51 protein-coding genes (2 of these 51 only partly in view) are annotated in these 54914 nt (G+C 68.4%); 21 read left to right on the forward strand and 30 right to left on the reverse strand.

Annotated features, from left to right (window positions below):
* Positions 1–317, forward strand: the final stretch of a protein-coding gene (locus tag ACSQ9I_RS10210) for an aminotransferase class IV (RefSeq protein ID WP_436313096.1). 592 nt of this gene lie to the left of the window's left edge; the window shows 317 of its 909 coding nt (coding positions 593–909); the start codon falls outside the window, past its left edge; it ends in the stop codon at positions 315–317.
* A 1-nt stretch (position 318) separates the two neighbouring features.
* Here the strand turns inward: ACSQ9I_RS10210 and ACSQ9I_RS10215 are convergent, their stop codons facing one another.
* Both ACSQ9I_RS10215 and ACSQ9I_RS10220 read right to left on the reverse strand, forming a co-directional pair.
* Positions 319–909 carry a cell envelope protein SmpA gene (locus tag ACSQ9I_RS10215; RefSeq protein WP_436313097.1) on the reverse strand — a complete coding sequence of 197 codons (591 nt, stop codon included), beginning with the start codon at positions 907–909 and terminating at the stop codon, positions 319–321.
* A gap of 83 nt (positions 910–992) precedes the next feature.
* On the reverse strand, positions 993–2168 hold the full coding sequence (locus ACSQ9I_RS10220; RefSeq protein ID WP_436313098.1) for an acyltransferase family protein: 1176 nt from the start codon (positions 2166–2168) through the stop codon (positions 993–995).
* Positions 2169–2321: 153 nt separating this feature from the next.
* Between ACSQ9I_RS10220 and ACSQ9I_RS10225 the strand changes: the two genes are divergently transcribed.
* Together ACSQ9I_RS10225 and ylqF are read left to right on the forward strand one after the other, a co-directional pair.
* Positions 2322–3191, forward strand: coding sequence for a LytTR family DNA-binding domain-containing protein (locus ACSQ9I_RS10225; RefSeq protein WP_436313099.1), 870 nt, complete (start codon positions 2322–2324; stop codon positions 3189–3191).
* Positions 3192–3250: 59 nt separating this feature from the next.
* Positions 3251–4201, forward strand: a complete 951-nt coding sequence (gene ylqF / locus ACSQ9I_RS10230; RefSeq protein ID WP_436290666.1) for a ribosome biogenesis GTPase YlqF — start codon at positions 3251–3253, stop codon at positions 4199–4201.
* Here ylqF and ACSQ9I_RS10235 read toward each other — a convergent pair.
* The 3 genes from ACSQ9I_RS10235 to ACSQ9I_RS10245 are packed head-to-tail and all read right to left on the reverse strand — an operon-like array spanning position 4198 to position 6795.
* Entirely contained in the window at positions 4198–5118 is a 921-nt protein-coding gene (locus ACSQ9I_RS10235; protein ID WP_436313100.1) for a sigma-70 family RNA polymerase sigma factor, read from the reverse strand. The two genes, ylqF and ACSQ9I_RS10235, sit on opposite strands and share 4 nt — an antisense overlap.
* Positions 5099–5404, reverse strand: coding sequence for a hypothetical protein (locus ACSQ9I_RS10240; protein ID WP_139191611.1), 306 nt, complete (start codon positions 5402–5404; stop codon positions 5099–5101). Before ACSQ9I_RS10240 ends, ACSQ9I_RS10235 begins: the two co-directional genes overlap by 20 nt.
* Positions 5401–6795: an MFS transporter gene (locus ACSQ9I_RS10245; RefSeq protein ID WP_436313101.1), complete on the reverse strand. Its 1395-nt coding sequence runs from the start codon at positions 6793–6795 to the stop codon at positions 5401–5403. Before ACSQ9I_RS10245 ends, ACSQ9I_RS10240 begins: the two co-directional genes overlap by 4 nt.
* Positions 6796–6912: 117 nt before the next feature.
* Between ACSQ9I_RS10245 and ACSQ9I_RS10250 the strand changes: the two genes are divergently transcribed.
* Both ACSQ9I_RS10250 and ACSQ9I_RS10255 read left to right on the forward strand, forming a co-directional pair.
* Positions 6913–8073 carry a DUF4172 domain-containing protein gene (locus ACSQ9I_RS10250; RefSeq protein WP_436313102.1) on the forward strand — a complete coding sequence of 387 codons (1161 nt, stop codon included), beginning with the start codon at positions 6913–6915 and terminating at the stop codon, positions 8071–8073.
* 123 nt (positions 8074–8196) lie between these two features.
* Positions 8197–8484 (forward strand): putative quinol monooxygenase, encoded by a 288-nt coding sequence (locus ACSQ9I_RS10255; protein WP_436313103.1) that lies wholly within the window; start codon positions 8197–8199, stop codon positions 8482–8484.
* Here ACSQ9I_RS10255 and ACSQ9I_RS10260 read toward each other — a convergent pair.
* Complete coding sequence (locus ACSQ9I_RS10260; protein WP_436313104.1) at positions 8481–9689, reverse strand: restriction endonuclease subunit S; 1209 nt, start codon at positions 9687–9689, stop codon at positions 8481–8483. The two genes, ACSQ9I_RS10255 and ACSQ9I_RS10260, sit on opposite strands and share 4 nt — an antisense overlap.
* Positions 9686–11353, reverse strand: coding sequence for an HsdM family class I SAM-dependent methyltransferase (locus ACSQ9I_RS10265; RefSeq protein WP_436313105.1), 1668 nt, complete (start codon positions 11351–11353; stop codon positions 9686–9688). Before ACSQ9I_RS10265 ends, ACSQ9I_RS10260 begins: the two co-directional genes overlap by 4 nt.
* 130 nt (positions 11354–11483) lie before the next feature.
* Here ACSQ9I_RS10265 and ACSQ9I_RS10270 point away from each other — a divergent pair, with 130 nt between their 5' ends.
* On the forward strand, positions 11484–12422 hold the full coding sequence (locus tag ACSQ9I_RS10270) for a succinylglutamate desuccinylase/aspartoacylase domain-containing protein (RefSeq protein WP_093102329.1): 939 nt from the start codon (positions 11484–11486) through the stop codon (positions 12420–12422).
* A gap of 14 nt (positions 12423–12436) precedes the next feature.
* Here ACSQ9I_RS10270 and ACSQ9I_RS10275 read toward each other — a convergent pair whose 3' ends face one another.
* The gene (locus ACSQ9I_RS10275; RefSeq protein WP_436313106.1) at positions 12437–14230 is read right to left on the reverse strand and encodes a glutamine--tRNA ligase/YqeY domain fusion protein; all 1794 of its coding nucleotides are present in this window, start codon (positions 14228–14230) and stop codon (positions 12437–12439) included.
* A 137-nt stretch (positions 14231–14367) separates the two neighbouring features.
* Between ACSQ9I_RS10275 and ACSQ9I_RS10280 the strand changes: the two genes are divergently transcribed.
* Positions 14368–14742 (forward strand): hypothetical protein, encoded by a 375-nt coding sequence (locus ACSQ9I_RS10280; RefSeq protein ID WP_436313107.1) that lies wholly within the window; start codon positions 14368–14370, stop codon positions 14740–14742.
* Between the two features lie 77 nt (positions 14743–14819).
* Here the strand turns inward: ACSQ9I_RS10280 and ACSQ9I_RS10285 are convergent, their stop codons facing one another.
* The 4 genes from ACSQ9I_RS10285 to ACSQ9I_RS10300 are packed head-to-tail and all read right to left on the reverse strand — an operon-like array spanning position 14820 to position 17569.
* The gene (locus ACSQ9I_RS10285) at positions 14820–15653 is read right to left on the reverse strand and encodes a LytR/AlgR family response regulator transcription factor (protein WP_093102334.1); all 834 of its coding nucleotides are present in this window, start codon (positions 15651–15653) and stop codon (positions 14820–14822) included.
* On the reverse strand, positions 15650–16711 hold the full coding sequence (locus ACSQ9I_RS10290; protein WP_436315733.1) for a sensor histidine kinase: 1062 nt from the start codon (positions 16709–16711) through the stop codon (positions 15650–15652). Before ACSQ9I_RS10290 ends, ACSQ9I_RS10285 begins: the two co-directional genes overlap by 4 nt.
* A complete protein-coding gene (locus tag ACSQ9I_RS10295) occupies positions 16711–17001 on the reverse strand; it encodes a 2TM domain-containing protein (protein ID WP_093102335.1) in 291 nt (96 codons plus the stop codon). The genes ACSQ9I_RS10290 and ACSQ9I_RS10295 overlap by 1 nt, the downstream gene beginning before the upstream one ends.
* Before the next feature lie 40 nt (positions 17002–17041).
* Positions 17042–17569 carry a DUF6622 family protein gene (locus ACSQ9I_RS10300; RefSeq protein ID WP_436315734.1) on the reverse strand — a complete coding sequence of 176 codons (528 nt, stop codon included), beginning with the start codon at positions 17567–17569 and terminating at the stop codon, positions 17042–17044.
* A 243-nt stretch (positions 17570–17812) separates the two neighbouring features.
* On the opposite strand from ACSQ9I_RS10300, the gene ACSQ9I_RS10305 reads away from it, so the two are divergent.
* From ACSQ9I_RS10305 to ACSQ9I_RS10325, 5 genes are all read left to right on the forward strand, one after another.
* Positions 17813–19096 (forward strand): efflux RND transporter periplasmic adaptor subunit, encoded by a 1284-nt coding sequence (locus ACSQ9I_RS10305; RefSeq protein WP_436313108.1) that lies wholly within the window; start codon positions 17813–17815, stop codon positions 19094–19096.
* 14 nt (positions 19097–19110) lie between these two features.
* Positions 19111–22236, forward strand: coding sequence for an efflux RND transporter permease subunit (locus ACSQ9I_RS10310; protein ID WP_436313109.1), 3126 nt, complete (start codon positions 19111–19113; stop codon positions 22234–22236).
* A 49-nt stretch (positions 22237–22285) separates the two neighbouring features.
* A complete protein-coding gene (locus ACSQ9I_RS10315) occupies positions 22286–25543 on the forward strand; it encodes an efflux RND transporter permease subunit (protein WP_436313110.1) in 3258 nt (1085 codons plus the stop codon).
* Between the two features lie 7 nt (positions 25544–25550).
* Positions 25551–26981 (forward strand): efflux transporter outer membrane subunit, encoded by a 1431-nt coding sequence (locus ACSQ9I_RS10320; RefSeq protein WP_436313111.1) that lies wholly within the window; start codon positions 25551–25553, stop codon positions 26979–26981.
* Between the two features lie 228 nt (positions 26982–27209).
* Positions 27210–28889, forward strand: coding sequence for a hypothetical protein (locus ACSQ9I_RS10325; protein WP_436313112.1), 1680 nt, complete (start codon positions 27210–27212; stop codon positions 28887–28889).
* A 24-nt stretch (positions 28890–28913) separates the two neighbouring features.
* Here ACSQ9I_RS10325 and ACSQ9I_RS10330 read toward each other — a convergent pair whose 3' ends face one another.
* The gene (locus ACSQ9I_RS10330) at positions 28914–29783 is read right to left on the reverse strand and encodes a MurR/RpiR family transcriptional regulator (protein ID WP_436303489.1); all 870 of its coding nucleotides are present in this window, start codon (positions 29781–29783) and stop codon (positions 28914–28916) included.
* 124 nt (positions 29784–29907) lie between these two features.
* On the opposite strand from ACSQ9I_RS10330, the gene ACSQ9I_RS10335 reads away from it, so the two are divergent.
* Genes ACSQ9I_RS10335 through ACSQ9I_RS10350 form a run of 4 tightly spaced genes read left to right on the forward strand, consistent with a single transcriptional unit; the run spans position 29908 to position 33709 of the window.
* Positions 29908–31236, forward strand: a complete 1329-nt coding sequence (locus ACSQ9I_RS10335) for an aspartate aminotransferase family protein (protein WP_436313113.1) — start codon at positions 29908–29910, stop codon at positions 31234–31236.
* Positions 31237–31265: 29 nt separating this feature from the next.
* The gene (locus ACSQ9I_RS10340) at positions 31266–32171 is read left to right on the forward strand and encodes a transporter substrate-binding domain-containing protein (protein WP_436313114.1); all 906 of its coding nucleotides are present in this window, start codon (positions 31266–31268) and stop codon (positions 32169–32171) included.
* A 9-nt stretch (positions 32172–32180) separates the two neighbouring features.
* Positions 32181–32831 carry an aspartate/glutamate racemase family protein gene (locus ACSQ9I_RS10345; RefSeq protein WP_436313115.1) on the forward strand — a complete coding sequence of 217 codons (651 nt, stop codon included), beginning with the start codon at positions 32181–32183 and terminating at the stop codon, positions 32829–32831.
* A 53-nt stretch (positions 32832–32884) separates the two neighbouring features.
* The gene (locus tag ACSQ9I_RS10350; protein ID WP_093102353.1) at positions 32885–33709 is read left to right on the forward strand and encodes an undecaprenyl-diphosphate phosphatase; all 825 of its coding nucleotides are present in this window, start codon (positions 32885–32887) and stop codon (positions 33707–33709) included.
* Positions 33710–33805: 96 nt separating this feature from the next.
* Here the strand turns inward: ACSQ9I_RS10350 and ACSQ9I_RS10355 are convergent, their stop codons facing one another.
* The 9 genes from ACSQ9I_RS10355 to ACSQ9I_RS10395 all read right to left on the reverse strand — a co-directional run bounded on the left by ACSQ9I_RS10355 (position 33806) and on the right by ACSQ9I_RS10395 (position 41586).
* Complete coding sequence (locus tag ACSQ9I_RS10355) at positions 33806–34267, reverse strand: hypothetical protein (protein ID WP_436313116.1); 462 nt, start codon at positions 34265–34267, stop codon at positions 33806–33808.
* A 126-nt stretch (positions 34268–34393) separates the two neighbouring features.
* On the reverse strand, positions 34394–35197 hold the full coding sequence (locus tag ACSQ9I_RS10360; protein WP_093102356.1) for an alpha/beta fold hydrolase: 804 nt from the start codon (positions 35195–35197) through the stop codon (positions 34394–34396).
* A 5-nt stretch (positions 35198–35202) separates the two neighbouring features.
* Positions 35203–36030: a proteasome-type protease gene (locus ACSQ9I_RS10365; protein WP_093102358.1), complete on the reverse strand. Its 828-nt coding sequence runs from the start codon at positions 36028–36030 to the stop codon at positions 35203–35205.
* Positions 36031–36054: 24 nt separating this feature from the next.
* Positions 36055–38688 carry a DNA mismatch repair protein MutS gene (gene mutS / locus ACSQ9I_RS10370; RefSeq protein ID WP_436313117.1) on the reverse strand — a complete coding sequence of 878 codons (2634 nt, stop codon included), beginning with the start codon at positions 38686–38688 and terminating at the stop codon, positions 36055–36057.
* Positions 38685–39062 carry a type II toxin-antitoxin system VapC family toxin gene (locus ACSQ9I_RS10375; protein ID WP_436313118.1) on the reverse strand — a complete coding sequence of 126 codons (378 nt, stop codon included), beginning with the start codon at positions 39060–39062 and terminating at the stop codon, positions 38685–38687. The genes mutS and ACSQ9I_RS10375 overlap by 4 nt, the downstream gene beginning before the upstream one ends.
* A 17-nt stretch (positions 39063–39079) precedes the next feature.
* Complete coding sequence (locus ACSQ9I_RS10380; RefSeq protein WP_093102362.1) at positions 39080–39292, reverse strand: AbrB/MazE/SpoVT family DNA-binding domain-containing protein; 213 nt, start codon at positions 39290–39292, stop codon at positions 39080–39082.
* A gap of 118 nt (positions 39293–39410) precedes the next feature.
* On the reverse strand, positions 39411–39926 hold the full coding sequence (locus ACSQ9I_RS10385; RefSeq protein ID WP_436313119.1) for a hypothetical protein: 516 nt from the start codon (positions 39924–39926) through the stop codon (positions 39411–39413).
* Positions 39927–40045: 119 nt separating this feature from the next.
* On the reverse strand, positions 40046–40885 hold the full coding sequence (locus ACSQ9I_RS10390) for a siderophore-interacting protein (RefSeq protein ID WP_436313120.1): 840 nt from the start codon (positions 40883–40885) through the stop codon (positions 40046–40048).
* A gap of 140 nt (positions 40886–41025) precedes the next feature.
* Positions 41026–41586, reverse strand: coding sequence for a PadR family transcriptional regulator (locus ACSQ9I_RS10395; protein ID WP_436313121.1), 561 nt, complete (start codon positions 41584–41586; stop codon positions 41026–41028).
* 75 nt (positions 41587–41661) lie between these two features.
* On the opposite strand from ACSQ9I_RS10395, the gene ACSQ9I_RS10400 reads away from it, so the two are divergent.
* Positions 41662–42621 carry an AraC family transcriptional regulator gene (locus tag ACSQ9I_RS10400; RefSeq protein WP_436313122.1) on the forward strand — a complete coding sequence of 320 codons (960 nt, stop codon included), beginning with the start codon at positions 41662–41664 and terminating at the stop codon, positions 42619–42621.
* Here the strand turns inward: ACSQ9I_RS10400 and ACSQ9I_RS10405 are convergent, their stop codons facing one another.
* From ACSQ9I_RS10405 to ACSQ9I_RS10415, 3 genes are read right to left on the reverse strand one after another with little or no spacing between them, the layout of a single operon-like run.
* A complete protein-coding gene (locus ACSQ9I_RS10405; protein ID WP_436313123.1) occupies positions 42622–43938 on the reverse strand; it encodes a sulfatase family protein in 1317 nt (438 codons plus the stop codon). It abuts the gene before it with no gap.
* Positions 43939–43946: 8 nt separating this feature from the next.
* Positions 43947–44912: a Bug family tripartite tricarboxylate transporter substrate binding protein gene (locus ACSQ9I_RS10410; RefSeq protein WP_436313124.1), complete on the reverse strand. Its 966-nt coding sequence runs from the start codon at positions 44910–44912 to the stop codon at positions 43947–43949.
* A gap of 15 nt (positions 44913–44927) precedes the next feature.
* On the reverse strand, positions 44928–45914 hold the full coding sequence (locus ACSQ9I_RS10415) for a Bug family tripartite tricarboxylate transporter substrate binding protein (RefSeq protein WP_436303502.1): 987 nt from the start codon (positions 45912–45914) through the stop codon (positions 44928–44930).
* A 91-nt stretch (positions 45915–46005) separates the two neighbouring features.
* Here ACSQ9I_RS10415 and ACSQ9I_RS10420 point away from each other — a divergent pair, with 91 nt between their 5' ends.
* Positions 46006–46497 (forward strand): MarR family winged helix-turn-helix transcriptional regulator, encoded by a 492-nt coding sequence (locus ACSQ9I_RS10420; RefSeq protein WP_436313125.1) that lies wholly within the window; start codon positions 46006–46008, stop codon positions 46495–46497.
* Here the strand turns inward: ACSQ9I_RS10420 and ACSQ9I_RS10425 are convergent.
* The 3 genes from ACSQ9I_RS10425 to ACSQ9I_RS10435 are packed head-to-tail and all read right to left on the reverse strand — an operon-like array spanning position 46494 to position 50817.
* A complete protein-coding gene (locus ACSQ9I_RS10425) occupies positions 46494–47558 on the reverse strand; it encodes a mechanosensitive ion channel family protein (protein WP_093102376.1) in 1065 nt (354 codons plus the stop codon). The two genes, ACSQ9I_RS10420 and ACSQ9I_RS10425, sit on opposite strands and share 4 nt — an antisense overlap.
* Positions 47558–49792 carry an FUSC family membrane protein gene (locus ACSQ9I_RS10430; RefSeq protein ID WP_436313126.1) on the reverse strand — a complete coding sequence of 745 codons (2235 nt, stop codon included), beginning with the start codon at positions 49790–49792 and terminating at the stop codon, positions 47558–47560. Before ACSQ9I_RS10430 ends, ACSQ9I_RS10425 begins: the two co-directional genes overlap by 1 nt.
* Complete coding sequence (locus ACSQ9I_RS10435) at positions 49792–50817, reverse strand: inositol monophosphatase family protein (protein WP_093102379.1); 1026 nt, start codon at positions 50815–50817, stop codon at positions 49792–49794. The genes ACSQ9I_RS10430 and ACSQ9I_RS10435 overlap by 1 nt, the downstream gene beginning before the upstream one ends.
* An 88-nt stretch (positions 50818–50905) precedes the next feature.
* On the opposite strand from ACSQ9I_RS10435, the gene ACSQ9I_RS10440 reads away from it, so the two are divergent.
* Together ACSQ9I_RS10440 and cysE are read left to right on the forward strand one after the other, a co-directional pair.
* Entirely contained in the window at positions 50906–51658 is a 753-nt protein-coding gene (locus tag ACSQ9I_RS10440) for an RNA methyltransferase (protein WP_093102380.1), read from the forward strand.
* Between the two features lie 35 nt (positions 51659–51693).
* A complete protein-coding gene (gene cysE / locus ACSQ9I_RS10445; RefSeq protein ID WP_093102382.1) occupies positions 51694–52467 on the forward strand; it encodes a serine O-acetyltransferase in 774 nt (257 codons plus the stop codon).
* 43 nt (positions 52468–52510) lie between these two features.
* Here the strand turns inward: cysE and mog are convergent, their stop codons facing one another.
* On the reverse strand, positions 52511–53107 hold the full coding sequence (gene mog, locus ACSQ9I_RS10450) for a molybdopterin adenylyltransferase (RefSeq protein WP_436313127.1): 597 nt from the start codon (positions 53105–53107) through the stop codon (positions 52511–52513).
* Entirely contained in the window at positions 53104–53760 is a 657-nt protein-coding gene (gene yjgA / locus ACSQ9I_RS10455; RefSeq protein WP_436303504.1) for a ribosome biogenesis factor YjgA, read from the reverse strand. The genes mog and yjgA overlap by 4 nt, the downstream gene beginning before the upstream one ends.
* A gap of 58 nt (positions 53761–53818) precedes the next feature.
* Between yjgA and pmbA the strand changes: the two genes are divergently transcribed.
* Positions 53819–54914, forward strand: partial view of a metalloprotease PmbA gene (pmbA, locus tag ACSQ9I_RS10460; RefSeq protein ID WP_093102386.1) — the 5' portion only. The gene runs 275 nt beyond the window's last position; only the first 1096 of its 1371 coding nucleotides appear in the window; the start codon lies at positions 53819–53821; the stop codon falls past the right edge of the window.

Below are 54914 nucleotides of genomic sequence, written 5' to 3' on the forward strand. Positions count from 1 at the left end.
TCTTCGGCGTGCGCGGCGGTACCGTCGTCACGCCGAAGGACGGCGTGCTCGAAGGCATCTCGCGGCGCACCGTGATCGAGATCGCAGAGACGCTCGGCATGCGGGTCGAGCTGCGTGACCTGCCGGCCGAGGAGTTGCGCAGCGCCGACGAAGCTTTTCTGAGCACCTCCGGTGGTGGCGTGCTGCCGGTGACGCGGGTGGACGACCAGGTGCTGGGCGACGGCGTGCCTGGCCCGGTGACGCAGCGCCTGCTCCAGACCTACTGGGACTGGCACCGCGACCCGGCCTACAGCCGGCCCATCGATTACGGCCGGTGAATCAGGGCAGCGAGACCCGGTTCAGCGTCGCCGGATCGCCCACGATGGTCTTCACCGTGCCGCCCGGCTCGAACATCACCTGGTATTCGGCCCAGGTATCGAGCCAGTAGCGCCACACGGGGGCGTCCAGCTTCGGGTTCTCGCTGCTGACGGGGTAGCCCAGCGCCATCAGCACCTGCTCGCGCGTCATGCCGGGCGTCACCTTCATCGCCGCGATGGCTGCGCGCGTCTTCTCCGGGTAGCCGACCAGCTTGATCTTCGGGTCCTCGGTCACGACGTAGCGCTGCCCGAACGCGGTGGTCGGGATGTCGCGGCTGTAGTCGTTCTTGAGCCGTTGCGGACGGCCGCCGATGTCCAGGTCGACCCAGCGGAAGTCGTAGCCGGTGATGCGCGCGGGCGTGCCCGCGGCCACGATGCTCATGCCCTGCTCGTCGTAGTTGATGTCGCTGATCTGCTTGCCGTAGCTGCGCATGTTGCAGCACAGGTAGCCCTGGATCATCGGACCCTGCGGCGGCGCAGGACGCTGGGCGTGAGCGGCGGACAGGGGAACGGTGGCCGCCAGGACGGCGGCCAGGGCGAAGCGCTGGAACATCGGAACTCCCTCGTTGGATGTTATTGGGCGCTGCGAGCCGGGGTGGCGCGCAGCGCGAGGGATTCTAGAGGCGTTGTTACAACTCAGCGTGCTACAAAGTCTCGAAATCGCGGCCGATCGCCGGCCGCAGGGGCGCGCTGCTTGAGCCCGAACAGCGGCCGCAGCCAGCCGATGCGGCGGATCAGCCCGTCGCTCAGCGCCCAGCAGCCGAGCACCGTCAGTGCCACCAGCAAGACCGGCTCCAGCACCGGGCCGAGCCGCCATGACGCGAGCGCGACGGCGCCGGCAACGATCAGCGTCTGGTGCAGCATGTACCAGGGGTAGACCGACTCGTTGGCCCAGCCCAGCCAGGGCCAGGGGCGGTCGAGGTAACGATGGGCGAAGCCCAGGATGGCCGCGAGCGCGCTCCACAGGTAGAGCGCGCGCAGCACGCGCAACAGCCGAATATCGGCGCCGGCCAGCTTCAGCGCGAAGTAGGCGACGAGGAGGGCCGCCGCCAGCGCCAGCGCCCAGCCGCGCACCCGCGCCAGCTCGCGCCAGAGGCCGGCATCGATGCCCATCCAGTAGCCGTAGAGAAAGACCGTGAAGTAGAGGGCATGCAGGTACCAGTCGTGGATCAGGTCGTGGGTGGCCGGGAAGCGCGGCCCGAGCACCAGCGTGAAGAGCACGAGCGGCAGGGCCGGCAGCACCAGCAGCCGCCAGCGCCGCAGACCGGTGAAGGCGGCGCGCAGCCGCTGTCCGGCGGCCGATCGCAGCACCGGCAGCAGCAGCGCCACCAGCGCCGTGTAGGCGAAGAGGTAGGGCAGGTACCACAGGTGGTTCCAGGTCATGCCGAAATCGGAGCCGGCGAAGGCGCCCTTGGGCCAGGGCCCCATCGCGAGGTAGCGTGCCATGAAGGCGCCGAATCCCGGCGCCACCAGCCCCCTGGCCACGGCTTCGGCGTAGGCCTGGTAGGGCACCACCACCGTCATGCCGATCGCCAGCGGCAGCAGCAGCCGCAGCGCACGCTGTCCAACCAGGCGCAGCGGCTCCTGGCCGCGCAACAGAAAACCCAGCGCCACGCCCGACACCAGGAACACCAGGTCCATGCGCCAGATGTTGACGGCCTGCATCGGCCATTGCAGCCAGTGGGCGGCATGCGGGCTCTTGAGGTGCCACGGCCAGTCGGCCACGTAGTACATCGCCACGTGGTAGAGGATCAGCAGCAGGAAGGCCAGCGCGCGCAGCGCATCGATGTCGTGTCGTCGGTCGGTGCTCATGGTCCGGCTCCTTGGATGGCAAGGCGGCCATGGTGGCGTGCGGTTCGGTGCGCAGGGGCGGCCAGGGGACGATCCGCCGGCGCTTTGTGACGAGCGGCGGCTCCGGAGGGACGAAATTCGGCCGTCCCGATCCGGATTCACGAGAATCCCGCCATGCCGAAGAACCTGTTCGAACGCTACCAGCCCTATCGGCGGCGGGCTGAGATCGCCTTCTGGGTGATCGTGATGGTGCTGCAGGCGGTCTTCAACACCGCCGTCGCCGTGGTCGACGCGGGCAAGTTGGGACGCGAGGTGCCCCTGTGGCAGCCGGTGGCCTGGGAGCTTTCCAGTCATCTTGTGCTGCTCGCGCTGGTGCCGGCGGTGTTCGCCTTCGAGCGCCGCTTCCCGCTCAACCTGGCCACGCTCGGCCGCAACTGGGCCTGGCACTTGGCCGGCAGCGTGGTCTTCAGCCTGGTGCATGTGGCCGGCATGGTGGCGCTGCGCCATGCGGTCTATGCGCTGGCCGGCAGCCAGTACGACTTCGGCCCCTGGGCCGAGAAGTGGTTCTATGAGTACCTCAAGGACGTGCGCACCTACGCGCTCTTCCTCGTGACCTTGCTGGGCTACCGGCTTTTCATGCTGCGGCTGCAGGGCGAGGCGCGCGTGCTCGATGCGCCGGAGGGTGCGGCCGAGCCCGCGCCGCCCGCGCCCGAGGCGGCGCCGCAGCGGCCCGAGCGCTTTTTGGTGCGCAAGCTCAGGCGCGAGTTCCTGATCGCGGCCAGCGACATCGACTGGCTGCAGGCCCAGGGCAACTACGTCGGCCTGCGCGTCAACGGGCATGACTACCTGCTGCGCGCCACGCTGACCGACTTCCTGGCCCAGCTCGATCCGGCCCGCTATGCGCGCGTGCACCGCAGCTACGCGGCCAACCTGGACCGGGTGGCCGAGATCGAGCCGCTCGACGGCGGCGACGCCCGGCTGCACATGCGCGACGGCACGCAGATCCCCTGCAGCCGGCGCTACCGCGACGCGCTGCGGGCCTGAGCTTCGGGCCCGCGGCGACAATCGCAGGCCTTCCCGCAGCAAGAGAAAGAACATTCCCGATGGCCATCCAGTGGTTCCCCGGTCACATGCACTTGACCCAGAAGGCCATCGCCGAACGGATCAAGGACATCGACGTCGTCATCGAGCTGCTCGATGCGCGCCTGCCGGGCTCCAGCGCCAACCCGATGCTGGCCGAACTCACCGGCCACAAGCCGGGCCTCAAGGTGCTCAACAAGCAGGACCTGGCCGATCCCGAACGCACCGCGCTCTGGCTGGCCCACTACAACGCGCAGCCGGCCACGCGCGCGATCGGCCTCGATGCCAGCCAGACCGCGCCGGCGCGGCAACTGATCGACGCCTGCCACGAACTCGCGCCGAACCGCGGCGGCATGGCCAAGCCGATGCGCGTGCTGATCTGCGGCATTCCCAACGTCGGCAAATCCACGCTGATCAACACGCTGACCGGCAGCCGCAAGGCCAAGACCGGCGACGAGGCCGGCATCACCAAGCTCGAGCAGCGCATCGTGCTGGCCGACGACTTCTATCTTTGGGACACGCCCGGCATGCTGTGGCCGCGCATCATCGTGGCCAAGAGCGGCTACAACCTGGCCGCCAGCGGCGCCATCGGCCGCAATGCCTTCGACGAGGAAGAGGTGGCGCTGGAACTGCTCGGCTACCTGAAGCGCGACTACGCGGGCCTGGTCGAGGCGCGCTTCAAGCTCGAATCGATCGAGGGCTTCCGCGACGAGCAGGTGCTCGAAGCCATCGGCCGCAAGCGCGGCGCGCTGCTCGGCCGGGGCCGCGTGAACCTGCAGAAGGCGGCCGAGGTCGTGATGCACGAATTCCGCAGCGGCAACATGGGCCGCATCACGCTGGAGACGCCGCAGGAGTTTGCCGGGTGGCTCGCGGCGGGGCAGTTGCTGGATGCGGAGCGCCGGGCGAAGAAGGAAGCGCGCTCGCGCAAGAAGCGCCCTCCCGAGCAGGAAGACAGCCCGCCCGAGAGGCCCTAGTCGAATTCGATCTGCGCTTCCTGTGCGATGTAGCGCACGTAGTAGAAATCGCGGATTGCGCTCACCCGATCGTCCTGCCAGCTCAATTCGATGAAGTAGTTCGGCCGCACCGCGCCCGGCGGGGAGAAAACCGCCAGCACCTCGCGGCCGTCGAGCCAGCCCGGCACCAGGCGCCAGTCGGGGAGCTTGGCGTAGTTGCCGAAGTAGGGCGCCACGTCGCGCCGGCCTGCCGCCTTGCGCCGCGACACCAGGTCGAGCCGCACTTCGTCGGCGAGCATGGCGCGCACGCCGTCCCAGTCATGGGCGTTGAACAGGCTTGCATAGCGCACCAGCGCCGGCTGGAAGGCGCGCGCCGGCGTTGGCGGCGGCGCGACTTCGGACAGCTCGCGCAGCAGCGCGCGCCCGCGGTGCAACGCGGCCTTGACGGCCGGCACGCTCAGTTCGAGCTCGCTGGCGATCTCCTCCAACGAATGGTCCAGCACGTCCTTGAGGATCACGCAGCCGCGCTGCGCCGGCGCGAGCTGAAGAAAGAGAGAGAGGGCGGCATGCACGGCCTGATGCCGCGCCAGCGCCTGGTCGGGCTCGCGGGCCTCGTCGTCCGCGATCTCGGATGCTGCGTCGAGGGGCTCGGTCTTCAGGTACGCATCGTGCCGCCAGCGGTCGACCGCCCGGTTGTGGGCGATGCGAAAAAGCCAGGGGCGCAGCGGCGGCAGCTCCTTCAGTTCCGACAGCTGGTAGTAGGCGCGTGCCAGCGTGTCCTGGACCACGTCTTCGCCGTCGGCGACCGAGCCGGTCATGCGCGTGCAGTAGCGATGCAGCTCGGGCCGCACCTCGTCGACGAGCGCCAGGAACTGCCGGCGCGCCTCTTCCAGCGTGTCGAGGATCGCGTCGTGCGTGTCACTTGCCGAAGAAGCCATAGGACCCGATCTCCTCCAGTTCCGTCGTGACCGGCGGCGTCTCGCAGCGCTCGCGGATCTCCGCCGTGAAGGCCTTGAAGGCGGGAAGCGCCGTCAAGGCATTGGCACCGTCCGCGGCCTCATGTGAAACGAGGTGGACGAAGCTCACGCCATCCGCCAGCTTGAAGGTGGCGTAGTGCAGGCCAGGCGGTCGGGCCTGATGGAGCGCTTCGTACACCGCGCGGACGTAGCTTTCATTCTCGGCCACCCGGTCGGCCTTCACCTTGTATTGCACCATGCGTTTCATGATCGGAGTCCTTTCTCCGGCAAAGGCCGGAACAGCTTGTTTTCTGTCGGGAGCCGCCAGGCCGCGAGCGCGGCCAGCACCGACAGTGCGGCGGCGACACCCATCGCCTGCGCGAAGCCTTGACTGAAAGCCGGCGGCGAGGCCAGGCTGCCGGCGCGCGCAAACACCTCGACCAGGAGCGCGATGCCGAACATTCCGCCCAGGTAGCGAAACATGTTGAAGGTGCCGGAGGCCTTGCCGATCTCCACGGGCGCCACCGCGCTCAGCACTGCGTTCTGGGCCGCGGGCATGGCCATCGAGACGCCGGCACCGCCGACGATCAGCGGCAGGACGAGCTGGGCATAGGGAAGATCGGGCGCCGCGATCAGCGCGATCCAGGCGCTGCCGATGGCCTGCAGCAGCACGCCGCAGACGACCAGCGGCCGCTCGCCGAAGCGGTTGACCAGGCTGCCCGCCAGGGGCGCGACCACGAACAGCGTGGCCGTCCATGGCAAGAGCCGCAGCCCCGCGCCGAGCGGGCCCGCGCCCTGCGACTGCAGAAACTGCGGCAGGAAGAACACCGTGCCGTACATCGGCGCGTAGAAAAGAAAACTGGCCGCAATGCCGGATGAGAAGCCGCGCGAGCGGAACAGCGAGAGGGGCAGCATCGGCGCAACTGCGCGCCGCTCCCAGGCCAGGAAGCCGATCGCCAGCAGCAGGCCGGCCGCCAGCGCCCCGGCCACTTCGAAGCTGGCCCAGGCGGCCTCGTGCCCGCGCGTCAGTCCCCACACCGCGCCCAGGATCGCGCCGGTGGCGAGCAGCACGCCCGGAAGGTCGAGCGCGGCGGCCGGCCCGCGGCTCTCCGGGATGCGGCGCAGCATGAGCGGAGCGACGACCAGCCCGATCGGAACGTTGATCCAGAAGATCCATCGCCAGTCAAGGCCTTCGGCCACCGCGCCGCCCGCGGCCGGCCCGACGATCAGGGCCAGCCCGGTGACGCCGCTGAAGATGCCGAGCGCCCGGGCCCGCGTCTCCTTGGGAACGGCCGCGCTCAAGAGCGCCATCGCCAGCGGCATCGCCAGTGCCGCGCCGACCCCTTGCAGGGCGCGCGCGGCGATCAGCCAGGCGACGCTGCCCGCCATCGCACAGCCGACCGAGGCGAGGACGAAGATCGCGAGGCCCGCGACCAGCATGCGCCGGCGCCCGAAGCGATCGCCGAGCGCCGCGCCGCTCATGAGCAGCACGGCGAAGCTCAGGTTGTAGGCATTGACGGTCCATTCCAGCGCTTCGATCGGTGCGCCGAAATCCTTGCCGATCGCGCTCAGTGCGGTCGTGACCACCAGCGCGTCGAGCGCGATCATGAAAGAGGTCAGCGAGGCCAGCGCGAGAACCCAGCGCGGGGAGGGGGCCACGTGAAATGTCGGGTCGTAGGTCATACGACGAGGACGAACGGGACGCGGGAAAGGATGCGGTGCGAGGAATCCAATGAAGCGCAAAGCCGTTCTTTACGCTTCAAATTTGAAGCGTAAATGGATAAGATGCGCTTCATGTGGATCTGGCAGGCCGCCGAGTGGCCTCATTTCAAGTTCGACGCGCAGGCGCTGCAGCCGGCGCTGGCCGCGGCTCGCGTTGCGCAAGGACGGATGCTCGGCGTAGCGAGCGGTCTTCAACTGGTCGATCTGGGCGAACTGCAGCTCACCGAATGGGCGCAGGAAGCCGTCGCCACCGCGCAGATCGAGGGTGAAATGCTGCAGATCAATTCGGTGCGCGCGTCGGCCGCGCGCCGTCTGGGCTTGACGCAGAGCAGTCGCGCGCGGCTGACCCAGCGCGAACCCCGTGCCGAAGCCACGCTGGATGTGATCGAGGCCGCGGTCGCGCAATGGCAGCAGCCACTGACCGAGGCCAGCCTTTTCGATTGGCATGCTGCGCTGTTCCCCAACGGCCGTAGCGGCATCACGCGCATCGTGACGGGTGCCTACCGCACGCACCCCGAGCCCATGCAGATCGTCACGCCGAGGCTGGGCAAGCCGGACACGGTGCACTACGAGGCGCCGGCCTCGCGCGATGTGCCGTCGCAGATGCGCCTGCTGGTGGACTGGTTCAACAATGCGGAGCTTCGCGCCGGCATGGACGGCATCGTGCGTGCCGCGCTGGCGCATCTCTGGTTCGAAACCATCCATCCCTTCGAGGACGGCAACGGCCGCATCGGCCGGGCGCTGAGCGATCTGGCGTTGGCGCAGGACACGCGCAGCAGCCAGCGCCTGTTCAGCCTCTCCCAGCAGATCTGGCTCGACCGCCAGGGCTACGACGCGCATCTTCACAGTGCGTCCTGCCAAACGCAGATGGACGTCACATCCTGGGTACTGTGGTTCGTGGGGCGCGTCGAACAGGCATGTCTTGCCACGCTGAGCCAGATGCAGACCGCAGCCGACAAGAGCGCGTTCCGGCTCGGCATCCAGGCGGCTCACCCTGAACTTGCGCCCAGCCAGCGCAAGGTGCTGAACAAGCTCTTCGACACCCAGCCCGCAGGCTTTGCGGGCGGCATGAGCACGGAGAAGTACGTCGCGATCACCGGCGTATCGCGTGCCACCGCCTACCGCGAACTCACGCAGCTTGCCGAATGGGGGCTGCTTGCGCGAACAGGGCAGGGGCGAGGCACGCGCTACGCACTGGTGCCCGGCGACGCCTAATCTCACTTCCACAGGCCTCGGAACATGCGCACAGTGCGGTCGCCAGCGGGAAAATCCCGGGCGCGGCGCGATGCCACCAAGTCAAGATGCAAACTCATCCTTCACTCCAGCCGGAGCCTACCCATGCACTACGTCCTCGCGCGCATCACCGTCAAACCTGAGGTCGTCGAACTCGCCAAGGGCATCCTCGTCGACCTGGCGACCAAGTCGCGACAGGAACCGGGTTGCATGGGCTATGAGCTCTACCAGCAGGCCGAGGCGCCGCACGTTTTCCAGACCGTCGAGCAGTGGCAGGCCAAGGCGCATGCCGATGCGCACATGGCGACCGTGCACGTGGGCGCGGCGATCGCGGCCGCGGGGCCGCTGTTCGCGGCGGCGCCGGAGATCGTGGCCTACACCAGGTTGGTCTAGGGTCTGAAGGTCCTGGCGAGCAGGGCCTCGAAGGTTGCCTCGGCATTGGCCAGCGCGGCCTGCTGCTGGAGCAAGATCGAGTGCAGGGCCGTCGCATGTTCGGCAAATGCCTGCTGATGCGCGAGCGGCGCAACCATGATCGGCAGCGTACGGAGCCTTTCCTTCGAGATGTTGAGCATCGACGCGGCCGTTCCGCTGGCCATCAATCGAAGCCGTCTTCGGATGGCCGGCGCCGTCAGCAGCGCCCACAGGTAGAGCGGATGCACGCCCGATTCGGGCCGCAGGCAGAGGCGGAAGATCAGGTCGGGCAGGAGGATCCGGCCCTGGGTGTCCCAGACATAGGCCGGCGTGCCCACGAGCTCCAGCGTGTTCTTGCGGCTGAGCAGGAGATCGCCGCGCCGAACCTCGCAGCGCGCATCGGGCACTTCCTTGTCGGGCAGGGTCTTGTGGTCCGACTCGTTGTAGGCGGCATGCTTCAGCGCGCTCAGGCGCAGCACGCCCCATTCGTCGGGCGCCTTCGGCCGGTCGTGGCAGCGCGGGCTCTTGCCGCTGTCGATGCGCTCGAGCACATCGCCCAGCGTCGCCACCGGCCAACTCTTGGGATTGGCGGCGGCGTCGCCGAACATGTCGGCGTGGATGGCGAGGATCAGCCGCTCGGTCTTCTTGCGCGCTTCGCGCCGAAGCCGGACGATGCTTTCCGCGCAGGACAGCACGTCGACCATGCGGCGCTGCTCGGCCAGCGCGGGCACCGGAATGGCAGCGCCCGCCATGAAGGCCGCGGGCACGCGCTGCTGGCCGGCGGTGCCGGTGAAGCTTCTGCGCGCCTCGCGCCGAAAGCGCTGCTGGCGCACGAAGTAGTAGAGCCACTCGGGCAGAACGGATTCTTTCGCGCGCAGCACGTGGAACTCGGTGGAACCGAAGCCGCGTCCACCGGCCAGGCCGCGCGCGATGGCGGCCTTGCCGTTCTCCATGCACGGCGTGATCTTGGCGAACAGCACATCGTCCTCGGCGAAGGGGGTATAGCCCTTCTTCACTTCGGCGAAGCGGCGCATCAGGCGCTGCTCGATGGTGCCGGAAGTCTCGTTCACCGCGGCCATCGGGACGAAGCCGACTTCACTGTCTTCCTGCAGGCCGTGCGACTTCGGCAACCTCGGGTTGATGTCGCAGACCTCGCCGAGCAGCGCGATGCGGGCCGCCGGCATCATGGAATGCGCTCCGCCAGCGCGGCGCGCAGCGCCTCGATCTCTTCCACGATCTCGGCCTCGATCGCCGCCAGTTCGCCGAGCAGCTCGCGCGGATCCTGGTGCTCGACCTGCGCCTGGCTCATCGGCCGGTAGCGGCTGGCCGACAGGTTGAAGTCGTTGGCGCGCAGCGCGGCCGCATCGGCGAACCACCATTTCTCGGTCCACTCGGCGTCCGCATCGCGCGCCTGCCAGCGCGCCCAGGCTGCATCGCGACGCGCGTAGGCCTGCGACAGCGCGGGCAGGTCGTCGGCTTCGATGGGCGTGTCGTGGTTGGCGTCGAGCCGGTAGCCGTCGTCGTCGGCATGCAGGAACTGCACGTGCCCGGTGCGCCCGCCGCGGCGGAAGAACAGCACCGAGGTCTTGACGCCCGAGTAGGGCTGGAACACGCCGCTGGGCAGGCTCAGCACGGCCTCGACACGATGCTGCTCGATCAGCTGGCGGCGCAGCTCGCGGTGTGCGAGCGTGGAGCCGAAGAGCACGCCCTCCGGCACCACCACCGCGGCCCGGCCGTCGGGGCGCAGGCTGTCGAGCATGTGCTTGAGGAACAGCAGCTCGGTGGCGCTGGTGCTGCCGATCTTCACCTCGTCGACGATGCGGTCCTTGTCGACCCGGCCCGAGAAGGGCGGGTTCGCCAGCACCACGTGGAAGCCTTCGGCCGGCAGGCCCAGTGCGGCCTTGTAGCCGGCGTCGAGCGAGGTGGTCAGCACGTTGCGCTGCAGGATGCGCACATGGGCCAGGCCGCGCAGCGTGAGGTTCATGGTCGCCAGCCGCACCATCTTCGGGTCGACGTCGTTGCCGAAGAAGGTGGCGGTCTGCAGCGTGGAAAGCTGGTCGGCCGAGAGCTTGTCGCCCAGGCCGCGCAGGTGCGTCTTGCCGTCGAGCTCGGCCTCCGCGATGCCGCCGGGCGAGGAGTTCGCGAGCCGGATCTGGTTGTAGGCCACCACCAGAAAGCCCGCGGTGCCGGCGGCGGGGTCGTAGACCGTCTCGCCGACCTGCGGATCGACCATCTCGACGATGGTTCGGATGATGTGGCGCGGCGTACGGAACTGGCCCAGCTCACCGGCCTGCTTCATCTGGCGCAGCACGTGCTCGAACAGATCGCCCTTGGTGTCGGCATCGGCCTGGTCGAGCCGCAGGCCGTCCACCAGGCGGATGACCTGCGTCAGCACCGTGGGATCGTCGATGCCCAGGCGCGCGCCGCGCATGAAATCGTAGGCCGAGGCTTCGCCGATCTCGGCGAAGAAGGGAAACACCTCGTCGCGCACGAAGCGCACCAGCGCCTCGCCCGACAGCTCGCGCGACCAGAGCGACCAGCGAAAGCGGTTGCGCGGAACGGTCGGCTCGCCGGTGTGCAGCACGGTGGCGGGCAGGTTGCCTTCGCGCGCGGCCGGCACGAAGGCATTCAAGGGATTTCGGAGCTCCCACTCGCCATCGAACAGGCTGATGGGGCGCGTCTTCAGCATGCGGGCGCGTGCCTTGGCCTCGGCGTCGATGCCCTCGACGAGATAGAAGAAGAACAGGAAGGACAGCTGCTCGGCGTTGTTGACCGGGTCCGGGTAGCCACCGCCAAAAAGGTAATCGCGAATCTGGTCGATGGACCGTCGCATGTCGGCAGTCAGGGGCATGAGGGCAAGGCGCTCGAAGAATTTGTGTTTATGGGTCGCGAGTCTACGAGGCAATTGGGAGGGGGTTGACGGCCTCCACTGTGGCGGCGGGGCTGTAGCAAACTCAGGGACCTCTCAAGAACACCCCGCCATGCCTCCCATCCCGCCGCAGCTCGAAGTCACCCAGCCCGATCTTTCCGCCTACCGCCAAGGCAACACCGGCGTCGACTATGTCCACCGCTTCGAATCCGGCAAGCCCGGGCCGCATGTGCTGATCAACGCGCTGACCCACGGCAACGAGATCTGCGGCATGGCGGCCGCCACCCATCTGCTCGACAGCGGCGTGCGCCCGAAGACCGGCACGCTCACGGTGAGCTTCGCCCACGTGGAGGCCTACAACGCCTTCGACCCGGACCAGCCCTTCGAAAACCGCCAGCTCGTCCACAACCTGAACCGCATCTGGTCCGACGAGTGGCTGGACGGCCCCGAGGACAGCCCCGAGCTGCGCCGCGCCCGCGAACTGCGGCCCGTCGTGGCCGCGGCCGACCACATCCTCGACATCCACTCGACCAGCCAGCCCGTGGCGCCCTTCTGGGTCTACCCGGCCTTCGCGCGCAACACCGCGGTGGCGCTGGCGATCGGACGCCCCGCGATCCACCTGCTCATGCCCAAGGGCCTGGGCTCGGGCACGCCGCTGATCCAGCATGGCCGCCACGGCGAGGAGGAGAGCCCGGCCGGCGCAGCCATGGTGGTCGAGTGCGGCCAGCACTTCCTGCAGGCCACGGCCGACTTGGCCACCGCAGTGAGCCTGGATTTTCTGGCCCATTTCGGCCTGATCGAGCGCGACCCGGCCACGCCGGCGCCCGGACCGCAGCAGCGCTTTGAGCTGCTGGAAACGCGGATGGTCAAGACCGAGGAGTTCCGCTTCGTGCGGCCGCTGCTCGGCTTCGAGGTGTTTGCCAAGGGCGAGCTGATCGCGACCGATGGGGCGGAGGAGATTCGGGCGCTCTGCGAGGACTGCACCGTGCTCATGCCGGCGCGGGTGCCGATCGTGGGGCGGGAGGCGGTGTACCTGACGCGGCCGCTCTAGACCCCGGCGACCGGCTACTTGCCCCAGCTGTCCTTCATGCCGGCCGCGCGATTGAACACGAGCCCGTTGCCCTGGTGCGTGTCCAGCACGAAGTAGCCGTGCCGTTCGAACTGGAAGGCAGCGCCGCCGGCGGGCTTGGCCAGCGCGGGCTCGACATAAGCGCTGGCCGTGATCAGGCTCGTGGCGTTGAGGTCTTCCTCCAGTTCGCCGCCGCCCGGCTGGGGCGCAGCGAAAAGGCGTTCGTAGAGCCGCACCTCGGCCGGCACCGCATCGGCCGCCGCCACCCAGGTGATGTTTCCCTTCACCTTGATCGCATCCGCGCCGGGCGTTCCGCTCTTGGTGTCCGGCACCAGCCTGGCCTGCACTTCAACGAGCTTGCCGTCCGCGTCCCGCGTGCCGCCGGTGCATTCGATGACGTGGCCGTACTTGAGCCGCACCTTGTTGCCCGGGAACAGGCGGAAAAAGCCCTTGGGCTGCACGTCCTCGTAGTCGGTGCGCTCGATCCAGACCTCGCGGCCCAGCTTGAAGCTGCGCTTGCCCATCTCGGGGTGGTGCGGATGCACGGGGGCCGTGCATTCGTCCAAAAAGCCGGCGCCCATCAGCTCGTCCCAGTTGGTGATGACCAGCTTGACCGGGTCGAGCACGGCCATGGCGCGCGGGGCGATCGGGTCGAGGGTGTCGCGCAGCGCGGCTTCGAGGCTGGCGTAGTCTATCCAGCCGCCGGACTTGGTGACGCCCGAGCGTTCGCAGAAAAGCTTGAGTGCCTCGGGCGTGTAGCCGCGGCGGCGCAGGCCGGCCAGGGTCGGCATGCGGGGGTCGTCCCAGCCGTCGACATGGCCTTCTTCCACCAATTGGCGCAGCTTGCGCTTGCTGGTGATCACGTGGGTCACGTTGAGGCGCGCGAACTCGTACTGGCGCGGGTGCGGCGTGGCGATCAGGCCGCCTTCGGCCAGGCGGTCGAGCAGCCAGTCGTAGAAGGGGCGCTGATCTTCGAATTCCAGCGTGCAGATGCTGTGCGTGATCTGCTCCAGCGCGTCCTCGATCGGGTGCGCGAAGGTGTACATCGGGTAGATGCACCAGGTGTCGCCGGTGTTGTGGTGCGTCGCGCGGCGGATGCGGTAGAGCGCCGGGTCGCGCATGTTGATGTTGCGGCTTCCCATGTCGATCTTGGCGCGCAGCACGGCGGCGCCGTCGGCGAGCTGGCCGTCGCGCATGGCGCGGAAGCGCTCGAGGTTCTGCTCGGGCGTGCGGCTGCGGAAGGGGCTGTCGGTGCCCGGGGTGTTGAAGTCGCCGCGGGTGGCGCGGATTTCCTCGGCGCTCTGCTCGTCGACGTAGGCCAGGCCGGCGCCGATCAGGTACTCGGCCGCGCGGTACATGAAGTCGAAGTAGTTGCTCGCGAAGTAGACGTGCTCGTTGGGCGCGCCGAGCCGGGCCGGATCGTCGGCCAGCACAGTGTCGTATCCGAGCCACTTCACGGCGTCGCGGATGGCGTCGACGTACTCCTGCTCTTCCTTCTCGGGGTTGGTGTCGTCGAAGCGCAGATGGCACACGCCGCCGTATTCCCTGGCCAGCTCGAAGTTGAGCCAGATGCTCTTGGCGTGGCCGATGTGCAGATAGCCGTTGGGCTCGGGCGGGAAGCGCAGGCGCACCCGGGCCGGGTCCTGCATGCCCTGGGCATGGTGCGCCGCATCGCCGGGAGAACCGCCCCATTGGCGGCCGGCATAGTGGCCCTGTTCGAGGTCGTTTTCGATGACGTGGCGCAGGAAATTGCTCGGTTTGGCGGTATCGTGGTCGGCAGGGGAAGTCATCCGTTCATTCTAGGTGGGCCCCTCGCGGCGTTACATTTTGCAACTTTCTTCACCCAGCAATGTGAACGGAGTTGACAGTTGGCGCGTTCAATACAGGCATGGGCGATTTGCGCCCTCCCAACAAGGAGTCCCACAAAATGAGCCTCACTCGTTCCACTTTCTTCAAATGGGCTGCCGCCGGTGCGGTCGCAGCGGGCGCATTGTTCACGGCGGCCTCGGCCAATGCTCGCGGCGACGTGAGCTGGTCGGTCGGCATCAGCGCACCCGGTGTGGCAGTCGGCGTGGCGGCTCCGCCGGTGTACTACGCGCCGCCGCCGGTCTACTACCGTCCGGCTCCCGTGTACTACGCGCCGCCGCCGCCGGTCTACTACCGTCCGGCCCCCGTGTACTACGGCCCGCCGGCCCCGGTTTACTACCGTCAGCCGTATGGCTACTACCGTCATCACTCCTATCGCGGCCATGGCCATGGCCATGGCCATGGTCACGGCCACGGCCACGGCCACTGGCGCTGAGCGCAGACAGATACGATTGCCTGCTGTCACATGAAAAAACCGGCCTCAGGGCCGGTTTTTTCATGGGTGCCTTCTTTTCACATGGCGCGAAACAGGTGGGCATAGAGGCGGCTGACCGGGATTTTTTCCCGGCGGCCACGCAGGGCCAGATGCAGCTTGCCGGCCTCGTCGCGGTGCACCGATTCGATGGCTTCGCTGCGCACCACCATGGCGCGGTGCACCTGCCAGAAGGCGCCGGCGTCGAGCTGCGGCAGCAACTGCTTGAGCGGCGTGCGGATCAGGTATTCGTGGCTGGCGGTCAGCACGCGCACGTACTTGTCGGCCGCCTCGAAGTACTGCACCTCGTCGATCGGGACCATGCGCACCGTGTTCCCGGAGGTGCCAGCCTCGCTGGCGGCGATCAGCTTGAGGGGCATCGCGCCCGCCGGAACCGCGGCCGCGCCGCCGGCCGTCGCCAGCAGCTTGCGCCATTGCGAGAGGGTGCTGGCCAGCGCGTCGTCGGCCGGTACCGCGGGGGAATTGCGAAGTTCCAGCGCGTCCTTCAGGCGCGCGACGGTGCGCTGCAGGCGTTCGGTCTGCACCGGCTTCAGCACGTAGTCGATGGCCTGGGCGTCGAAGGCGCGGGCCGCGTACTCGTCGTAGGCGGTCACGAACACCAGCTGCGGCATCGGTGCCTCGTCGGCGGGCCAGGCATCGGCCAGTTCGGCGGCGGCGGCCAGGCCGTCCTGGCCCGGCATGCGGATGTCGAAGAACAGCACCTGCGGCAGCAGGCGCAGCGCCTCACGCACCGCGCTCTGGCCGTCGCCCACGGTGGCGAGCACCTGCAGTTCGGGCCAGGCGGCGGCGAGTTCGGCACGCAGGGCCTGGGCCAGCAGCGGTTCGTCTTCGGCGATGAGGGCGGTGGGTTTCATGCAGGCAAGGGAAGGGTGATGGTGGCGCGGGTGCCGCCGGCTGGACCCGCGCTCAGGTCCAGCGAGCTTTGCGGGCCGTACACGGTGGCGAGCCGCTCGCGCACCTGCGCGAGGCCGAAGCCGCCATCTTCGGAGGGCGGCCGGGTGTTGTCGATGCCCACGCCGGTATCACACACGTCGATGAGGAGATTCCGGCCTTCGCGCCGCGCGCTGACCGCGATCTCGCCGCCTCCCACTTTGGGCTCGAGGCCGTGCCGGATGGCGTTTTCGACCAGCGGCTGCAGCAAGAGCGGCGGCACCGGCACCTCGCGCAGGTCCTCGGGCAGATCGAGCCTGTAGGCGAGCCGTGCGCCCATGCGCACCGACATCAGTTCGAGGTAGTCGCGCAGGCGCTGGAACTCGGCCGCCAGCGGATGCGCGAGCGCGCGCGAGCCGCTGAGCGTCACGCGCAGGTAGCTGTTGAGGCTGTCGAGCATGGCCACGGCGCGCGGCGGATCGGTGGTGATCAGCACGCGCAGGTTGGCCAAGGTGTTGAAGAGCATGTGCGGCTCGAGCTGCGTTTCGATCAGCTTGAGCCGCGCATCGGTGGCGTCGCGTTCGGCGAGGGCGATCTGCCCCTGGAGGTACTTGGCCTTGCCGCGGCTGTAGTAGTAGTAGCAGATCGCGATGGTCGCGACCAGCGTGATCATCAGCGTCGAGACCAGCCTGTCCGGCGAGAAGGTCCGGAACTCCAGCATCGGCTTGCCGGTCCAGGCATCGCCGATCGCGTTGCCGCCCAGAAAGCCGATCACGACGCCCGTGAGGACCAGCAGGATGCCCGGCAGGCCGAGCGGCCAAGGCTTGTCGCTGCGCCCGGCCAGCAGCAGGCGGCCGATGTCGATCACCAGCCAGCTGATCATCCCGATCGAGAACGAATAGATGAGCTGCGACACCCATCCGCCGCGGCCCGAAATGGCCAGCACCACCGCGATGACGCAGGAGAACACCGCGGTGGTTACGCCGTGCCGCAGCAGGTCCTTGAGATTCCCCGGTGTGAAGCTGCGCGTCAGCGCGTCGATCACCGGCGGTCTCCGCCGCGCAGCGCCTTGCGTTCGCGTTCGAGCAAACGGTCGTAGAGATTGCCGCCCGGGGCGACGAAGAACACCACCGCGCCGTGGATCAGGAGGCCCAGGCCCCAGCCGAGCAGCGGGTACATGGCCCAGTCCTGCCCGCGCGAGGTGGCCAGGAGCACCAGGAACAGGTTGACCAGCAGGTAGACGGTGGCATGGATGTACCAGCCCATCTTGGCGCCAGCACGGCGGCGGGCGAGCCGTTCCTGCGGATCATGGTTGGAGGAGTCGTCGTTCATGGTGTCGCCTCTTTGAAAGACAAGAAGATTCTGGCCGATCCTAGGCGCCTGCCGCCGGCAGTTCGGCCTGCGTGCGGTCGTTGCGAAGCGCCAGGGTCCACATCCGCAGCGCACGGGCTGCGAAGATGCCGCTCCCGCCGCCATAGAGCGCGCTGATGCCGAGCGCGAAAGCCGCCTGCTGCTTGAGTTCGGGATGCATCGCGAGCAGCACGCCGACCGCGTACTTGGTGAAGAAGATGCCCATCATGAGCGCCAGCGGCACCGCACTGCCGGCGACCTGGAACCGGCGCGCCGCGGCGTCGTAGCGCGTGCCGGCGGGCAGCGGCCTCTGCAGCACGGTCCAGAGCATCAGCGCCGCCGCCCCGGCCCAGGCCATGAGCGCCATCGGCGAATCGCCGAAGCCGGAAAGAACGCCGTAGACCGACAAAGCGGTCATGGCGATCGGCATGAGGGCGATGCGGGTCAGGCTCACGCCACCGGCGAACAATTGCTTGGCGCCGAGCCACACGAGCATGGCGAAAAGCGCGAACACCCAGCGGGGGGTATGGGCCAGGATCTGGGCGAGCATCAGCATGTCGTTTCTCCGGGAAGTGGGGTCGGAAGTCGTCGATGGAGCGGACTGTGCCGGCCGGCCGCGGCGCCCGCCACGCCCTTGCGACGAAGCGCATCCGGACGGCGCGAGTTGCAATCCGTCGTCGCCGGATGCATAGGTCAACGCCGGCTTTACCGCGGCTTTACGGTTCGTAAGGACGGAGCGCTACGATTCGGCGCTCCACTCAGGGCTGCCTCCGTACTGCCCCTTTTTCGTCCGATGTCTTCCCCCACCCCCGAGCCTCCTGACGCCATCCCCGCCGGCCAACCCGTTCCTCGGCCGCCATCGCGCCGCCGGCTCTGGCTGGGCAGCCTGGCCGCACTGGTGCTGGTGCTGGCCCTGGGCGGCGGTGCCTGGTATCTGATCAAGCGCTCGAACGAACCGGCCGCCGGCCGTGGCGGCTTCGGCGGCGCGAGCTCTACCGTCGGCCACGCGGCTGCGCGCCGGGCCGAACTGCCGGTGACCATCGAGGCGCTGGGCACGGTGACGCCGCTGGCGACCATCACCCTCAAGCCGCAGGTCGGCGGCGTGCTCACCGAGGTGCTCTACACCGAGGGCCAGACCGTCACCAAGGGCCAGCTGCTGGCGCGCATCGATCCGCGCCCCTACGAGCAGGCGCTGATGCAGGCCCAGGGCACGCGCGTGCGCGACGAGGCGCAGCTCGAGGCCGCGCGCGTGACGCTGGCGCGCTACCGCACGCTGCTCACCCAGGATTCGATCGCGCGGCAGGACGTCGACACCCAGGCCGCGCTGGTCAAGCAACTCGAAGGCACCGTGACCACCGACCGCGCGTCCGAGGCTGCCGCCAGGCTCAACCTCGACTACACGCGCATCACCGCGCCGGTGGCCGGGCGCATCGGCCTGCGCACGGTCGACCTCGGCAACACGGTCACGGCCAATGCGAGCACCGGCATCGCGGTGATCACGCAGATGAACCCGATCGACGTGCAGTTCGCGGTGCCGCAGGACCGCCTGCCAGACATCCAGGCCCAGCTCGCCAAGGGTGTGCCGCTCACGGTCAAGGCGCTGGACCGCACGCGCAGCGCGACGCTCGACACCGGCACCTTCTCCACGCTCGACAACGTGGTCGACACCAGCACCGGCACCGTGAAGGGCAAGGCGCGCTTCGGCAATGTCGCCGTCACGCTGTTCCCGAGCCAGTTCGTCAATATCCAGATGACGCTGCGCACCGTGAAAGCGATCGTGGTGCCGGTGACGGCGGTGCGCACGGGGCCCAACGGCAACTACGTGTACGTGATCAACGAAGACCGCACGGTTTCGATGCGCGCCGTCAAGCGCGGCGAGTCCACGGTCGACGTGGTGGCGATCACCGAAGGCCTCGAGGCCGGCGAGAACGTCGTGACCGAAGGTGGCGACCGCATCAAGGACGGCGCCCGCGTGCAGCTCCAGGGCGACAAGCCGGTGACCGGCCCGCGCCCCGGCGCTTCCGGCCCTAGAGGCCCGCGCGGCGAAGGCAGGCGCCAGCGGCCCGCGTCACCCTGAACGAGGTGCTCTGAATGAGCCCTTCACGTCCTTTCATCGAGCGGCCGGTGGCGACCGCGCTCCTCATGGTCGCGATCGTGCTCGCGGGCCTGGTGGGCTTCCGCTTCCTGCCGCTGGCAGCCCTGCCGCAGGTCGACTACCCGACCATCCAGGTGCAGACGCTCTACCCGGGCGCCAGCCCCGAGGTGATGAGCCGCACCGTCACCGCGCCGCTGGAGCGCCAGTTCGGCCAGATGGCGGGGCTCGATCGCATGAGCTCCACCAGCTCGGCCGGCGTGTCCATCGTCACGCTGCAGTTCGCGCTCGACCAGACGCTCGACGTCGCCGAGCAGCAGGTGCAGGCCGCCATCAACGCCGGTGGCTCGCTGCTGCCGGCAGATCTGCCGGCGCCGCCGGTCTACGCCAAGGTCAACCCGGCCGACGCGCCGATCCTCACGCTGGCCGTGAGCTCCGAAACCATGCCGCTGACCGAGGTGCAGAACCTCGTGAACACGCGGCTGGCGCAGAAGATCAGCCAGGTGAGCGGGGTCGGGCTGGTCTCGCTCTCGGGCGGGCAGCGGCCCGCGGTGCGCATCCAGGCCGACACCAATGCGCTGGCCTCGGTCGGCATCGGGCTGGACACGCTGCGCACCGCGATCGCGGCGGCCAATGCCAACAGTGCCAAGGGCAGCTTCGACGGCCCGAAGCGCGCCTACACCATCAACGCCAACGACCAGCTGGTGGCGGCGGCCGATTACAAGAACCTGATCGTCGCCTGGAAGAACGGCGCGCCGGTGCGCATGAGCGACGTCGCGCGCGTGGTCGACGGCGCCGAGAACACGCAGCTCGGCGCGTGGGCCGCGCAGCGCAGCGAGAAAGCGAAGGACGACAACAGCACGGCGGCGCTGTACCCCGCCATCATCCTCAACGTGCAGCGCCAGCCGGGCGCCAACGTGATCGGCACGGTCGACGCGATCAAGAAGCAGCTGCCCGATCTCGAAGCCTCGCTGCCCGGTTCGCTCAAGGTCGAGGTGCTGAGCGACCGCACCACCGGCATCCGCGCCTCGGTGCACCACGTGCAGCTCGAGCTGGCGCTGGCGGTAGTGCTGGTGGTGCTGGTGATCTTCTTCTTCCTGCACAGCCTGCGCGCCACCGTGATCGCGAGCGTCGCGGTGCCGATCTCGCTCATCGGCGCGCTGGGGCTCATGTACCTGCTGGGCTACAGCCTCAACAACCTGAGCCTGATGGCGCTGACCATCGCGACCGGCTTCGTGGTGGACGACGCGATCGTCATGATCGAGAACATCGCGCGCTACCTGGAGGAGGGCGATCCGCCCTTCAAGGCTGCGCTCAAGGGTGCGACGCAGATCGGCTTCACCATCATTTCGCTGACGGTGTCGCTGGTGGCGGTGCTGATTCCGCTGCTCTTCATGGGCGACGTGGTGGGCCGGCTGTTCCGCGAGTTCGCGGTCACGCTGGCGATCACCATCCTCATCTCGGCCGTGGTCTCGCTGACGCTGGTGCCGATGATGTCGGCGCGTTGGCTCAAGCCGCAGGCGGAAGAGGGCGGGCGCTTCGGCGCGCGGGTGCAGCAGTTCATCGATCGCGTGATCGCGCGCTACGACGGCTGGCTGCAATGGGTGCTGCGCCATCAGCCGCTGACGCTGGTGGTGGCGCTGCTCACGCTGGTGCTCACCGTGCTGCTCTACATCGCCATTCCCAAGGGCCTGTTCCCGACCCAGGACACGGGGCAGCTGCAGGCGCGCATCGAGGCGGCGCAGGACGTTTCGTTCGTGCGCATGGCTGAGCTGCAGCAGGCCGCGGCCAACGCGATCCTGGCCGACCCGGAGGTGCGCAGCCTGAGCTCGGTGGTGGGCGTGGACGCGGCCAACAACACGGCGCTCAACACCGGCCGCATGCTGGTGAACCTGCGCGCCGACCGCGGCAACCAGGAAGAGACCATGCAGCGCCTGCGCGAGCGCGTGCGCGCGGTGGCCGGCGTGGCGCTCTACCTGCAGCCGACGCAGGACCTGACCATCGATGCCGAGACCGGCCCGACCGAGTTCCGCGTCTCGCTCGAAGGCGTGGACACTACGACCGTGAACGAATGGGCGAGGAAGCTGGTGGAGCGCCTGCGCACAGTGCCGCAGGTGCGCAACCCGATCACCGATGCGGGCGCGCAGGGGATGGCCGCCTACGTGGACATCGACCGCAACACCGCTTCGCGGCTGTCGGTCACCGCCAGCTCGGTCGACGATGCGCTCTACAGCGCCTTCGGCCAGCGCATCGTGTCGACCATCTTCACCGAGACCAACCAGTACCGGGTGATCCTCGAGGCCCAGCGCGAGGCGCTGTCTTCGCCGCAGGGCCTGGGCAACCTGCAACTGCGCACCGGCGCGGGCACGCCGACGCCGCTGTCCTCGCTGGCGACCGTGCGCGAGCAGCTCGCGCCGCTGCAAGTCACGCGGGTCGCGCAGTACCCGGCCGCGACCGTGGGCTTCGACACCGCCTCGGGCGTGTCGCTCGGCAAGTCGGTCGCGGCGATCCGCGCCGCGGCCAAGGACATCGCGTTGCCCGCCAGCGTGGGCATGACCTTCCTCGGCGCGGCAGGGGCCTACGAGAAATCGCTGACCAACCAGCTGTGGCTGATCCTCGCGGCCGTGGTGTGCGTGTACATCGTGCTGGGCGTGCTCTACGAGAGCTACATCCATCCGCTGACGATTTTGTCGACGCTGCCTTCTGCCGGTGTCGGGGCGTTGCTGGCGCTGATGGTGACCGGCAACGACCTCGGCGTGATCGGCATCATCGGGATCATTCTGCTGATCGGCATCGTGAAGAAGAACGCGATCATGATGATCGACTTCGCGATCGATGCGGAGCGCCGTCAGGGCAAGTCGCCGCAGGAGGCGATTCACCAGGCGGCGCTGCTGCGCTTCCGGCCCATTCTGATGACCACGCTGGCGGCCTTGTTTGCCGCCTTGCCCTTGATGTTCGGGTGGGGCGAGGGGGCTGAATTGCGGCGTCCTCTGGGTTTGGCGATCTTCGGCGGGCTGGTGGTGAGCCAGGTGTTGACGCTGTTCACGACGCCGGTGATCTATCTTGCCTTTGATCGGATGGGGCGGAGATTCGGAGGAAAGCGTGAAGCAACGCATTCCGCTTGAGCCCCGTGCCCTCGCCCCCGCCCTCTCCCAGAGGGAGAGGGAGTAAGGCATGAACCTCTCCAAGCCCTTCGTCGAACGCCCGATCGCCACGGTCCTGCTGACGATCGGCGTCGCCCTGGCCGGCATGGTGGCCTTCTTCGTGCTGCCGGTCTCGCCGCTGCCCCAGGTCGACTTCCCCACCATCTCGGTCCAGGCCAGCCTCGCCGGTGCCAGCCCGAGCACGATGGCATCGAGCGTTGCCACGCCGCTGGAGCGCCGGCTGGGCATCATTCCCGGCGTCAATGAACTGACCTCGACCAGCTCCAACGGATCGGCGCGCATCACGCTGCAGTTCGACCTCAAGCGCAACATCGACAGCGCCGCGCGCGAGGTGCAGGCGGCCATCAACGCGGCGCGCGTCGATCTGCCGGCCACGCTGCGCAGCAACCCGACCTACCGCAAGCGCAACCCGACGGCGGCGCCGGTCATGATCCTTGCGCTGACTTCCAAGACGCGCACGCCGGGCCAGATCTACGAGGCGGTGTCGAACATCGTGAGCCAGCGCCTGTCGCAGGTCGAGGGCGTGGGCGAGGTCGAGATCGGCGGCGGTTCGCTGCCTGCGGTGCGGGTCGAGCTCGAGCCCTTCGCGCTCAACCGCATGGGCATCAGCACCGAGGACGTGCGCGCCGCGATCCAGGCCAACAACGCGAACCGGCCCAAGGGCGCGATCGAGAGCGGCGACCGCCGGCTGCAGGTCTACACGCCCGCGGCGGGGCGACGCGCCGACGATTACCGCGACCTGGTGATCGCCTGGCGCAACAACGCCGCGGTGCGCCTGGGCGACGTGGCGCGCGTGATCGACAGCGTCGAGAACACGCGCACGCTGGGCCTGTTCAACGGTGCACCTGCCGTGGTCGTGCTGCTGACGCAGGAGCCCGGCGCCAACATCATCGAAACCGTGGATGGCGTGCGCAAGCTGCTGCCCGAACTGCGCGCGCAACTGCCGCAGGACATCGACATCCAGGTCGCGTCCGACCGCACCAACTCGATCCGCGCCTCGCTGCGCGAGATCGAGTTCACGCTGATGGTCTCGATCGTGCTGGTGGTGCTGGTGGTGGGCCTGTTCCTGCGCAAGGCGCGCGCCACCATCATCCCGGCGGTGGCGACCGTGGTCTCGCTGCTGGGAACTTTCGGCGTGATGCACCTCTTGGGCTACAGCCTCAACAACCTGAGCCTGATGGCGCTCACGGTGGCCACCGGCTTCGTGGTGGACGATGCCATCGTGGTGCTGGAGAACACAGCGCGCCACGTCGAGGCCGGCATGAACCGCATGGAGGCGGCGCTGCGCGGGGCGCGCGAAGTCGGCTTCACGGTGCTGTCGATCAGCCTCTCGCTGGTGGCGGTGTTCATTCCGCTGCTGTTCATGGGCGACCAGGTCGGCCGGCTGTTTCGCGAGTTCGCGGTCACGCTGTCGGCGTCGGTACTGATCTCGCTCGTGATCTCGCTGACCACCACGCCGATGATGTGCGCCATGCTGCTGCGCAGCGAGGCGGAAGAGGGGCCGGCCAAGAAGCCCGGGCGCGTGCGCGCCTGGCTCGGCAGCCGCGCCGAGCGTGCCTGGCAGTGGACCCTGCGCACCTACGCCCACAGCCTGGACTGGGCGCTCGCGAGCAAGGGCGTCGTGATGGTGGTGCTGCTGGCGGTGATCGGGCTCAACGTCTATCTCTTCAATGCCATCCCCAAGGGCTACTTCCCGCAGCAGGACAACGGCCAGCTCAACGCGGGCTTGCGGGCCGACCAGAGCATCTCGTCCGCGGCGGTCGCCGAGAAGCTGCGCCAGGCCGTGGAGATCATCCGCAAGGACCCGGCGGTCGACACCGTGGTGGGCTTCTCGGGCGGCGGCCGCGCGGGCGGCGGCTTCATGTTCGTGAACCTCAAGCCGGTGTCCGAGCGCACCGAGAAGACGGCCGCGGTGATCGACCGCCTGCGCCCGCAGCTCAACCAGCTCACCGGCCTGCGCGTGTTCCTGAACCCGGTGCAGGACCTGCGCATGGGCGGGCGCTCCAGCAACTCGAGCTACCAGTACACGCTCAAGAGCGACAACCTGAACGACCTGCGCGCCTGGTCGACCAAGCTGGCCGAGCGCCTGCGCCAGGAGACCACGCTGACCGACATCGACAGCGATGATGCCGACAACGGCGTCGAGACCTACGTCGAGGTCGATCGTGATGCCGCGGCGCGGCTCGGCGTGACCTCGAGCGCGGTCGACAGCGCGCTCTACAACGCCTATGGCCAGCGCTCGGTGGCCACCATCTACGACGAGCTCAACCAGTACTCGGTGATCATGGAATGGGCGCCGCGCTTCCAGCGCGCGCCGATCGCGCTCAAGGACCTGTACGTGCCTTCGACGCTGAACACCACCACCACAGCGAGCGGCGCGACCAGCACCAGTTCGCTGCAGGCCACCACCGACGCGACCACCGGCACATCGACCACCACCTCGGCCAACCCGGCGTCGCGGACCTCGTCGGCCGGCCAGCAGATCGCGACCAGCACCACCAACATGGTTCCGCTCTCGGCCTTCGCCAAGCTCAGCGAGCGGGCGGTGCCGACCTCGATCGACCACCAGGACACCGAGCTCGCGAGCACCGTCTCGTTCAGCCTGGCCGAAGGCGTGAGCCTGGCGCAGGCCAAGCGCATCGTCGCCCAGGCCGAGGCCGACATCGCGATGCCGGTCAACGTGCGCGGCAGCTTCCAGGGCACGGCGCTGGCGGCGCAGCAGTCGCAGGCGCAGCAGCTCTTCCTGATCCTCGCGGCGCTGATCGTGATCTACATCGTGCTCGGCGTGCTCTATGAGAGCCTGGTGCATCCGGTCACGGTGCTGACCACGCTGCCTTCGGCCGGCGTCGGCGCGGTGCTGGCGCTGCTGCTGTTCCGCATGGAGTTCTCGATCATCGCGCTGATCGGCGTCTTCCTCCTGATCGGCATCGTCAAGAAGAACGCGATCCTGATCATCGACTTCGCGCTCGAGGCCGAGCGCGCGCGCGGCCTGAGCGCGGTCGAGGCGGTGCGCGAGGCCTGCCTGCTGCGCTTCCGCCCGATCCTGATGACCACGCTGGCGGCCGCGCTCGGCGCGCTGCCGCTCGCGATCGGCTTCGGCCAGGGCGCGGAGCTGCGCCAGCCGTTGGGCGTCGCGATCATCGGCGGCCTGATTGCGAGCCAGCTGCTGACGCTTCTGACCACGCCGGTCGTCTACGTGCTGCTCGACAAGCTGCGCCGGCGCCCGGCCAACGAAAAATACCTGAGCCGTGCCGCGAGCTCGGCATGAAGACCTGATGACGAAGAACAGAAGAACCCATCTGGCCCTGGCGCTTGCGGCCCTGCTCTCGGGCTGCGCCATCGGCCCCGCCTACGAGCAGCCCTCCACGTCCCAGCCCCCCGCATGGAAGGAGGCGGCTGCCGCCGAAGGCTGGCTGCCCGCCGCCCCGGCCGACGCGCTGGACCGCGGCGAGTGGTGGAAGCTGTTCGGCGACGCGGGCCTCGACGAGCTCGCGGCGCGCGTGCAGGTTTCGAACCAGAACATCGCCGCCGCCGTGGCCAACTATGCGCAGGCTCAGGCGCTGGTGCGCGAGCAGCGCGCTGCGCTGTTCCCGACCGTCACCGCGGACGGCAGCGCCCGCCGCTCCGGCGCGCGCAACACCTCGCCCACGACCGCGACCAGCGCCTCGCTGCAGGCCGACTGGGCGCCCGACGTCTGGGGCCGGCTGCGCCAGGCGGTCAGCGGTGCGCAGGCCAGCGCCCAGGCCAGCGAGGCCGACCTGGCCTCGGCACGCCTTTCGGCCGTGGGCGAACTCGCGACCAACTACTTCGCGCTGCGCGAAGCCGATGCCGAGCTGCAGCTGCTGGCCGTGACGCTCGAAGGCTACGAGCGCAGCCTGGGGATCGCGCGCAACCGCTACAACGCCGGCATCGCGGCCCAGACCGACGTGCTGCAGGCGCAGACGCTCTACGTCAACACCCAGGCCGAGCGTGTCGCCCTGCAGCGCACCCGCGACACGCTGGAGCATGCGATCGCGGTGCTGGTCGGGGCCGCGCCGGCCGAGTTCGTTCTGCGCCCGGCCGACTGGACGCCCGTCGTGCCCGGCATCCCCGCCGGCGTGCCCTCGACCCTGCTGCAGCGCCGGCCCGACATCGCCGCGGCCGAGCGCGCGGTGGCGACCGCCAACGCGCAGATCGGCATCGCCCGCTCGGCCTACTTTCCGAGCCTGACCCTGAACGCCGCGCTCAGCAGCAGCGCGAGCCGGGTCGGCGACCTGTTCAATGCCTCGAACATGCTCTGGTCGCTGGGCCTGTCGGTCGCGCAGACGGTGTTCGATGCCGGCGCCATCGGCGCGCGCGTCGATGCGGCCAAGGCGGCGCACGAGGCGGCCGTGGCGAGCTACCGCCAGACCGTGCTCACTGCATTCCAGAACGTCGAAGACCAGCTCACCGCAGGCGCCAGCCTCGCGCAGCAGGAGGGCTTGCGCCGCGAGGCCTCGGCCGCGGCCGACCTCACCGAGCAGCAATTCCTCAACCGCTACCGACAGGGCCAGGTGAGCTACACCGACGTGGTGACGGCGCAGGTCTCGGCGCTCAACGCGCGGCGCACGTTGCTGCAACTGCAGGTCAATCGGCAGAGCGCGGCGGTGGCCCTGATCCAGGCGCTGGGCGGGGGATGGCAGGCGGAATGGGCCGATTCGCAGCCTCGGACGCCGGCTGGCGGCTGAGCTTGCCCGGCCCGGCGCGCGCCGGGAGTCCCCCTCGACGTGGGTAGGCCATTGGCTGCAGGGCTATGCCTGCGCCCATGCGCCCATGCGCCAATGGGCCAGCGCGGCGGCGCGCGGCTACATCCGATGTCTGCAGCGGACCGGCCTTGTGCACGATAGGCGCACCCCAGGAGACTCCCGACACTGCCTCCGAGCATTCGCCGAATGCACTACGAGAGGAGTCAGCCCATGCAGTTCGATCTCGAGGGTTCCGAAGGCCTGTTTCCGTTCGCGCCGCCGGATCCGTTCCCCTTTCCGCCGCCGTTTCCGGAACCGGGGCCCCGTTGGCCGCCCGACCGCTTCTTCCCGCCGCGCGAACTCGAACAGATCCGCTGGCCGATCAAGTACGGCCCGGCGCAGGTCAACATCCTGGTGGTGATCGACAGCGGCGGCGCATACGACGTTGCGACCGATTTCGGACTTGGCATCATGCTGCGGGACGCTTTCAATGTCGGCATGCCCGGTGGAACGCCGTTGCCGGCCGATCACCCGGCGTACGCGCGCTTCGCCTTCACGCTGGCGCACCGTTCGAACGGCGCGGGCACCACGCCCGGTTTCGATTCCTTCACTTTCAGCGACGCGAAGCTGGCGCCGTTCCACGAGGTCTGGCTGTTCGGGATCAGCGCCTCCGCGCCGTACCTGCAGGGGGCCGAGCTCGCCGCGCTGACGAAATTCATGGACAACGGCGGCGGCGTGCTCGCCATGGGTGACCACGAAGACCTGGGCCTCGGGCTGTGCGGCAACGTGCCGCGCGTCAAGAGCATGCGCAAGTGGTGGTTCGACGCGCCGCTGCCGCCGGGCGAACTCAAGGCGCCCGACTCGACCGATCTCACGCGCAACGACACCGTGCAATTGATCGCCGGCATCGACCCGGGCTTCGGAGGCCAGAGCGATTCCACGCCGCAGCCGATTTATCCCAGCTACAGGTACGGCCACAACTGGTGGCGTCCCTGGCGGCGCTATCGCTATCCGCACCCCGTGCTGTGCGGGCCGCGTGGCGCGATCACCGTATTTCCCGATCATCCTCACGAGGGCGATTGCATCGCGCCAGCGGCGCTCGATCCCGCTCAGTATCCGGGCGGCGTGGCGCCGGAGGTCATCGCTCGCGGCCGCAACGTCGTTGGCAGAACGAAGGGCGGCTACACGATCACCGACCCGCGACAGTTCGGGCTGCTGGGCGCTTACGACGGCCATCGGCCCGCAGCCGGCGTGGGCCGGGTGCTGGTCGACTCCACCTGGCATCACTGGTTCAACATCAACCTGATCGGCCTCGACAACGTGCCGCACACCACGGCCTACAAGGACATCCTGGCCTTTTTCCGCAATGTTGCCGTCTGGCTGGCGCCGCGGGAGCGGCAGAAGCGCATGCGCCTGACTGGCCATGTCCTCGGCCTCTTCACGCCGTACATGATCGAGCGGACGCTGACGGTTCGTGACTTGCGGCCGGAGATGTTCTATCCGATCGGCATCGAGGCCCGCGATGCGCTCGGTCGAATCGCGCCGCAGTGCCAAGTGGACATCTGGCTCTTCGAGCTGCTTGCGCCCCATCTGCCTCTCCTGCGCAGGCGCATCGAGCCGCCTGTCCCGGGCGAGCTGCCCGATCCATGGGAGTCCCTGGTGCTGGATCGCGTCGCGATGACGGCCCTGGGCGGCGCGATGGCGTCACTCGCGCTGGCGGCGCGCGAGAGCGACTACCGCGATGGCGACGCCGTGATCAAGTCGGCGGAAAAAATCATCGACAACGGGCTGCGCGAAGGGTTGGCCTACGCCGAGAAGGACCTGGCGATGATGGGCAAGAGGCTGGACGCGGCCGTCGGCAGCGCGCTGCTGCCGAAGAAAAAGGTCGACAAGAAGCCGAAGAAGAAATAGAAGGCCGCCGCGAGAGGCGCCGGTTCACCCGCCACGCGGCCGCGGCGCCTGCAGGTAGGCACCCGATTCGAAGAGCTGCGACTCGGCCTCGTCGATGCTCCGGATCACCGGCTTGCCGGCGCGGCTGGCCAGCATCTCCACCAGCGCCTCGGTGACGGCCACGCCCGCCGCGACCGAGGGAAAGAAGGACGGGCTGTCGATCGCGAACAGCAAAGTCTCGTCCGCCAGCAGCGACAACGGCGAGGCGATGCTGTCCGTGATGGCCACGATGCGGCAGCCCACCGCCTTGGCGGCCTGCGCGACCTGCAGCGCTTCGCGCGAGTAGGGCACGAAGCTGGCGACCACCAGCGCGTCGCCCTTGGCGAAGGCGCGCTGCTGCATCTCGAGCGAGCCGCCCTGGCCGTCAACCAGATGCACGCTCGAACGGAACATCCGGTAGACGTAGACGAAGGAGAAGGCGATCGGAAAGCAGGCGCGAAAGCCCGCCGCGTGCACGGCGTTGGCCTTCTCCAGCACCGCGCAGGCCTTCTGCAGCGCCGCCTCGCTCTGGCGATGCGTGTTCTCCAGGTTGCGCCGCTGCACCTCGAACATCTCGCCGGCCAGGCCCTGGTCCTTGGCGCGGCCGATCAGGGTCTTGGCGCGCGCGCCGTAGGCGTCGGACGAGCCCAGGCCCATCTCCGCGGCCACCGCGTCCTTGAACTGCGGCCAGCCCGCGTAGCCCAGGAGCTGCGCAAAGCGCACCAGCGTGGCCGGCGTGCTGCCGGCGCGCGTGCCGACGCTGCGCATCGAGCTTGTCACCACGTCGTTCGGATGGTCGAGCACGTACTTGGCGACCTGCTGCAGGGCAGGGCTCAGGCTCTCGTAGCGCTGGCGGAGATCGTCCTTGACACCCATGGTTTGTCTTTCGTCGTTGGAACGAATGTACCGGATGGAACAGCGGTGTTTCATGGACTTCTTGACGGAACAAATGTTCCAAACAATAATTCCGTCAATACATTAGTTCCAGACCTCGAACCGCATGACGCACGTCTTCCACCGCCACCTCCGTCACACGCCGCAGCTCGCCGTCGCCGCCCAGGGCATGACGATCCGCGACGCCGAGGGCCGGGAGTACCTCGATGCCTCGGGCGGCGCGGCGGTCTCCTCGCTGGGCCACGGCCATCCGGACGTGATCGCCGCGATGCATGCGCAGATCGACAAGCTCGCCTACGCCCACACCAGCTTCTTCACCAGCGAGGTCGCCGAGCAGCTCGCCGACGAGCTGATTCGCACCGCGCCCGGGGGCATGAGCCACGTCTACCTGGTGAGCGGCGGCTCGGAGGCCGTGGAGTCGGCGCTCAAGATGGCCCGCCAGTACTTCGTCGAGATCGGCCAGCCGCAGCGCACGCATTTCATCGCGCGCCGCCAGAGCTACCACGGCAATACGCTGGGCGCGCTCGCGGTCGGCGGCAATGCGTGGCGGCGCGCGCCCTTCGCGCCGATCCTGGTGCCGGCCACCCACGTTTCGCCCTGCTATCCCTACCGCGAGCAGCGCGCCGACGAAACGCCCGAGCAGTACGGGCAGCGCCTGGCTCATGAACTCGAAGCGGCAATCCTCGGGCAGGGGCCCGACAGCGTGATCGCCTTCGTCGCCGAAACGGTGGGCGGCGCGACCGCCGGCGTGCTGACGCCGGTGCCCGGCTACTTCAAGGCGGTGCGCGAGGTCTGCGACCGCTACGGCGTGCTGCTGATCCTCGACGAAGTGATGTGCGGCATGGGCCGCACCGGCACGCTCTACGCGAGCGAGCAGGAGGGCGTGGTGCCCGACCTCGTGACCATTGCCAAGGGCCTGGGCGGCGGCTACCAGCCGGTCGGCGCGGTGCTGGCGCAGCGGAAGATCGTGGAGGCGATGTCGCAGGGCAGCGGCTTCTTCCAGCATGGCCACACCTACCTCGGGCATCCGGTGGCCTGCGCCGCGGCGCTGGCGGTGCAGCAGGTGATCCATCGCGACGGGCTTCTCGCCAAGGTGCGCGCGGACGGCGAGGCCTTCGGCGCCATGCTGCGCGAGACGCTGGGCGCCCATCCGAACGTGGGCGACATCCGCGGCCGCGGCTTCTTCTGGGGCGTGGAGCTGGTGGCCGAGCGCGCGAGCAAGGCGCCTTTCGCGCCGGCGCTGAACCTGCATGTGCGCATCAAGAAGGAGGCCATGGCGCAGGGCCTCCTGTGCTATCCCTTCGGCGGCACGGTCGACGGCAAGCTCGGCGACCACGTGCTGCTGGCACCGCCTTTCATCGCGACGCGGCAGGACCTGCGCGAGATCGCGACGCGGCTCGCGGCGTCCATCGACGCCGTCGTACGCGCCATCTGATTTCTTCCACCCTTCCGAGGAGCTTTCCCATGACCTTCCCACGCCTGTCGACCCTGGGCGCCGCGCTCGTGGCCGTCTTCACCCTGATGCCCCTGGCCGCCGTGCATGCGCAGGACGGCGGCACGCTCGCCAAGGTCAAGGCGAGCGGCACCATCACCTTCGGCTACCGCGAATCCTCCTTCGGCTTTTCGTACCTCGACGGCAATCTGAAGCCGGTGGGCTACAGCATCGAGATCTGCAACCGCATCGTCGAGGCGATGAAGGCCGAGCTCAAGATGCCCAGCGTCGAGATCCGCTACCAGGCCGTGACCTCGGCCAACCGCATTCCGCTGGTGGTCAACGGCACGGTCGACATCGAGTGCGGCAGCACCACCAACCTGGTCGAGCGCCAGAAGCAGGTGGCTTTTTCGCCCGACATCTTCCGCTACAACGTGCGCATGCTGGTGAAGGCCGATTCGGGCATCAAGAGCGTTGCCGACCTGCAGGGCAAGACGGTGGTCACCACCACCGGCACCACCTCCTTCCGCCTGCTGCGCGAAGCCGACAAGGGCAAGAACCTCGAGGTGACCAACCTGGCCGGCAAGGACCACACCGACTCCTTCCTGCTGGTGGAGAGCGGCCGCGCCCAGGCCTTCGTGCTCGACGACATCCTGCTCGCCGGCCAGATCGCGAACGCGCGCAATCCCAAGGACTTCATCATCACCGGCGAGAGCCTGCGCACCGAGAACCAGTCGCTGATGTTTCGCAAGGACGACCCGGAATTCAAGGCGCTGGTCGACCGCGTGGTGGGTGGCATGATGAAGTCGGGCGAGATGGAGAAGCTCTACGCCAAGTGGTTCGTGTCGCCGATCCCGCCCAAGAACATCAACATCAACTATCCGATGAATGCCGAGACGAAGGAGGCTTTTGCCAACCCGTCGTCGAAGGGCATCTGAACCTCGTTCATGACGCGCATCGCCCTGATCCATGCATTGAGCCACTCGGTGGCGCCCATCAACGCCGCTTTCGCGCGCGACTGGCCTGAAGCGCAATTGATGAACCTGCTCGACGACAGCCTCTCGGCTGATCTCGCGCGCGGCGGCCGAGGGCTCGACGAGGCGATGCACGAGCGCTTCCAGCTTCTCGCGCAGTACGCGGTCGATACGGGGGCGATGGGCATCCTCTTCACCTGCTCGGCCTTCGGTCCGTGCATCGAGGCGGTTGCACGTCGGCATGCGGCCATGCCGGTGCTGAAGCCGAACGAAGCGATGGTCGCGGAGGCCGCGGAGGCCGCGGCGGGCGCAGGCAAGCTGGGGCTCATCGCGACCTTCCAGCCGACGCTCGACTCCATGCCGCCGGAGTTTCCGGCCGGCGTGGAACTCGAGCTCGCGCTGGCCGAAGGCGCACTCGATGCGCTGAACGGGGGCGATGCGGCGCGACACGATGCGCTCATCGCGAAGCAGGCCAGCGCGCTGCGCGACAAGGGCTGCACGCGCATCGCGCTGGCGCAGTTCAGCATGGCGCGTGCCCGTGTTGCCTGCGAAAGCGCAGCGGGGCTGCCGGTGCTGACCACGGTCGACAGCGCAGTGCGCGCGCTGCGTGCGCGGCTGAGCTGAACGCCAACTGACTCCCGGCCTCGCGATAATCGGCGCTCTTACAAGGAGCGCGCGTGGATATCGTTTTGCTGGTCAAGGCCGCGATCATGGGCATCGTCGAGGGCCTGACCGAGTTCCTGCCGATCTCGTCGACCGGCCATCTGATCCTCGCCGGTTCACTGCTGGGATTGAACGGCGACAAGTTCAAGGTCTTCGAGATCGCGATCCAGACCGGCGCGATCTTCGCGGTCATCCTGGTCTACTGGCAGAAGATCCATTCGACTGTCGTCGCGCTGCCGCGCCAGCCGAAAGCGCGGCGCTTCGCGCTCAACGTGCTGATCGGCTTCCTGCCCGCCGTGGTGCTGGGGCTCGTGTTCGGCAAGCTGATCAAGGCGCACCTGTTCACGCCGGTGGTCGTGGCCAGCACTTTCATCATCGGCGGCTTCATCATCCTGTGGGCGGAGAAGCGGCCGCCGGGCTCGGTGCACATCGAGAACGTCGACGACATGACGCCGTGGGACGCACTCAAGGTCGGGCTGGTGCAGTGCTTTGCGATGATCCCCGGCACCAGCCGCAGCGGCGCCACCATCATCGGCGGCATGCTCCTGGGCCTGTCGCGCAAGGCGGCGACCGATTTCTCCTTCTTCCTCGCGATTCCGACGCTGATCGGCGCCGGCGCCTACAGCCTCTACAAGGAACGGGCGCTGATGTCTGCGGTCGACATTCCGCTGTTCGCCGTCGGGCTGGTTTTTTCGTTCGCGAGCGCCTGGCTTTGCGTGCGCTGGCTGCTGAAGTACATCAGCACGCACGACTTCATTCCCTTTGCGTGGTACCGCATCGCCTTCGGCATCGTGGTGCTGGCGACGGCGTGGAGCGGGGCGGTGGTCTGGGCTGACTAGGGCCTGTTACGCTATTTGCGGGCAACGCCGCAGACGGCCCCTTGGCTGGGCACCCGAAGGGAAGGCATGCGACCCCGCAAATAGCGTTAACAGGCCCTAGGCCGGCTTCGCGCCGATCAAGGTCTTCAGTTTCGCCTTGACGTGGGCGCCGACCGGCGTGCGGGTCTGGGCATGCTCGCGGCGCAGAGGTGCGAGGTTCCGGTTTCTGGGATCGGCCAGCATCACCGCGGCCAGGTAGGCCGACTGCCCGGCGGCCTTGGACAGCTCGCTCAGTTCGCTCCAGCCTGGTAGATGGCCGCAGGGAGCGGAAGGCTCTTCAAGGCGGACCAGCAGCGAACGCGTCACCTCCAGCAGCGCGCTGGCGGAGTTCAGGCAGAAATAGACGGCCGATTGCGCGGGCGGACTGCGATGGCTCGGAGCGTCGAAGAACATCGGATCGAACTCGCCGGACGGAAAGCACGGCGCCTGCCGCGCAGAACCTTCGACCTCGGACAGCATCTGCTCGATGGCCTGCAGCGTGCGATGCATGAGCTCGTTTTCGATCGGCGTGGGTGCCATGGCGAACCTGCTGAACCCTTGTGAACCTCGTGGAATCCGCTTGCAGTGTTGCTCTTTCTCGGGGCGGCGCACTGGGCCTGAAGAGCCAACCGGAGGGCCAAGCGCGCGGGCGTCTCGAATGGCCGTTCAGGCCATCAGGTTGCGCAGCGATGCTTCCGTTGCCGCGGCGGTAGCGATCGGCTTTTCCATCGGAAAAAGATGCGTGCCGTCGAGCATCATGATCCGCCCCTTGGTGACCTGCTGCGTCATCGTCATGCCCACGCGCCGCATCTCGACCGATTGACGCCCGCCGATGAAGGCCGCGTTGCACTTGAGCGGATGGGCGCGCAGCAGCGCGCCGAGGTTGTGGGGCACGGTGTCGTAGATCGCGGTCTCGATGTCGCGGTCGAAGCTCAAGGTGCGGGCATCCTCCATGTCGAAGGTGCCGTGCTCGATGTAGTCGCGCAGCACGCGTTCGTCCCACTTCGCAAAAGCCTTCTTGCTGCGGAAGTGTTCGAACACCGCCTCGCGGTGCTCCCAGCTGTTGCGGCGCTTGCGGCTCACCATGCCGGGCGAGACGCTCTTCATCCACGGCGTGCGCTTCATGAGGCTCAAGGTGTTGGCCCGCCAGCCGCCGATGAGCGGCGAGTCGAGCAGCACCACGCCGCGCGCGAGCGCGGGATGCAGCGCTGCGCACATCAGGCTCAGAAAGCCACCCAGCGAATGGCCGACCAGGAACACCGGGCCGCCGGCCGCGTCGGCCCGCGTGCGCGCGAAGTCGGCCAGCTGCTGCACCAGGTGCGGCCAGTTGTCGGTGACAGGGTACTTCGGGTCGTGGCCGAATTTCTCGATCGCGTCGATCTCGAAGCCGCGGTTGCGCAGGCTGTCGAGCATCACGCGGTAAGTGCTCGCCGGGAAGCTGTTCCCGTGCGAGAAGACGATCGAAGGCATGCCCTTCAGATCAGCTTTTCTTCAGGTGTCGAGATCTTGCGCAGCGGGCTGTGGCGGGTCGCCGGCATCTTGAGCGGATGCTCGGTGTAAGCGTCGTCCCAGACCGGGTCCTCGATGCTGTCGAAGACTTCGCGCAGCTTCTGGCCCCAGCTGTTGTGCATCATCCGGTAGTAGGGGTTGTCGGCGTCGATGCAGACCACCTTGTCGGTTTCGAGCCGGTTGGCTTCATAGACCACGAGGTCGAGCGGCAGGCCGACGGAGAGGTTCGACTTCATCGTTGAATCCATCGAGACCAGCGCGCACTTGGCGGCCTCGTCCAGCGGGGTGTCAGGCGTCAGCACGCGGTCGAGCACCGGCTTGCCGTACTTGGATTCACCAACCTGGAAGTAGGGCGTCTCGTTGGTCGCTTCGATGAAGTTGCCGGCCGCGTAGACCAGGAACAGGCGCATGCCTTCGCCCTTGACCTGGCCGCCGAAGATGAAGGAGACGTTGAAGTCGAGCCCGGCGTGCTTGAGCGCCTCGGCGTCGCGGTCGTACACGTGGCGCACCGCCGAGCCGAGCACGCGCACGGCATCGAACATGCTCTTGGCATTCCAGATCGTGATCGGCGGGCTGTCTTCGGTCTCGCGCAGCTCCTCGATCTGCAGGATCTCGCGCACCGACTGCGAGATGCTCAGGTTGCCGGCCGACAGCAGCACCATGACGCGATCGCCCGGCTGCTCGTAGACGATCATCTTGCGGAAGGTGCTGATGTGGTCGACGCCCGCATTGGTGCGGGAGTCGGAGAGGAACACCAGTCCGGCGTTGAGTTTGATGCCGACGCAGTAGGTCATGAGGTCTTCTCGCACGAATCGGGCCTAGCCCTGTTCGCGCGCGTGGAGTGTCTTGAGTGCGTAGAGCGCTTCGAGCGCTTCGCGCGGGCTCATCGTGTCGGGGTCGAGCACAGTCAGCGCGGATTCTACGGCGCTCACAGGCGGTGCTTCCACCGCCGGCGGTGGCGCGAACAGGTCGACCTGGGCGCGCGTCTGGGTCTGCTGGGCCTCCAGCGCTTCGAGGGCCTGGCGCGCATGATTGACCACGGCAGCCGGCATGCCGGCGAGCCGCGCGACCTGGATGCCGTAGCTCTTGCTGGCCGGGCCCGGCTGCATCTCGTGCAGGAACACGATGTCGCGGCCGGCCTCGGTGGCGCTCACGTGCATGTTGACGGCGCCGTGGTGCGTGGCCGGGAACTCGGTGAGCTCGAAGTAGTGGGTGGCGAAGAGCGTGAAGGCGCGCGTGCGGTCGTGCAGCTGCGCCGCGATGCCGGCGGCGAGCGCGAGGCCATCGAAAGTACTCGTTCCGCGGCCGATCTCGTCCATCAGCACCAGCGAATGGGCGGTGGCACCGTGCAGGATCTGCGCCGCCTCGGTCATCTCGAGCATGAAGGTCGACTGCGCATTGGCGAGATCGTCGGCCGCGCCGATGCGCGTGTGGATGGCATCGATGGGCCCGAGCCGGCAGGCCTCGGCCGGCACGTGCGAGCCGATCGAAGCCAGCAGCACGATGATCGCGACCTGCCGCATGTAAGTCGATTTACCGCCCATGTTGGGGCCGGTGATCACCTGCATGCGTTGTTGAGGACCCATGCGGGTGTCGTTTGCAATGAATGCGCCCGATGATTTTTCTGCGAGGCGGGCCTCCACCACCGGATGGCGGCCCTTTGCGATTTCGATGCAGGGGTGGGCGACAAAGCTCGGTGCGCGCCAGTGCAGCGTGTGCGAGCGCTCGGCCAGCGCGCAGAGCGCGTCGAGCGTGGCCAGTGCGTTGGCGAGCCGGCCGAGCACCGCGACCGAGGGCTGCAGCGCATCGAGCAGCTGCTCGTAGAGCCACTTCTCGCGCGCCAGGGCACGGTCCTGCGCCGACAGCGCCTTGTCCTCGAAGGCCTTGAGCTCGGGCGTGATGAAGCGTTCGGCGTTCTTCAGCGTCTGGCGGCGGCGGTAGTTGTCCGGCACCTTGGTGAGCGCGCTCTGCGTGACTTCGATGTAGAAGCCGTGCACGCGGTTGAACTGCACGCGCAGGTTCGAGATGCCGGTGCGCTCGCGTTCGCTCGCTTCGAGCTGCAGCAGGTAGGCGTCGCTGTTCTCGCTGATGGCGCGCAGCTCGTCGAGCTCGGCGTCGTGGCCGTCGGCGATCACGCCGCCGTCGCGCACCAGCGCGGAAGGCTCGGGGCCGATGGCGGCCACCAGCAGTTCGACGCAACCGGACGGCGGCGCCAACTGCTCGGCGATGCGCGCGAGCAGCGCGGCCGAGCCGGGCAGGGCGGGCGCCAGCTCTTCGGCCTTGGCGAGTGCCATGCGCAGCGCGACCAGCTCGCGCGGACGCACCTGCCGAAGCGCAATGCGCGCGGCGATGCGTTCCACGTCGCTGGTGTTCTTGAGCCGATCGCGCAGCGTGCGCCACGGCGCCGCGATGGCGCCGGGCGCTGTGGACTGCAGCGCGTCGATGGCTTCGAGCCGCGCCTCTGCATCGCCGCGCTCGCGCCGCGGCGCCAGCAGCCAGCGCTTGAGCAGGCGGCTGCCCATGCCCGTCATGCAGGTGTCGAGCAGCGAGAACAGCGTGGGCGAGTCTTCGCCGCGCAGCGTCTGCACCAGTTCGAGATTGCGCCGTGTGGTCGGCGGCAGCTCGATCAGCTCACCGTCGCGTTCGACCGAAAGCCGTTGCACATGCGAAAGCGTTCTGCCCTGCGTGTGCTCCGCATAGCCCAGCAGCGCCGCGGCGGCCGCATGCGCGCTGGCCAGCGATTCGGCGCTCCAGGCGGCCAGGCTGTTGCTGCCCATCTGCTCGCACAGCTTGCGCTCGCCGAGGCCGCCGTCGAACTGCCAGGCGGGCCGCACCGAGAGCGTGAAGGGCGCGCCGTTGCGCGCGGCCTTCAGGCGCTGCTCGAAGCCGGGCGTCACCTCGGCGCTGTAGAGCAGCTCGCTCGGCGCGATGCGCGCGATCCAGGCTTCCAGCGCATCGGCGGGGCATTCGGCCAGCCGCAGCTCGGCGCCGGTGACGCTGAGCCAGGCCAGGCCGCAGAAGTTGCGCGTGCCGGCGTGCACCGCGAGCAGCAGCGAATCGCTCTTGTCGTTGAGGAGTTCGGTGTCGGTCAGCGTGCCCGGCGTGACCACGCGCACCACCTTGCGTTCCACCGGGCCCTTGGCCGCGCCGACCTCGCCCACCTGCTCGCAGATGGCCACCGATTCGCCGAGCTTGATGAGCCGCGCGAGGTAGGTATCGACCGAGTGGAAGGGCACGCCGCACATCACCACCGGCTGGCCGGCCGACTGCCCGCGCTGCGTGAGCGTGATGTCGAGCAGGCGCGCGGCCTTCTCGGCATCGGCGTAGAACAGTTCGTAGAAATCGCCCATCCGGTAGAACAGCAGCGTGTCGGGATGGTCCGCCTTGAGCCCGAGGTACTGGGTCATCATCGGGGTGTGCGAGGCGAGTTCGGGTGTGTCGCCTCGGCTCATGAGCGCTCCGTTTTCTGAAAGTACATCGTGTTGCGCAAGCCTTCGAAATGGGCATCGCAGGTCAGCAGATCAGCGCCCTGGTGTCGCGCCGTTGCGTAGACGATGGCATCCACCGTCGCCAGCTTGTGCTCGCGGTGCAATTCGGCCGCGAGCAGTGCGATGGAGGTGTCCAGCGGCACGACCACGCATTTTTGCGTATAGGCGATAACCTGGTCCGCTTGTTCTTCGCCGACCTCGCGCATCAGCCATTTCGACAGTTCGAGCTGGACGATGGTTGGAACGATGCAGCGCGCTTTGTCGGGGAATTCCTTGCCGAGTTTCTTGCCGAGCGCGCTGCCGGTGAGCCATTCGATCCAGGCCGAGGTATCGACCACGCGCGTTGACGCGGCCATCAATAGCGGTCCTTGCGGTCGCGGTAGCCGTCTTTTCTTGCGCCCTTGGCGATGCCGGACAACTGGTCCAGTTCCGGCACCGGCATGACCAGCACACCTTTGCCCTTGGGAACGAAAACGAACTCCTGGCCTGCCTCCCAGTGCTGTTCTTCACGAACAGCCTTGGGAATGGAGATCTGGAACTTGCTGGACAGAGTCGCGGTGGCGGTCATTTCGTACCTCGAATTGATCGATGGGGATTCGGTAAGAATATACCCGCTTCCCGAGGCACGCCGACGAGCGGGCGCCCGCTCGCGGCGGGCGCCCGTCACAAGGAGAACGAGGAGATGGCTACAGCTGCCCGCGGCGCCGGCGCGCGACGCGCACGGCGTCGACCCAGGTGTCGATGTTGAAGCGCTGGCCCGACTCCGCGATCCGCGCGCCGGTGATCTGGTGCAGCGAAATGCGGCGCAGGTCGCCCGGCAGTTCGCCGTGGCCGTGGAGGATCCTCTTCTGCACGTCGAGGTGATCGACCTGCATCGTGCACTCCGCCTTCTGGCCGCGGGGGTCTAAATAGCGCACGTGGATGCGCGGCTGTTCGTCGACGATGGCATGTTCGCCCTTGCCCTGGATGAACCACTCGGGCAGGGTGTCGGGCGGCGAATCGCCGCTCACGCTCAGGCCGCCGCGCACGGTCGGGATCTCGAGCGGTATGTGACCCGATCGCACCCTGGCCGCCGCGATGCGGCGTTCGGTTTCGCGCCGCTCGGCGACGCGGTGCCACGCGATCCACATGATGACGAACAGGAGCAGCGCTCCCGTCAACAGCGCCACCAGGAACTGCCATTGCGCAAGTCCGATGTCCATCTGTCGGCTCCCAGGGATATAGATATAGCCATTAAGTATTCAGCCTGGAAATTCTGGACGCGCGGGCATGGGGTGTCAAACGCCTTCAAGGCATAGGGCGTTCGGCCGGCCGCGCGGGCTCAGTCCTCGTGGGTGTCGTGGGTGGCCACGGCGCCGCGGCGCCAGTAACCCGAGGCCCGCATCCACTTGGGATGGGCGCCGCGTTCACCGACCAGATGGGTGCGCAGCGCCTTGGCGGCGGACGATTCGCAGGCCACCCAGGCATGGAAGTCGCCGGCCGGCAACGTGAGCTTGCGCAGCGCATCGAGCAGGCCGCTGCCGGTGCCCGGTTCGGCGCCGCGGCGGTGCACCCATTGCAAGTCCAAGCTGGCCCGGGTCTCGAAGGGGATTTCGTCGGCCTCGCTGTCGACCTCTGCCAGCACCACCGCGCGCGCGCCGGCCGGCAGCTCGGTCAGCCGGCGCCAGATGGCGGGCAGGGCGGTGTCGTCGCCGATCAGAAGGTGCCAGTCGAAGTTGGTCGGAACGATGAAGGAGCCGCGCGGCCCGCCCACGCCCAGCAGGTCGCCGACCTTGGCCTGTTCGGCCCACTGCGTGGCCGGACCGGCCTCGTGCAGCGCGAAGTCGACTTCGAGGGTGCCGGCCACGGCATCGTGGCGGCGCGGCGTGTAGTCGCGCATGGTCGGCTTCGGGCCCTCGGGCCAGACCGGTCCGTCGGGGCCGACGGTCGGCACGGTGAGCGCGCCGGTCCCGGCATCGGGGAAAAAGATCTTGGCGTGATCGTCGAAGCCGAGGCTGGTGAAGCCGGCCAGGTCCTCACCGCCGAGCGTGATGCGGATCAAGTGCGGCGCCACGCGCTGCACCGCGCGCACCTCGAGCTTGCGAAAGCGAAGTTCATGGCGCACGCGGCGCGGCAGGCGGTCGGGGCCAGGAGAAGAAGGGGGAGAGGAAAGATAAGTCATGTCGTCGATTTCAGTTGTTGGCCGGTGAAGCCAGGCCCGTTCGGGGAACACCGCGGAACCGGCTTCGCCGGGCCGCTGGTGTTGCCCCCGGCGAGGGGGTTGGCGTAGCGACACGAAGTGCGCGAAGCCTGGGGGTGAACTCAAATCCTTTCAAGTTGTTGAGCGGCGCTGTCGAGCACCGCGGCGAATTCGTGGGCTTGTTGTTCGGTGAGGGGTTCGCGCGCGAGGCGCATGCGCATCGCGAGCTTGAGGTTCTCGATGGCGCGCACCACCTGCGGCGGCCGGCCGTGGCGCGGGCCTGCGCCGTCGACGCCGCCTTTCATGCGCGCCATCATCTCGTCGGTGATCTCGCGGTTGGCGGCAAGGAATTCGCGGCCGGCCTCGGTGATGCTGTAGCGCTTGCGGCCGCCGGCGTCGGCGAGGTCGACGCTCACGCAGCCCGTTTCCTCGAGGAGGGTGAGCGTGGGGTAGACGATGCCGGGGCTGGGGCTGTAACGGCCGCCCAGGCGGTCCTCGATGGACTTGATCAACTCGTAGCCGTGGCTGGGCTTGTCGGCGATGAGCTGCAGCAGAACGAAACGCAGGCCGCCGTGGCCGAAGATGCGGCCACTGCCACTGCCACCGCCGCCACGCCCGCCGGCCAAGCCGTCGCCATGGTCGCCGCGGGGATGGCCGTGCAGAAAGTGCTTGAAAGATCGCATTGGAATGGGCTCGATGTCGTTATCTGATTATATAAAGATATATCTAAATATTATCTTAGTCAAGGCTTGGGACCGATGACCAGCCCGCGCCGCACCTATGTCGCACGCATCAACCGCGTGATCGACCACATCGACGCGCACTTGGCCGACCCGCTCGATCTCGCGACGCTGGCTGGCGTCGCGCACTTTTCTTCCTGGCATTTCCATCGCGTATTCCAGGCCATGGCCGGCGAGACGCTGGCCGATTGCGTGCGGCGGCGCCGGCTGGAGGTGGCGGCGGCCCGGCTGCTGGGCCTGCCGCCCGAGCCGGTGCTGGCGATCGCGCTCGACGTCGGCTTCGGCTCGGCGGCGGTGTTCACGCGGGCCTTCAATGCGCACTTCGGCGTCACCCCCACGGACTGGCGGCGCGGCGCCTACCGTTCGTGGGCCGAACGCCACCGCATCGAACTCGGCAAGATTCATCAAGCCGACCGCAAGGCGCATCAAGCCGTGGCCGAGGCTTTCCGACAGGATGAACGTTCCTGGCCCAAGGGGCCTGTTCCTCGTTCAGGAGACAGCGAAATGAAGATCGAACTCAAGACCCTGCCGGAGGTCCGCGTGGCCTACATGCGGCAGGTCGGCCCGTATGGCGACTCGGGGATCACGCGCACCTGGCAGCGCTTCGCCGCCTGGTGCGGCGAGCACGGCCTGATGGAACCGCGGCGCACGATGTACGGCGTCAGCCACGACAACCCCGACGTCACGCCGCCGGCGAAGTGCCGCTACGACGCCTGCATCGAGGTCGGCGAGGGGTTCCGGCTGGAGGGCGAGATCGGCGTGCAGACGGTTGGTGGCGGGCGCTATGCCTGCACCGAATTCACCGGCCCGTCGACTGAGATCCATACGGCCTGGATGAATCTGTGCGACTGGCTGCCGGGCAGCGGTTACCAGCCCGCCGACGGCGCGCCGATCGAAATCTACGGCCGCGACTTCGAGATGGACGAGAAGACGGGGGCGTTCAACTGCACGCTGTGCATGCCGGTGCGGCCGCTCTGACTAGCGCTGCGGCATGTCCTTGACCGAGTAGCCGAGACTCACGGTCGCGTCATGAGGGATGGGGGGCATGCCGGCGTTCCAGGCCTGCCAGGCTTCGCGCATCGCGGCCAGCCGTTCGGGCTCGCGCGGCGCCTGGTTGGCGCGTTCGCGTTCGTCGGCCGGGATGTTGAACAGGTACTCGTTGCCGTCGACCTGCAGGTACTTCCAGTCGCCGTCGCGCAGGGCGCGCTGATTGCGGTGGTTCATGCGCCAGTGCAGCGGGCGGCGGAAGCTCGTCGTCGCGTCGCGCAGCACGGGCAGGAGCGACACGCCGTCGAGCGGGTAGCTCGGGTCGGCCTTGGCGCCTGCCGCGTCGAGCATCGTGGCGGACCAGTCCATCGTCATGCAATGCTGGGCGCTCTCGCCGCCGGCAGGTATGAGCGCGGGCCAATGCGCGATCCACGGCACCCGGATGCCGCCTTCGGTCAGGTCCATCTTGCCGCCGACCAGCGGCCAGTTGTCGGAGAAGCGTTCGCCGCCGTTGTCGCTGGTGAACACGACCAGCGTGTCGCCGGCGATGCCGTGTTTCTCGAGCGCCGCCAAGATCCAGCCGATGCCTTCGTCCATGTGGTGGATCATGCGGCGGTAGGTGTGGATGTTGCCGCCGGCCAGGTCGAACAGGTTGTTCTTCACTGTGGGCGCCTTGGCCGCGTCCTCGCGCGTTTCCCAAGGCCAGTGCGGCGCGGTGTAATGCAGGCTCAGGAAGAAGGGTGCATCCTTGTTCGCCATGCGCGCAACGTAGTCGACCGCGCGCCGCGAGAGCAGGTCGGTGAGGTAGCCCTCTTCCTTTTGATCTTCCTCGCCCGACCAGAGGTCGTGCCGGCCGCTCGAATCGCAATGCGTGAAGTAGTCGACGCCGCCCGACATGGGGCCGAAGAATTCTTCATAGCCCGAACGCAGCGGACCGAAGGCCGGCGCAAAGCCCAGGTGCCATTTGCCGATGAGGGCCGTGCGGTAGCCCGCTTCGCGCAGCAGCGAGGGCAGGGTGGGATGCTCCGGCGGCAGGCCCAGCGTGGCGCTGCCGCGGCTCTTGCTGTTGATCGGCTCCTCGGCCGCGCCGCGAAGGCGGTACTGGTAGCGCGCCGTCATCAGCGCGAAGCGCGTGGGCGAGCACACCGGCGAGTTCGCGTAGCCCTGCGTGAAGCGGATGCCGTTCGCGGCCAGCCGGTCGAGCACCGGCGACACGGGCCCGAAGTCGGCATCGCGGCCGCCGTAGCAGCCGAGGTCGGCAAAACCGAGGTCGTCGGCGACGATGAAGATGATGTTGGGACGTTGCATGAAAAAGTTCAGGGTTGGTAGCCGGACTTCTGGACCACGGGCGCCCACTGGGCGCGGTAGGCCTTGAGCATGGCCGCCGTCTGCTCCTGCGTGCTGGCCACCGGCGTCATCAGCGAATCCTTGAAGCGACGCACGGTGTCCGGGTCCTGCATGACCTCGCGGATGGCCTGCGACAGGCGTGCGACCTTCTCGCGCGGCATGGTCGCGGGCGCGAAGAAGGTGTTCCAGCCGGTGGCGACCAGGTCGAGCCCGGCCTCCTTGAAGGTGGGCACCTCGGGCGCGAAGGGCGAGCGCTTCGCGCCCGACATCGCGAGGATGCGGATCTTGCCGGCCTGGTGCTGCGGGATGACCACGTCCAGCGTGTCGACGGCGATCGGCACCTGCCCGCCGATCAGGTCGGTCAAGAGCGGGCTGGAGCCGCGGTAGCCGATCACTTGCGTCGGCACCTTGGCCTTCTCGCCCACCATGAGCCCGAAGAAGTGCGGCAGGCTGCCGGTGGCGGGCACACCGACGTTGGCCTTCTCGGGATTGGCCCGCATCCAGGCCAGCAGGTGCGGCAACTCGCGCACCGGCACGGCAGTCGCCACCGACAGCGCGAATTCGTAGTCGTTGACGTGCGAGACCGGCACGAAGTCGCGTTCGGCGTCATAGCCGTTGTCCTTGAAGACCAGCGGCGCCACGACCATCACGGCCGGGTTGGCCAGCATCAGCACGTTCTGCGCGGCGGGCGTGGCCTTGACCTGCTGGGCCGCGAGGCGGCCGCCCGCGCCGGGCTTGTTGTCGACCACGACCGGCACGCCGAGCTTGGCCTGCAGCTTGTCACCGACGATGCGCGCCACGCGGTCGGTCGCGCCGCCGGGCGCGTAGCCCACCACGATGCGCAGCGGGCTGTCCAGCGGCTGGGCCGCGGTGGCGCAGGCGATGGCGGCCAGGGCGAGGGTGCCGGTGAGCCGGCGAAGAATGTGTTTCAGCATGGAGAGGGTTCCCGTTCAGTCGTTGGCTTGGAAGTTCACGGCTCGCATGATGCCGCCCCAGCGCGCCGTGTCCTCGCGCATGGTCTTCAGCAAGGCCACGGCATCGTCGCCCACGGGGTACATGCCGTTCTGCAGCAACTGCTGGCGCACTTCGCGCGCATTGACGGCGCGGGTGAATTCGGCCCGCAGCTTGTCGACGATGGGCTGCGGCGTGTTGCGCGGCGCGTAGTAGGCGAACCAGGCAGCTGCGACCACGTCCTTGTAGCCGGCCTCGGCGAAGGTCGGCAGGCTGGGCATCAGCGGCGAGCGCTTGTCGCCGCTGGTGGCCAGCACCTTCACGCGGCCGGTGGTCTGCAGCTGGAGCGCGCCGCCCACGGTGTCGAAGTAAACCGGCACGGTGCCGCCCATCACGTCCTGACGCGCCGGCGTCGAGCCGCGGTAGGCGACGTGGACCATCTTCAGGCCGGCCGCGCGGTTGAGCATCTCGCCGAGAAAGTGCGAGGGTGTGCCGGCGCCGTAGGAGGCGAAGCTCAGGTTGTCGCCCTGGCTCTTGGCCCAGGCGATGAACTCCGGCAGCGTGTTGGCGGGCACCTCCTTGTGGACCACCAGCGCCAACTCGAAGCGCGCTGCATTGATGATCGGCACGAAGTCCTTGATCGGGTCGTAGGAGAGATTGCGGTAGGCGCTCGGGAACATGGTCATCATGCTGGCGGTGCCGAGCAGCAGGGTGCGGCCGTCGGGTGGCGCGGTCTTCACGGCCTCGACCGCGATGCGGCCGGCCGCGCCGGAGCGGTTGTCGACCACCAGCGACCCGAGCGAGTCGCGCACCTCGTGCGCGATCGCCCGCGTCAGCACGTCCTGCGTGCCGCCGGCGGGCACGCCGATCAGCACCTTGATCGGCTGGCCGGGGCTGAAGGCAGCTTGGGCGCCGGCCAGCGGCGCGAGCGCGAGGCCGCCGAGCGCGGCAAGGGCCTGGCGGCGGTCGATCGAAGCAAAGGGCATGGTTGTCGTCTCCTGGGTGTGCCGTGGCGCCGCACGACTCTAGAGGCTCGACAATCGATTGATCAAATCAACTGTTCTGCGGAAAAACCCGATGGCCGAAGCGCTCAGACCGCTGGACGACCTGCTGCTGTACCGGCTCAGCCGCCTGCTGTCGGTGGCCGGCGGCATGGTCATCCGCCTGTGCGAAGGCCGCTTCGGCATCACGCGGCGCGAGTGGCGCCTGATCGCGACGCTGGCCAGCCGCGGCGCGCTGGGCTCCTCGCAGCTCGCAGAGTATGCGCAGCTGGACCGTGCGCGCACCTCGAAGGCAGTGGGCTCGCTGGTGGCGAAGGGGCTGGTCTTGCGCACCCAGCCGGGCGGCGACCGGCGTCATGTGCTGCTGCGCCTCACGGACAAGGGCAGCGTGCTCTATGCCGAACTCTTTCCGCTCGTGTCGGCGATCAATGCGCAGCTCATGTCGGTGCTCGACGAGCGCGCCGCCGCGCAGCTCGACGCGTCGCTGTCGCGTCTGCAGGCGCAGGCCGAAGCGATGGCCGCCGACGCGGTGCTGCCCAAGGCCGACCGCGGGCGGCGCGGTCCCTAGGCGGGCGCGGCTTGCGGCGGGGCCGTGTCCTCGATGCGCAGCCTGGGCAGGAACTGCGGGTACTCGCGCTGCATGAAGTCGATCAGCCCTTCGCGCACCGTGCAGCGCAAGTCGAAGGCCAGCGACGAAGACGCCGCGGTGCAGAGCACGCGGATCTGCATGCTGCGCTCGGTGGCATCGGTCACGCGCAGGTTGAAGAAGCGGCCGTCCCATTCGGGCGCTGCCTTCACGATGCGCTCCGCCTCCTCGCGCAGCGGCGCGAGCGGCATGCCGTAATCGGCATGGATGAAGACCGAGCCGAGCAGCTGCGCGTCGTGGCGGGTCCAGTTCTGGAACGGCTTCTCGATGAAGTAGCTGAGCGGCAGGATCATGCGCCGGTCGTCCCAGATCCTGAGCACGACGAAGGTGCCGGTGATCTCCTCGACGCGGCCCCATTCGCCTTCGACCACCAGCACGTCGTCCATGCGGATCGGCTGCGCCAGCGCGATCTGCAGGCCCGCGATGAGGTTGCTGAACACGGGCTTGGCGGCCAGGCCCGCCACGATGCCGATCACGCCCGCCGAGGCCAGCAGGCTGGCGCCGACCTGGCGTGCGCCCGGAATGGTCATCAGCATCATCGCGCCGCCGGCCACCAGCAGCACCGAATTGGCGGTGCGCGCGAGCACGCGCGTCTGCGTGAGCACGCGGCGCGCCTGCAGGTTGTCGGTCACGTCATGGGGATGCTGGGCCAGCACGCCCTCGGCGAAGCTGTTGACGGCCCTGACGGTGAGCCAGGTGACCGCGGCAATCAGCAGCAGCCCGTTCAGGTGCCGGACGCTTCCGATGAAGCGCAGGTCGTCGGGCGCAGCCTGCCACACCATCTGGAGCGCCGCCAGCGGCAGCACGACGCGCGCGGCATTCTCGATGCCGATCAGCATCGCGAACAGCGCGGGCGTGGAACGGGTCACGCGCTTGAGCACGATGCCGCCGAGGCGGTGGACCAGCAGTGCGAGCGGCACGACGATCAGGGCGGCCAGGCAGGGGCCGAACCACGCATGGGCGAGCAGCATTTCCTTGTTCATCAGGCAGCCTTGGGGAGGTTCTCGTCCAGGGGTTGCAGGATGCGTGCCGCATCGTCGCGCAATTGCGCGGCGATGCCAGTCGCCAGGTCGAGCCGGCGCAGCAGCCAGGGGCTGACGTCGTTGTCGAAGGGATCGGGCAGCGGGATCGGCCCGGCCAGCGTGGTGGCGGAGGCGCTCTCCGGCATCACCGGTCCGGTCGTGGGCGCGCTGCCGATGGCGGCCTCGATGCGCTCGGCGGTGCGCGCGAGCGGCCCTTCGATCTCGGCTGGCGTGAGCCGGTCGCGCCTGAGCACCAGCATCGACTTGACCGCACTCAGCTGCGCCAGCAACTGGTAGCTGTGCGCCTGCAGGTGCTCGAGCGGCTCGAGCGGCGGCTGCACCGCGCGCGGTTCCGACAGCGAGCGCTGCGTGGCCTGCACCAGCGCCGAGAGGCTGTCGTAGGCCTCGCGGCGCGCGAGCCGCCATTCGAGTTCGGGGCTGGTGACCACCGAGCGCAGCTGGCCGAGGCCCAGCGCCAGCCGGGCATGGCGCGCCTGCGCCGTGAGCGTTCGCGCCACCAGCGCCGGAATCTGGCTGCGCTCCCACGAGGGCAGCACGTAGCAGAAGGCCCAGGCCAGCGCGGCGCCGATCAGCGTGTCGGCCACGCGCTCGAAAAGCGCGAAGGTCGGGCTCATGCCGACGTTCAGCATGTGGGCCTGGAGCAGGCCGAGCACGGTGGCGGCCACGGAGGTGACCAGGTAGCGCCGCACCGCAAAGCCGTGCGCAATCGCCTGCGCCACCGTCACCGCGGCCAGCATGCCCAGCGGCGAGGGATGCGCGGACAGCAAGGCCACCGCGAGCACGCAGCCCAGCAACGTGCCGGCCACGCGGCTGTTGCGCCGCTCCAGCGTTTGCGACAGGCTGCCGCGCAGCACCACCACGATGGTCAAGAGGATCCAGTAGTCGTGCGAACCCCAGGGCAGCATCACCGCGATCGCGTAGCCGGTGGCAATGGCGAGCGCGGCGCGGATCGCATGGCGCAGCGGCGGCGCATCCCAGCGCCACAGCGTGAGAAAGGGGCGCAGCGACCACTCGGTGGGACTCACGAACATCTGCCAGTTGGCCCGCACCACCGTGAGGTCGGGCTCGACATCGCCGCGCGCCATGGCCACCAGGCGCAGCACTTCGTCGTTGATGTGGCCGATGCGGCTGGCCAGGCCGCGCGCAAGCATCGCGGGCGTCGGCCCGATCTGGCCGGCGGGCGGCGGCGCGTCTTCGTCGTCGAGGTGGATGGCCGCCAGCTCGGGACGGCGATCGGGCACCGGGGCAGGCTCGCGGCCCAGCAGCAGCGTATCGGCCAGCGCTTCAGTCTCGTCGGCCAGCTCGTCGAGCACGCGCTGCATCTCGCAGAGCGCCGCGGCATGGCCGGGATGCGCCTTGAGCGCGTCGAGGTCGAGTTCGCTGGCCAGCAGCAGGTCGCGCAGCTCGAGCACCAGCACCAGCATGCCGGCCAGCCGCTGCCGGCGCGGCGTGCGCGGCGATTCGAGCACGATGTCGCGCGTCGCCTGCAGTTGGTCGGCCAGCGCGGCCTGCTCGCGCAGCAGCTGGCCGAGCAGCGAGGTCGGCACTTCGCGCACGTCGCCGGAATCGTCCCTGGGCGTGAACTGCCGGGCCTCGGTGCGCATCAGCGCGGCCAGCGAAAGCAGCACGTCGGCCATCGCCTGCACGCGGTAGCGGCCGTTGAGCGCATGGTTGGCGAGCACCGCGTAGATCACGTAGAGGCAGGCCCCGATGCCGAAGTGCAGCGTGCGTTCGAGCGCTTCGGTCATGCCCGTGGGTGCGGGCGTGGCCATCGAGAAGATCATCGAGAACATGACCGCAATCGCGATCGGAATGCCGCGCTTGCCCCAGGCCATGGCGACGAAGGCCAGGAAGGTCGCCGGCACCAGCAGCAGGCCGAGGCGCAGCGGCGCCGAGTGCAGCAGCTGCACGAAAAAGAACAGCGGCAGCCCGATCAGCGGCGACGGCAGCATCTGCCAGAACTTGCCGCGGCGCGGGCCGGGCAGGTCGGGCGGGGCGGTGACGATCACGCCGACGGCGGCCGCCGAGGCGGCCAGGGCGCCCAGCAGCAGATGCACGCCGCCTGAGATCAGCATCAGCCCGAAGGCGACCGACAGGCCGTTCGCGACGTAATGCGAGAGCGCCACGCGCAGCGCGGCGCGGCCCCGGTCCGCGGTGGCGCGCTGCGCCCGCATCACTTGGCGTCGTCGTCGTCCAGGGCGGGCCCGACAGGCGACTCGCGGCGCAGGCGCGTGAGCTTGCGCGGCGCCGGCGCGGCTGCCGTGTCGGCCGGTGCCTCGGCATCGGTCTGCGCACCGACGACGGTGCTGCGCGCGTAGACGTCGCCCGGGTGGGCCGAGGGATCGACGGCGCGCACGCGGTCGCTGGCGCGCAGCTTGTCGTCGACGCTGGCGAACTTCGAGTACTTGCCCAGGATCGGCACCAGCTGGCCATAGATCCGCGGGGCGCCGGCAAGGCACTCGCGTTGCTCGAGGAAGTCGGGCTCGCCGGTGAAATTGCCGATCAGGCCGCCCGCTTCGGTGACGATCAGCGAGCCGGCCGCCACGTCCCAGATGTTGAGGCCGGTTTCGAAGAAGGCATCGGTGAAGCCGGCCGCCACGTAGGCCAGGTCGAGCGCGGCCGCGCCGGGGCGGCGCAGGCCGGCGGCGCGCGGCATCAGGTCGGCCATGATGGCCAGGTACTGCTTGAAGTTGTCGCCGGTGCGGAAGGGGAAGCCGGTCGAGATCAGGCACTCGTTGAGCCGCGTGCGCTTGCTCACGCGCAGGCGGCGGTCGTTCATGAAGGCGCCGCGGCCCCTGGTGGCCGTGAAGAGGTCGTTGCGGCTGGGGTCGTAGATGACGGCCTGCTCGACCTTGCCCTTGATCGCGAGCGCGATCGAGACGCAGTAGACCGGGAAGCCGTGGATGAAGTTCGTGGTGCCGTCCAGCGGATCGATGATCCAGACGTAGTCGGAATCCTTGGCGCCGTGCTCGGTGCCCGATTCCTCGGCCAGGATGCCGTGCCCCGGGTAGGCGCCGAGCAGCGTCTCGATGATCGCTCGCTCGCTCGCGTGGTCGACTTCGGTGACGAAGTCGTTGACCTGCTTCTGCGAAATGCGCACCGCTTCGACATCGAGCGCGGCGCGGTTGATGATGGCGCCGGCGGCGCGGGCGGCCTTGACGGCCACGTTGAGCATGGGGTGCAGGTTGGGGGACGACATTGGATTGTGGGAAGAACGGCGGGCGGCGCCGGAACGCGCCCTGGAATGCGGCCCGGCGATGCGGGCGGCGAGAATCGGGGAATTTTACATGCGCACCCGATTCATCCTGATCCAGACCAGCCACGCCGGCAACGTCGGTGCTGCCGCGCGCGCCATGAAGACCATGGGCTTCGGCGATCTTGTGCTGGTCGCGCCGCGCTGGGCCAATGTGCTGCGGCGCGAGGAGACCATCCAGCGCGCGAGCGGGGCGCTGGACGTGCTGGCCAATGCGCGCATCGTCGAGACGCTGGACGAGGCGCTCGACGGCGTCACCCACCTGTGCGCGACCGCGATGGTGCCGCGCGACTTCGGCCCGCCCACGCGCACGCCGCGCGAGCACCTGGAGCCGCTCGCCAAGGATGAGGGGCAGCACGTGGCCTTCCTGTTCGGCTCGGAGCGTTTCGGCATGCGCAACGAGGATGTCTACCGCTGCCATGTCGCGCTCAGCATTCCGACCGATCCGAGCTTCGGCTCGCTGAACCTCGGCGCGGCGATCCAGGTGATTGCCTACGAATGGCGGCTCGCGCTGGGCGGCTACGCGGTGCGGGATGCCACCGCACCGGTCCAGGCGGCCGATGCGCAGGCTGTGGCTGGCATGCTCGAACACTGGGAGCGCTCGCTGGTGCAGATCGGCTTTCTGGACCCCGAGGCGCCCAAGAAGCTGATGCCGCGGCTGCAGCAGCTCTTCAACCGCGCGCAGCCGACGCCGGAGGAGATTCACATCCTGCGCGGCATCGCCAAGGCGATGGCGGATGCGTCGCAGAAAACCCCATCGCGCGTGCGCGATGACCCGAGCCCTTAGACTGCGCGGCCCATATAGCCATAACAAGAACATCCATGTTCTCGCGCCTGCGCTCCGACATCCAGTGCATCCTCGACCGCGATCCGGCCGCACGGACGCGCTGGGAAGTGTTGACCCTCTATCCGGGCCTGCATGCCGTGGTGCTGCACCGCCTTGCGCACTGGTGCTGGGGCCATGGCCTGAAGTGGATCGGGCGCTTCATCTCGCAATGCTCGCGATGGTTCACCGGCATCGAGATCCATCCGGGCGCGATCGTCGGCGACCGCGTGTTCTTCGATCATGCGATGGGCGTGGTGGTCGGCGAGACCGCCGAGATCGGCGACGGCTGCACGATCTACCAGGGCGTGACGCTCGGCGGCACCTCGCTCTACAAGGGCGCCAAGCGGCATCCGACGCTGGGCAAGGACGTGGTGGTCAGTGCCGGGGCCAAGGTGCTCGGCGGCTTCGTGGTCGGCGACGGCGCCAAGATCGGAAGCAACGCCGTCGTGATCAAGCCGGTGCCCGCGGGCGCCACGGCAGTGGGCATTCCGGCGCGCATCATTCCGTCGAAGGCGGGCACCAGCGCCGACGTCACGACCGCCGACAGGAAGTTCACGGCCTACGGGATCACGATGGAAGACGACCCGTTGTCGCAGGCCATGAAGGGGCTGATCGACAACGCGTCGGGCCAGGATCACCAGATCGCGCTGCTATGGCAGGCGATCGAGGCCTTGTCCGCGCAGCCCGGAAAGAAGGATTGCGTGCCGGGCGATGCGGCGCGGGAAGAGTGCTTCGAGGCGGAGCGCCTGACGCAGCTGGTGGGGAAGTGAACTTGCTCCCTCTCCCTCTGGGGGAGGGAGCAAAGAAGGTGATTCAACGCGACCGGATCGCCGACTTCGGCCGGAACGCCTTGCACACCGATTCGTCGGTTTCCAGATAAGGCCCGCCGATCAGGTCGATGCAGTAGGGCACCGCGGCGAAGATGCCCGGCACCACCTGCGCGCCCTGGGCGTCCTTCAATCCTTCGAGCGTCTCCGCGATCGCCTTCGGCTGCCCCGGCAGATTGATGATCAGGCTGCGATCGCGGACGACCGCCACCTGGCGGGAAAGAATCGCCGTTGGCACGAAGCGCAGGCTGATCTGCCGCATCTGCTCGCCGAAGCCGGGCATTTCCTTGTGCGCCACGGCGAGCGTCGCTTCCGGCGTCACGTCGCGCAGGGCCGGCCCGGTGCCGCCGGTCGTCAGCACCAGCGAACAGCCGGCGTCCACCAGCTCGATCAGCGCCGCGCTGATGCCCGCCTGTTCGTCGGGAATCAGTCGCGGCTCGAAGCGGATCGGGTTGCGCAGCGCGCGCTGCAGCCATTCCTGCAGCGCGGGCAGGCCCTTGTCCTCGTAGACGCCGCTGGAGGCGCGGTCGCTGATCGAGACGATGCCGATGCGCACCGGGTCGAATGTGCCGGCTTCGCTCATGCGTCCTCCTCGCGCGACTGTTCCGAGGCCTCGGCCGCATGGTCGTCGGTGCCATGCACGCCCAGCTGCGCGCGCACGATCTGGAACACCTCGCGGTAGGCCTTGCCCTGGCGCGGCGCCTCGCCGGGCGGTCCGGCCTTGATGTCCTTGCGCGCCTGACGCACCAGCGCGCGCAGCTGCTGGGCGTCGGTGCCGGGATGGGTTTCGATCCAGCCGCCGAGCGCGTCGTCGTCGGCAATCAGGCGGTCGCGCCAGCGTTCGGCGTCGTGCAGGATCGCGGTCTCCTGGGCCGGGCCGCGGTTCTGCTCGTCGAGTGCGCTGCGCACGGCGTCGAGTGTCGCAGCATCGAGGCCGCGCATCAGCTTGCCGATGAACTGCATCTGGCGCCGCTTGCCTTCGAAATTGGTGATGCGCTTGGCTTCTTCGATCGCGTCCTTCAGCTTCTCGCCGAGATCGAGTTTGTCGAGCAGGCCGGCGCGCAACGTGAGCAGGGCTTCGCCCAGCGCCTGCAGTTCGGTGCTTTCGCGCTTGAGATCGGTTCTGCTTGCTGCGTCGGTGCCCTTGAGCTCGCGCTTGAGCTCCAGATCGAGTTCGCTGCCTTCGGCCACGAACTGGCCGCGGACGAAGTAGCCTTTTTTGGGTTTGCGGGACATAGAGCCAATCGTTGGCCGCACCATCGGGAACAGGGGGCGCAAGTATCATAGCCAACACATGAGCACATCTTCATCGCGCGCCGATTCCGGCTTCGCCTACACCCGCCCCTTTTTCGAAAACCTGGTCGATTCGGCCCTGGCGCATGCCAAGAAGCTCGGCGCCACCGACGCCGGCGCGGAGGCGTCCGAGGGTTGTGGCCTCAGCGTCTCGGTGCGCAAGGGCGAACTCGAGAACGTCGAGCGCAACCGCGACAAGTCGCTCGGCGTCACGGTCTATGTGGGCCATCGGCGCGGCAATGCCAGCACTTCCGACTTCTCCGAGGCCGCCGTCGCGCAGACGGTGCAGGCGGCCTACGACATCGCGCGCTTCACGGCCGAGGATCCGGTCAGCGGCCTGCCCGACGAAGCGGACATCGTCACCGACCAGCCCGATCTCGACCTGTTCCATCCCTGGAACATCAGCAGCGAGCAGGCCGCTGCGCTGGCGCTCGAATGCGAGGCCGCAGCACTGTCGACGGACAAGCGCATCACCAACAGCGAAGGCGCAGGCGTCTCGGCGCAGCAAAGCCATTTCTTCAGCGCCCATACGCGCGGCTTTCGCGGCGGCTATGCGAGCTCGCGGCACTCGATCTCGGTAGCGCCGATCGCCGGCAAAGGCGACGATATGCAGCGCGACGCCTGGTACAGCTCGATGCGCTCGGCCGAGGAGCTCGCGAGCCCGGCGGCCGTCGGGCGCTATGCGGCTGAACGCGCGCTGAGCCGCCTCAAGTCGCGCAAGATCAAGACCACTGAATGCCCGGTGCTTTTCGAGTCGCCGATGGCGGCCGGGTTGCTGGGCGGCCTGGTGCAGGCCACCAGCGGCGGTGCGCTCTACCGCAAGAGCAGCTTCCTGCTCGATTCGCTCGGCAAGCAGGTGCTGGCCAAGCACATCGACGTGCTCGAAGATCCGCACATCCTGCGCGGCAAGGGCAGCTCGCCCTTCGACGACGAGGGCGTGACCACGCGCAAGCGCAAGGTGGTCGACGGCGGCCGACTCGAGGGCTATTTCCTGAGCACCTACTCGGCGCGCAAGCTGGGCATGAAGACCACCGGCAATGCCGGTGGTTCGCACAACCTCACTCTGAGCTCGCGGCTGACGAAGAAGGGCGACGATC

This window comes from Variovorax sp. LjRoot84, assembly GCF_964254305.1.
GTDB lineage: Bacteria > Pseudomonadota > Gammaproteobacteria > Burkholderiales > Burkholderiaceae_C > Variovorax.

Bases quoted from the DNA above. Each gene is read 5' to 3' on its own strand.
- ACSQ9I_RS10410 (WP_436313124.1), bottom strand. From the start codon at position 44,912: ATGCTGAAACACATTCTTCGCCGGCTCACCGGCACCCTCGCCCTGGCC.
- ACSQ9I_RS10285 (WP_093102334.1), bottom strand. From the start codon at position 15,653: ATGAAACCCACCGCCCTCATCGCCGAAGACGAACCGCTGCTGGCCCAG.
- ACSQ9I_RS10325 (WP_436313112.1), top strand. From the start codon at position 27,210: ATGCAGTTCGATCTCGAGGGTTCCGAAGGCCTGTTTCCGTTCGCGCCG.
- ACSQ9I_RS10300 (WP_436315734.1), bottom strand. From the start codon at position 17,569: ATGCTCGCCCAGATCCTGGCCCATACCCCCCGCTGGGTGTTCGCGCTT.
- mog (WP_436313127.1), bottom strand. From the start codon at position 53,107: ATGAGCGAAGCCGGCACATTCGACCCGGTGCGCATCGGCATCGTCTCG.
- ACSQ9I_RS10335 (WP_436313113.1), top strand. From the start codon at position 29,908: ATGACGCACGTCTTCCACCGCCACCTCCGTCACACGCCGCAGCTCGCC.
- mutS (WP_436313117.1), bottom strand. From the start codon at position 38,688: ATGAGCCGAGGCGACACACCCGAACTCGCCTCGCACACCCCGATGATG.
- ACSQ9I_RS10265 (WP_436313105.1), bottom strand. From the start codon at position 11,353: ATGCCCCTGACTGCCGACATGCGACGGTCCATCGACCAGATTCGCGAT.
- ACSQ9I_RS10355 (WP_436313116.1), bottom strand. From the start codon at position 34,267: ATGGCACCCACGCCGATCGAAAACGAGCTCATGCATCGCACGCTGCAG.
- ACSQ9I_RS10420 (WP_436313125.1), top strand. From the start codon at position 46,006: ATGGCCGAAGCGCTCAGACCGCTGGACGACCTGCTGCTGTACCGGCTC.
- ACSQ9I_RS10365 (WP_093102358.1), bottom strand. From the start codon at position 36,030: ATGACCTACTGCGTCGGCATCAAACTCAACGCCGGACTGGTGTTCCTC.
- ACSQ9I_RS10215 (WP_436313097.1), bottom strand. From the start codon at position 909: ATGTTCCAGCGCTTCGCCCTGGCCGCCGTCCTGGCGGCCACCGTTCCC.
- ACSQ9I_RS10330 (WP_436303489.1), bottom strand. From the start codon at position 29,783: ATGGGTGTCAAGGACGATCTCCGCCAGCGCTACGAGAGCCTGAGCCCT.
- ACSQ9I_RS10360 (WP_093102356.1), bottom strand. From the start codon at position 35,197: ATGCCTTCGATCGTCTTCTCGCACGGGAACAGCTTCCCGGCGAGCACT.
- ACSQ9I_RS10405 (WP_436313123.1), bottom strand. From the start codon at position 43,938: ATGCAACGTCCCAACATCATCTTCATCGTCGCCGACGACCTCGGTTTT.
- ACSQ9I_RS10415 (WP_436303502.1), bottom strand. From the start codon at position 45,914: ATGCCCTTTGCTTCGATCGACCGCCGCCAGGCCCTTGCCGCGCTCGGC.
- ACSQ9I_RS10430 (WP_436313126.1), bottom strand. From the start codon at position 49,792: ATGCGGGCGCAGCGCGCCACCGCGGACCGGGGCCGCGCCGCGCTGCGC.
- ACSQ9I_RS10305 (WP_436313108.1), top strand. From the start codon at position 17,813: ATGTCTTCCCCCACCCCCGAGCCTCCTGACGCCATCCCCGCCGGCCAA.
- yjgA (WP_436303504.1), bottom strand. From the start codon at position 53,760: ATGTCCCGCAAACCCAAAAAAGGCTACTTCGTCCGCGGCCAGTTCGTG.
- ACSQ9I_RS10225 (WP_436313099.1), top strand. From the start codon at position 2,322: ATGCCGAAGAACCTGTTCGAACGCTACCAGCCCTATCGGCGGCGGGCT.
- ACSQ9I_RS10385 (WP_436313119.1), bottom strand. From the start codon at position 39,926: ATGGACATCGGACTTGCGCAATGGCAGTTCCTGGTGGCGCTGTTGACG.
- ACSQ9I_RS10320 (WP_436313111.1), top strand. From the start codon at position 25,551: ATGACGAAGAACAGAAGAACCCATCTGGCCCTGGCGCTTGCGGCCCTG.
- ACSQ9I_RS10395 (WP_436313121.1), bottom strand. From the start codon at position 41,586: ATGCGATCTTTCAAGCACTTTCTGCACGGCCATCCCCGCGGCGACCAT.
- ACSQ9I_RS10260 (WP_436313104.1), bottom strand. From the start codon at position 9,689: ATGATGCCGGCGGCCCGCATCGCGCTGCTCGGCGAGGTCTGCGACATC.
- ACSQ9I_RS10235 (WP_436313100.1), bottom strand. From the start codon at position 5,118: ATGGCTTCTTCGGCAAGTGACACGCACGACGCGATCCTCGACACGCTG.
- ACSQ9I_RS10310 (WP_436313109.1), top strand. From the start codon at position 19,111: ATGAGCCCTTCACGTCCTTTCATCGAGCGGCCGGTGGCGACCGCGCTC.
- ACSQ9I_RS10435 (WP_093102379.1), bottom strand. From the start codon at position 50,817: ATGTCGTCCCCCAACCTGCACCCCATGCTCAACGTGGCCGTCAAGGCC.
- ACSQ9I_RS10315 (WP_436313110.1), top strand. From the start codon at position 22,286: ATGAACCTCTCCAAGCCCTTCGTCGAACGCCCGATCGCCACGGTCCTG.
- ACSQ9I_RS10425 (WP_093102376.1), bottom strand. From the start codon at position 47,558: ATGAACAAGGAAATGCTGCTCGCCCATGCGTGGTTCGGCCCCTGCCTG.
- ACSQ9I_RS10250 (WP_436313102.1), top strand. From the start codon at position 6,913: ATGGATAAGATGCGCTTCATGTGGATCTGGCAGGCCGCCGAGTGGCCT.
- ACSQ9I_RS10280 (WP_436313107.1), top strand. From the start codon at position 14,368: ATGAGCCTCACTCGTTCCACTTTCTTCAAATGGGCTGCCGCCGGTGCG.
- ACSQ9I_RS10400 (WP_436313122.1), top strand. From the start codon at position 41,662: ATGACCAGCCCGCGCCGCACCTATGTCGCACGCATCAACCGCGTGATC.
- ACSQ9I_RS10220 (WP_436313098.1), bottom strand. From the start codon at position 2,168: ATGAGCACCGACCGACGACACGACATCGATGCGCTGCGCGCGCTGGCC.
- cysE (WP_093102382.1), top strand. From the start codon at position 51,694: ATGTTCTCGCGCCTGCGCTCCGACATCCAGTGCATCCTCGACCGCGAT.
- ACSQ9I_RS10340 (WP_436313114.1), top strand. From the start codon at position 31,266: ATGACCTTCCCACGCCTGTCGACCCTGGGCGCCGCGCTCGTGGCCGTC.
- ACSQ9I_RS10390 (WP_436313120.1), bottom strand. From the start codon at position 40,885: ATGACTTATCTTTCCTCTCCCCCTTCTTCTCCTGGCCCCGACCGCCTG.
- ACSQ9I_RS10270 (WP_093102329.1), top strand. From the start codon at position 11,484: ATGCCTCCCATCCCGCCGCAGCTCGAAGTCACCCAGCCCGATCTTTCC.
- ACSQ9I_RS10240 (WP_139191611.1), bottom strand. From the start codon at position 5,404: ATGAAACGCATGGTGCAATACAAGGTGAAGGCCGACCGGGTGGCCGAG.
- ACSQ9I_RS10255 (WP_436313103.1), top strand. From the start codon at position 8,197: ATGCACTACGTCCTCGCGCGCATCACCGTCAAACCTGAGGTCGTCGAA.
- ACSQ9I_RS10440 (WP_093102380.1), top strand. From the start codon at position 50,906: ATGCGCACCCGATTCATCCTGATCCAGACCAGCCACGCCGGCAACGTC.
- ACSQ9I_RS10295 (WP_093102335.1), bottom strand. From the start codon at position 17,001: ATGAACGACGACTCCTCCAACCATGATCCGCAGGAACGGCTCGCCCGC.
- ACSQ9I_RS10380 (WP_093102362.1), bottom strand. From the start codon at position 39,292: ATGACCGCCACCGCGACTCTGTCCAGCAAGTTCCAGATCTCCATTCCC.
- ACSQ9I_RS10275 (WP_436313106.1), bottom strand. From the start codon at position 14,230: ATGACTTCCCCTGCCGACCACGATACCGCCAAACCGAGCAATTTCCTG.
- ACSQ9I_RS10345 (WP_436313115.1), top strand. From the start codon at position 32,181: ATGACGCGCATCGCCCTGATCCATGCATTGAGCCACTCGGTGGCGCCC.
- ylqF (WP_436290666.1), top strand. From the start codon at position 3,251: ATGGCCATCCAGTGGTTCCCCGGTCACATGCACTTGACCCAGAAGGCC.